Source organism: Spiroplasma endosymbiont of Dioctria linearis (assembly GCF_964030865.1).
Taxonomy (GTDB): Bacteria; Bacillota_I; Bacilli_A; order Mycoplasmatales; family Mycoplasmataceae; genus Spiroplasma_A.
Map to the genome: position 1 here is coordinate 1,095,759 of NZ_OZ034984.1, position 57,671 is coordinate 1,153,429.

52 protein-coding genes and 2 pseudogenes (2 of these 54 cut by a window edge) are annotated in these 57,671 nt (G+C 27.5%); 52 read left to right on the forward strand and 2 right to left on the reverse strand.

Going from position 1 to position 57,671, the window contains the following annotated elements; translation table 4 throughout:
* From AAHM84_RS04790 to AAHM84_RS04880, 20 genes and pseudogenes are all read left to right on the forward strand, one after another.
* A protein-coding gene (locus AAHM84_RS04790; RefSeq protein WP_342258770.1) for an HD domain-containing protein crosses the window boundary here: on the forward strand, positions 1-385 show its 3' end. It extends 806 nt beyond the left edge of the window; the window shows 385 of its 1,191 coding nt (coding positions 807-1,191); its start codon lies beyond the left edge, outside the window; it ends in the stop codon at positions 383-385.
* 20 nt (positions 386-405) lie between these two features.
* Positions 406-864 carry a DNA-directed RNA polymerase subunit delta gene (gene rpoE, locus AAHM84_RS04795; RefSeq protein WP_342258771.1) on the forward strand — a complete coding sequence of 153 codons (459 nt, stop codon included), beginning with the start codon at positions 406-408 and terminating at the stop codon, positions 862-864.
* Between the two features lie 58 nt (positions 865-922).
* On the forward strand, positions 923-2,518 hold the full coding sequence (locus tag AAHM84_RS04800; protein WP_342258772.1) for a CTP synthase: 1,596 nt from the start codon (positions 923-925) through the stop codon (positions 2,516-2,518).
* A gap of 45 nt (positions 2,519-2,563) precedes the next feature.
* Positions 2,564-3,010 (forward strand): annotated as a pseudogene (locus AAHM84_RS05470) (hypothetical protein); the annotation flags it as partial.
* A 156-nt stretch (positions 3,011-3,166) separates the two neighbouring features.
* Entirely contained in the window at positions 3,167-4,060 is an 894-nt protein-coding gene (gene fba / locus AAHM84_RS05475; protein ID WP_425289579.1) for a class II fructose-1,6-bisphosphate aldolase, read from the forward strand.
* A gap of 31 nt (positions 4,061-4,091) precedes the next feature.
* The gene (locus tag AAHM84_RS04810; RefSeq protein WP_339030034.1) at positions 4,092-4,265 is read left to right on the forward strand and encodes a helix-turn-helix domain-containing protein; all 174 of its coding nucleotides are present in this window, start codon (positions 4,092-4,094) and stop codon (positions 4,263-4,265) included.
* Between the two features lie 42 nt (positions 4,266-4,307).
* Positions 4,308-5,144 carry an SPE_1075/MLC_0560 family membrane protein gene (locus AAHM84_RS04815; protein WP_342258774.1) on the forward strand — a complete coding sequence of 279 codons (837 nt, stop codon included), beginning with the start codon at positions 4,308-4,310 and terminating at the stop codon, positions 5,142-5,144.
* Positions 5,145-5,347: 203 nt separating this feature from the next.
* A complete protein-coding gene (gene rpmE / locus AAHM84_RS04820; RefSeq protein WP_422397901.1) occupies positions 5,348-5,638 on the forward strand; it encodes a 50S ribosomal protein L31 in 291 nt (96 codons plus the stop codon).
* Positions 5,639-5,728: 90 nt separating this feature from the next.
* Positions 5,729-7,579: a hypothetical protein gene (locus AAHM84_RS04825; RefSeq protein ID WP_342258775.1), complete on the forward strand. Its 1,851-nt coding sequence runs from the start codon at positions 5,729-5,731 to the stop codon at positions 7,577-7,579.
* An 8-nt stretch (positions 7,580-7,587) separates the two neighbouring features.
* Complete coding sequence (locus AAHM84_RS04830; RefSeq protein WP_342258776.1) at positions 7,588-8,532, forward strand: bifunctional oligoribonuclease/PAP phosphatase NrnA; 945 nt, start codon at positions 7,588-7,590, stop codon at positions 8,530-8,532.
* Positions 8,533-8,537: 5 nt separating this feature from the next.
* Complete coding sequence (locus AAHM84_RS04835; RefSeq protein WP_342258777.1) at positions 8,538-9,140, forward strand: thymidine kinase; 603 nt, start codon at positions 8,538-8,540, stop codon at positions 9,138-9,140.
* 9 nt (positions 9,141-9,149) lie between these two features.
* Positions 9,150-10,235 (forward strand): peptide chain release factor 1, encoded by a 1,086-nt coding sequence (gene prfA / locus AAHM84_RS04840; protein ID WP_342258778.1) that lies wholly within the window; start codon positions 9,150-9,152, stop codon positions 10,233-10,235.
* A gap of 2 nt (positions 10,236-10,237) precedes the next feature.
* Positions 10,238-11,077, forward strand: coding sequence for a peptide chain release factor N(5)-glutamine methyltransferase (gene prmC / locus AAHM84_RS04845; protein WP_342258779.1), 840 nt, complete (start codon positions 10,238-10,240; stop codon positions 11,075-11,077).
* Positions 11,067-12,383, forward strand: a complete 1,317-nt coding sequence (locus tag AAHM84_RS04850; protein WP_342258780.1) for a hypothetical protein — start codon at positions 11,067-11,069, stop codon at positions 12,381-12,383. Before prmC ends, AAHM84_RS04850 begins: the two co-directional genes overlap by 11 nt.
* Before the next feature lie 264 nt (positions 12,384-12,647).
* Positions 12,648-14,309 carry a hypothetical protein gene (locus tag AAHM84_RS04855; RefSeq protein WP_342258781.1) on the forward strand — a complete coding sequence of 554 codons (1,662 nt, stop codon included), beginning with the start codon at positions 12,648-12,650 and terminating at the stop codon, positions 14,307-14,309.
* Between the two features lie 12 nt (positions 14,310-14,321).
* Entirely contained in the window at positions 14,322-16,706 is a 2,385-nt protein-coding gene (locus tag AAHM84_RS04860; protein WP_342258782.1) for a hypothetical protein, read from the forward strand.
* A 39-nt stretch (positions 16,707-16,745) separates the two neighbouring features.
* Positions 16,746-17,429 carry a hypothetical protein gene (locus tag AAHM84_RS04865; RefSeq protein WP_342258783.1) on the forward strand — a complete coding sequence of 228 codons (684 nt, stop codon included), beginning with the start codon at positions 16,746-16,748 and terminating at the stop codon, positions 17,427-17,429.
* Between the two features lie 69 nt (positions 17,430-17,498).
* Positions 17,499-18,107: a LemA family protein gene (locus tag AAHM84_RS04870; RefSeq protein ID WP_339030050.1), complete on the forward strand. Its 609-nt coding sequence runs from the start codon at positions 17,499-17,501 to the stop codon at positions 18,105-18,107.
* A 6-nt stretch (positions 18,108-18,113) separates the two neighbouring features.
* The gene (locus AAHM84_RS04875) at positions 18,114-19,139 is read left to right on the forward strand and encodes a hypothetical protein (RefSeq protein ID WP_342258784.1); all 1,026 of its coding nucleotides are present in this window, start codon (positions 18,114-18,116) and stop codon (positions 19,137-19,139) included.
* 130 nt (positions 19,140-19,269) lie between these two features.
* Positions 19,270-19,464 (forward strand): hypothetical protein, encoded by a 195-nt coding sequence (locus tag AAHM84_RS04880; protein WP_339030054.1) that lies wholly within the window; start codon positions 19,270-19,272, stop codon positions 19,462-19,464.
* 31 nt (positions 19,465-19,495) lie between these two features.
* On the opposite strand, the gene AAHM84_RS04885 is transcribed toward AAHM84_RS04880, so the two are convergent.
* Positions 19,496-20,608 (reverse strand): hypothetical protein, encoded by a 1,113-nt coding sequence (locus tag AAHM84_RS04885; protein ID WP_342258785.1) that lies wholly within the window; start codon positions 20,606-20,608, stop codon positions 19,496-19,498.
* Positions 20,609-20,685: 77 nt separating this feature from the next.
* Between AAHM84_RS04885 and AAHM84_RS04890 the strand changes: the two genes are divergently transcribed.
* The 8 genes from AAHM84_RS04890 (at position 20,686) to pepF (ending at position 29,812) form a co-directional block, all read left to right on the forward strand.
* Positions 20,686-21,441 carry a hypothetical protein gene (locus tag AAHM84_RS04890; protein WP_342258786.1) on the forward strand — a complete coding sequence of 252 codons (756 nt, stop codon included), beginning with the start codon at positions 20,686-20,688 and terminating at the stop codon, positions 21,439-21,441.
* Positions 21,442-21,554: 113 nt separating this feature from the next.
* Positions 21,555-21,974 carry a 30S ribosomal protein S12 gene (gene rpsL / locus AAHM84_RS04895; RefSeq protein ID WP_020836733.1) on the forward strand — a complete coding sequence of 140 codons (420 nt, stop codon included), beginning with the start codon at positions 21,555-21,557 and terminating at the stop codon, positions 21,972-21,974.
* A 49-nt stretch (positions 21,975-22,023) separates the two neighbouring features.
* Entirely contained in the window at positions 22,024-22,491 is a 468-nt protein-coding gene (gene rpsG / locus AAHM84_RS04900) for a 30S ribosomal protein S7 (protein ID WP_053946608.1), read from the forward strand.
* Positions 22,492-22,513: 22 nt separating this feature from the next.
* Entirely contained in the window at positions 22,514-24,583 is a 2,070-nt protein-coding gene (gene fusA / locus AAHM84_RS04905) for an elongation factor G (RefSeq protein WP_342258787.1), read from the forward strand.
* 115 nt (positions 24,584-24,698) lie between these two features.
* On the forward strand, positions 24,699-25,886 hold the full coding sequence (gene tuf / locus AAHM84_RS04910) for an elongation factor Tu (protein WP_342258788.1): 1,188 nt from the start codon (positions 24,699-24,701) through the stop codon (positions 25,884-25,886).
* Positions 25,887-25,957: 71 nt separating this feature from the next.
* On the forward strand, positions 25,958-26,545 hold the full coding sequence (locus AAHM84_RS04915) for a GIY-YIG nuclease family protein (protein WP_342258789.1): 588 nt from the start codon (positions 25,958-25,960) through the stop codon (positions 26,543-26,545).
* 46 nt (positions 26,546-26,591) lie between these two features.
* Entirely contained in the window at positions 26,592-27,929 is a 1,338-nt protein-coding gene (locus AAHM84_RS04920; RefSeq protein ID WP_342258790.1) for a M17 family metallopeptidase, read from the forward strand.
* 104 nt (positions 27,930-28,033) lie between these two features.
* The gene (pepF, locus tag AAHM84_RS04925) at positions 28,034-29,812 is read left to right on the forward strand and encodes an oligoendopeptidase F (RefSeq protein WP_342258791.1); all 1,779 of its coding nucleotides are present in this window, start codon (positions 28,034-28,036) and stop codon (positions 29,810-29,812) included.
* Positions 29,813-29,832: 20 nt separating this feature from the next.
* Here the strand turns inward: pepF and AAHM84_RS04930 are convergent, their stop codons facing one another.
* Positions 29,833-30,705: an HAD-IIB family hydrolase gene (locus AAHM84_RS04930; protein ID WP_342258792.1), complete on the reverse strand. Its 873-nt coding sequence runs from the start codon at positions 30,703-30,705 to the stop codon at positions 29,833-29,835.
* Positions 30,706-30,874: 169 nt separating this feature from the next.
* Between AAHM84_RS04930 and AAHM84_RS04935 the strand changes: the two genes are divergently transcribed.
* The 24 genes and pseudogenes from AAHM84_RS04935 to rplN form a co-directional block, all read left to right on the forward strand.
* Positions 30,875-31,870, forward strand: coding sequence for a lipoate--protein ligase (locus tag AAHM84_RS04935; protein ID WP_342258793.1), 996 nt, complete (start codon positions 30,875-30,877; stop codon positions 31,868-31,870).
* Between the two features lie 9 nt (positions 31,871-31,879).
* Positions 31,880-32,992 carry a pyruvate dehydrogenase (acetyl-transferring) E1 component subunit alpha gene (gene pdhA / locus AAHM84_RS04940; RefSeq protein ID WP_342258794.1) on the forward strand — a complete coding sequence of 371 codons (1,113 nt, stop codon included), beginning with the start codon at positions 31,880-31,882 and terminating at the stop codon, positions 32,990-32,992.
* The gene (locus AAHM84_RS04945; protein WP_342258795.1) at positions 32,992-33,981 is read left to right on the forward strand and encodes an alpha-ketoacid dehydrogenase subunit beta; all 990 of its coding nucleotides are present in this window, start codon (positions 32,992-32,994) and stop codon (positions 33,979-33,981) included. The genes pdhA and AAHM84_RS04945 overlap by 1 nt, the downstream gene beginning before the upstream one ends.
* Before the next feature lie 23 nt (positions 33,982-34,004).
* Positions 34,005-35,339: a dihydrolipoamide acetyltransferase family protein gene (locus AAHM84_RS04950; RefSeq protein ID WP_342258796.1), complete on the forward strand. Its 1,335-nt coding sequence runs from the start codon at positions 34,005-34,007 to the stop codon at positions 35,337-35,339.
* A gap of 13 nt (positions 35,340-35,352) precedes the next feature.
* Positions 35,353-37,239, forward strand: a complete 1,887-nt coding sequence (gene lpdA / locus AAHM84_RS04955; protein WP_342258797.1) for a dihydrolipoyl dehydrogenase — start codon at positions 35,353-35,355, stop codon at positions 37,237-37,239.
* Positions 37,240-37,363: 124 nt separating this feature from the next.
* Entirely contained in the window at positions 37,364-38,905 is a 1,542-nt protein-coding gene (gene guaA, locus AAHM84_RS04960; protein WP_342258798.1) for a glutamine-hydrolyzing GMP synthase, read from the forward strand.
* 12 nt (positions 38,906-38,917) lie between these two features.
* On the forward strand, positions 38,918-40,387 hold the full coding sequence (guaB, locus tag AAHM84_RS04965) for an IMP dehydrogenase (RefSeq protein ID WP_342258799.1): 1,470 nt from the start codon (positions 38,918-38,920) through the stop codon (positions 40,385-40,387).
* 60 nt (positions 40,388-40,447) lie between these two features.
* Positions 40,448-40,708 (forward strand): hypothetical protein, encoded by a 261-nt coding sequence (locus AAHM84_RS04970; RefSeq protein ID WP_342258800.1) that lies wholly within the window; start codon positions 40,448-40,450, stop codon positions 40,706-40,708.
* Between the two features lie 53 nt (positions 40,709-40,761).
* A complete protein-coding gene (gene alaS / locus AAHM84_RS04975) occupies positions 40,762-43,437 on the forward strand; it encodes an alanine--tRNA ligase (RefSeq protein WP_342258801.1) in 2,676 nt (891 codons plus the stop codon).
* Positions 43,438-43,534: 97 nt separating this feature from the next.
* Positions 43,535-44,263 (forward strand): hypothetical protein, encoded by a 729-nt coding sequence (locus AAHM84_RS04980; protein WP_342258802.1) that lies wholly within the window; start codon positions 43,535-43,537, stop codon positions 44,261-44,263.
* A gap of 259 nt (positions 44,264-44,522) precedes the next feature.
* The gene (locus AAHM84_RS04985) at positions 44,523-46,805 is read left to right on the forward strand and encodes a lipoprotein (protein WP_342258803.1); all 2,283 of its coding nucleotides are present in this window, start codon (positions 44,523-44,525) and stop codon (positions 46,803-46,805) included.
* 5 nt (positions 46,806-46,810) lie between these two features.
* Positions 46,811-51,082, forward strand: coding sequence for an ABC transporter permease (locus AAHM84_RS04990; protein ID WP_342258804.1), 4,272 nt, complete (start codon positions 46,811-46,813; stop codon positions 51,080-51,082).
* Positions 51,083-51,293: 211 nt separating this feature from the next.
* A complete protein-coding gene (rpsJ, locus tag AAHM84_RS04995) occupies positions 51,294-51,602 on the forward strand; it encodes a 30S ribosomal protein S10 (RefSeq protein ID WP_020834754.1) in 309 nt (102 codons plus the stop codon).
* Between the two features lie 49 nt (positions 51,603-51,651).
* Entirely contained in the window at positions 51,652-52,377 is a 726-nt protein-coding gene (rplC, locus tag AAHM84_RS05000) for a 50S ribosomal protein L3 (RefSeq protein ID WP_342258805.1), read from the forward strand.
* 19 nt (positions 52,378-52,396) lie between these two features.
* Entirely contained in the window at positions 52,397-53,023 is a 627-nt protein-coding gene (gene rplD, locus AAHM84_RS05005; protein WP_342258806.1) for a 50S ribosomal protein L4, read from the forward strand.
* Positions 53,023-53,307, forward strand: a complete 285-nt coding sequence (gene rplW, locus AAHM84_RS05010) for a 50S ribosomal protein L23 (RefSeq protein ID WP_339030104.1) — start codon at positions 53,023-53,025, stop codon at positions 53,305-53,307. Before rplD ends, rplW begins: the two co-directional genes overlap by 1 nt.
* Positions 53,308-53,366: 59 nt before the next feature.
* Positions 53,367-54,209, forward strand: coding sequence for a 50S ribosomal protein L2 (rplB, locus tag AAHM84_RS05015; protein ID WP_342258807.1), 843 nt, complete (start codon positions 53,367-53,369; stop codon positions 54,207-54,209).
* A gap of 12 nt (positions 54,210-54,221) precedes the next feature.
* On the forward strand, positions 54,222-54,491 hold the full coding sequence (gene rpsS / locus AAHM84_RS05020; RefSeq protein ID WP_339030108.1) for a 30S ribosomal protein S19: 270 nt from the start codon (positions 54,222-54,224) through the stop codon (positions 54,489-54,491).
* Between the two features lie 26 nt (positions 54,492-54,517).
* Entirely contained in the window at positions 54,518-54,853 is a 336-nt protein-coding gene (gene rplV, locus AAHM84_RS05025; protein ID WP_339030110.1) for a 50S ribosomal protein L22, read from the forward strand.
* 16 nt (positions 54,854-54,869) lie between these two features.
* The gene (gene rpsC / locus AAHM84_RS05030; RefSeq protein WP_342258808.1) at positions 54,870-55,577 is read left to right on the forward strand and encodes a 30S ribosomal protein S3; all 708 of its coding nucleotides are present in this window, start codon (positions 54,870-54,872) and stop codon (positions 55,575-55,577) included.
* Between the two features lie 2 nt (positions 55,578-55,579).
* The gene (gene rplP, locus AAHM84_RS05035) at positions 55,580-55,993 is read left to right on the forward strand and encodes a 50S ribosomal protein L16 (RefSeq protein WP_053946583.1); all 414 of its coding nucleotides are present in this window, start codon (positions 55,580-55,582) and stop codon (positions 55,991-55,993) included.
* A 20-nt stretch (positions 55,994-56,013) separates the two neighbouring features.
* Positions 56,014-56,412: pseudogene (gene rpmC / locus AAHM84_RS05480) on the forward strand (50S ribosomal protein L29); the annotation flags it as partial.
* Between the two features lie 842 nt (positions 56,413-57,254).
* Positions 57,255-57,512 (forward strand): 30S ribosomal protein S17, encoded by a 258-nt coding sequence (gene rpsQ / locus AAHM84_RS05045; protein ID WP_339030116.1) that lies wholly within the window; start codon positions 57,255-57,257, stop codon positions 57,510-57,512.
* Positions 57,513-57,530: 18 nt separating this feature from the next.
* On the forward strand, positions 57,531-57,671 hold the start of the coding sequence (gene rplN, locus AAHM84_RS05050; protein ID WP_053946581.1) for a 50S ribosomal protein L14. The gene runs 228 nt beyond the window's last position; 141 of the gene's 369 nt are visible here — the first part of the coding sequence; it begins with the start codon at positions 57,531-57,533; the stop codon falls past the right edge of the window.

The window sequence follows — 57,671 nt, forward strand, 5'->3', positions numbered from 1 at the left end:
GCCATTAGAAAAGTATACTAATTTAGATGATTATACAATGTTTGAAATATTTAAAGTATTAAGAGATGAAGATGATATTATCTTAAAGGATTTATCAAATAGATTAATAAATCGAAAATTATTAAAAGTATCTTCAGATCTTTCTTCAGAGACAATTGAAAAAATGAAAACTGAATTTCAAGGTAATAGTAAATATTACTTTGATATTGCTACAATAAGAGATATCTCGATTTATAAACGCAGTTCTGAAAAAAAAGATGAAAATATATACATATTAAATAATGATAAATTAACTAATATAAAAGACTTATCAGAAATAATAAATGTTGATTGAAATAATAAAATAAAAAAAATATATATTTTTCCAATGTATAATGTAGAATAGAAATTATGGGGGAAAATCTTATGAGTAAACTATCACCAATTAATTTGGCCTATGATTACCTAAGTCAATGTAAAGATGACGCTTCATTTGAAGATATTTGAAATACAATTTCAAAAGAAATACATGGAGATAATGATAGCAAAAATGAAATTATAGCTGAACTATACAGTGATTTGGTTCTTGACAATAGATTTGCATTGACTTCAGATGGTAAATGAGGTTTAAGAGAATATCTAAAATTTGATGATGTTAAAAAACAATATGAATATGTTGATAAATTTGAAACAACAGAAGAGTTTGAAGATTTTGATACTGATTCAATTCTTGGTATTGATACTTTTGATGATGATACTGGAGAAAATGTTGGTAAAATTAAAAAATTATTAAATCATAAAGGAAATGATGATTCTATAGATATAAGTTTAGATGAAGATCTCGACGATGATTTCGACGATGATGATGATGACGATGATTATTAGTAGAATTTAATCACAAGTAGTTTAACTAACTACTTTTTATTTTTGGGGGAATTAGATTATGGTAAAACACATATTTATTACTGGTGGAGTTGTTTCTGGTTTGGGAAAAGGAATTACTGGAAGCTCATTGGGAGTACTTTTAAAAAATAGTGGATTAAAAATATTTATGCAAAAATTTGATCCATATTTAAATATAGATCCAGGAACTATTAATCCAATTGAACATGGGGAAGTTTATGTTACAGATGATGGGGGAGAAACTGATCTAGATTTAGGTCATTATGAGAGATTTATTGATGTAAACCTTTCTAAAATATCTTCAACTTCAGCTGGAAAAATATATTATGAGGCATTAGAAAAAGAAAGAAATGGTAAATATGAAGGTAAAACTGTTCAAGTTATTCCGCATATTACTAACGAAATTAAACAAAGAATTTATGCTGCAGAGGTTGAAAGCAAAGCGGATGTAGTTATTACTGAAATTGGTGGTACAGTAGGAGATATTGAATCTCAACCATTTTTAGAAGCTTTAAGACAAATTAGAATGGAAAAAGGTAAGGAAAATGTAATGTTTATTCATGTGGCATTATTACCTTATTTAAAAGTATCTGGAGAATTTAAAACAAAACCAATTCAACACTCAGTTAAGGAATTACTAAATTTAGGAATTCAACCTGATGTAATTGTTGCAAGAAGTGAATTAGAATTTGATAAAAAACTTAAAGATAAAATCTCTTTATTATGTAGTATTCCAGTAGAGAATGTTATCGCTTGTCCAGATAGTGATTCAATTTATAAAGTGCCTTTAGTTGTTGAAGAAGGTAATCTACATAAAATTACAGCAAAACAGTTAGGTTTAAAATTAAAGCCAACTAATTTAAAAGATTGAAAAAAATTTGTTAATAATATTGAAAAATCAAAAGAAGTTTTAACAATTCATATAGTTGGGAAATATGTTGAATTAAGTGATGCATATTTATCAGTTATGGAATCTTTAAAATTTTCTGGTTATGAGATTAGTAAAAAAATTAAATTCAATTGAGTAAATGCCAGAACATTAAAACAAGAAAATATATCAATGGAATTAAAAGATGCAAAAGGTATTTTAGTACCAGGCGGTTTTGGTGAAGATGGTGTTGAAGGAAAAATTTTGGCGGCCAAATTTGCAAGGGAGAATAACATTCCTTATTTAGGTATTTGCCTTGGTATGCAAGTAGCTTGTATTGAATTTGCAAGAAACGTTTTAAACTTAAAGGACGCTAATACAACAGAATTAAAACCAAATACAAAATATCCAATAATAGATATTTTAGAAGGCAAAAATAGAGAAAATATTGGTGGAACTTTAAGATTAGGAAGATATGTAACTTCTCTAAAAGAAAATACGTTAGCGTATGAACTTTATAAATCAAATGAAGTTATTGAAAGACATAGACATAGATATGAATTTAATAACACTTTTAGAAGTGACTTTGAAAAAAATGGAATGGTTTTTTCAGGTTTGTATTTAGAAAAAGATTTAGTAGAAATAATAGAATATCCTAAAAATGATTTCTTTATTGCAGCTCAATATCATCCTGAATTTACTTCAAGACCAAATAAACCAAATCCCTTATTTATGGGATTTGTAAATGCAGTGAACAAAAAGTATTAGTATATTTTTTGTTTTTTTTATCTAAAATTAATTTAAGGTGAGATTATGAAAAGGATTAATTCAAAGCAAATAGCAATTTGTGGTTTATTAACATCTGTTATGTTTATTATTGGATTAGTAACTAATCTAATTTCAGTTGGAACTGGTAAAAGTATTTTTCAAGTATCAGATTTTTTGTATATTGCTCTTTTGGACTTTCTTAATCCATTTATATCAATTTTATCTGCAATACTGGCAGGAGTTTTAACTGATTTATTTACAGGTGGGATTATTTATATACCTATAACAATTATTGTAAAATTTTTAATTGGAATAAGTTTTATAGTTTTAAAAAATTTTATTTCATCTTATTTGAATATTTTTATTAGTTATTTATGAGTTTTTATATATGTCTTATACGCATATTTTTTATTTGATTCTTCCTTAGCTATTGTTGAATTATTAACAGATACAATACAATATTTTACTAATACATTACTTGCCCTAATTTTATATTTATATTTTAAAAAAATTGGAATAGAGCAAAAAATTATTAAGTCTACTAGTTCAAAAGTGAAAGCTCCCACTCTAATATACTTAAAAAAATCTCGTCTATCAAAAATAAGGAGTATAATCATAAGGTATAATAAAACTTTAGGAGGAAAAAATATGTCAAGAATTTATCATTCAAAATTAGTTAATTCTACAAAAATGATTAAAGATGCACATGCAAATAAATATGCAATTGGGCATTTTAACATCAATAATTTAGAGTGAACTAAAGCTATTTTAGAAGCTGCTCAAGAATCTAAAACACCAGTAATTATTGCTACATCAGAGGGAGCGATGAAATATATGGGTGGACCAAATGTTGTAGTAGGAATGGTTAATGGATTATTAGATTCATTAAATATTACTGTTCCTGTTGCTTTACATTTAGATCATGGTCAATCAATTGAAACTGCTAAAAAATGTATAGAAGCTGGATATTCATCAGTAATGTTTGATGGTTCTCATTTACCATATGAAGAAAATATTTCAAAAGTTAGGGAATTAATGAATTTTGCAAATAAACATGAAATTTCAGTTGAAGCAGAAATTGGTTCAATTGGTGGAGAAGAAGATGGTGTAGTTGGTGAGGGTGAATTAGGAGATCCTAAACAAGCTGCTGAAATGTCTACTACAGGGATTTCTATGCTAGCAGCAGGTATTGGAAATATTCATGGAAAATATCCAGAATGATGAAAATCACTATCATTTGATACATTACAAGAATTACAGTTAGCATGTAACTTACCTATGGTATTGCATGGAGGTTCAGGAATTCCTCAAGACCAAGTAGAAAAAGCAATTAAATTAGGAATTTCAAAAATTAATGTTAATACAGAATTGCAATTAGCTTTCAGAGATGCAACAAGAGAATATATTGAAGCTAAAAAGGATTTAGATGATGAAGCTAAGGGATTTGATCCACGTAAATTATTAGCTCCAGGATTTAAAGCAATAAAACAAACATTCTTAGATTTAACAAAAGTGTTTGGTTGTCAAGGAAAAGCTAAATAATATTAATAATGAAATAATGGAGGATTACATTATGCATTTAACAGTTGAAGAGAAAATTAAGATTATTAGAGATTTTAAAAATAGTGGTGTTACAGCTACTCAGTTTGCGCCAACAAGAAATGTTAGTGTAGTTTCTTTAAGAAATTGAGTTAAAAGATATGAACAAGGTGGAGAAGAAGCTTTAAAAACAAAATATGAAAAGTAGGTTTTTTTAGCCTATTTTTTTATTAAAGAGGAAATTTAAAATATGAAAAATTTATTTAATGAAAGTATGAAGAGTTTTTCAAAAAATTGAAAAGTAATTATGGTTAAATTTATATTACTTATATTAGGTATCCTATTAACTGCATTTGGATTGGCTTTATATCAGCAACCATCTGTTGGAGGAAGTCAAATTGACTGACTTATTTATAATGTACTTTCCATCTCAATACCTTTTGTAAAAGAGGGAAAAGTTGGACAAGGAGTTTATGATAATTACGCTATAAGTTTAACAACTCTTTATATTGTTTTAATATTGTTTGCCATTTGTTTTTCAATTAAACCAACTATTGATGAATATAAAAAAACAAAAAGTAAAAGTGCTTGATTTAAATTCTCATGATTTATTTTGGCAGATATAATTATAACTTTTATAGTACCCCAAATTGTAGGTTTATTTATAACTCCTTTAAGTCAAATGGGTATTAGAGAGTTAATACCAGGAGCTAGAAATTTAATTTTTATAGCAGGTTTTTTATTTTTTGTATTAGGTATAGCCTTTTGAGTCAAATCAGGCTGATTATTAGGACCATTTAATAATATCTGTAAGCAATTTTTAAGATTAACAAAAATAAATTATTCTAAGGGCAGATTAATAATAGATATTGCAATATTGTTAATATCCTTTGCCTTTTTTCCATTTGTTAAAGGAGAAGGAGCAAGTAAAACTGATTTTTTATTAACAAACTTTGGATTAGGAACAATATGCTTTACTTTTTTAGTGGGACCTTTAGTCAATCAAATTTTAATTATTTTAGATAAGGTCTTTGATTATAAAAAAATGAATAATAAGGAAGATATTGTAGTAAATAAAGAATTATAAGAGTCTTAAAAAGGAAGTTGTAGACTCTTTAGCATAAAGGAAATAAATTAAGCTGTTGCTTTTTATATACAGTTTTATTAGAAGTACTTTTATTAAAAATTTGATTATTTATATAAGAAATACTTAAAAAAGAAAAGTTTTATTAAAAATATGGTATTATTTAACTTGTATTAGAAAGACTTTAAATAAAGGACGGTGAAAACATGCCAAAAGCAAACATACATCCACAATATTTTGAAGCTAAAATTGTTTGTACAACTTGTAGCAATGAATTCATGTCAGGATCAACAAAAGGAGAAGAAGTAAGAATAGATACTTGTTCAAATTGTCATCCTTTTTACACTGGAAAACAAAACTTTGCAAACGCAGAGGGACGTGTTGAAAAATTCAAAGAAAAATTTGTTAAAAAAGATGCTAAATTAGCTGAAGCAGAAAAAGCTTCAGCAGCTCAAAAAGCAGAAAATGAAAAAAAAGCAAAAGAAGCTAAAAAATAATTTAATACAAAAAACTAGACTATCAATTAGTCTAGTTTTATTATTTTTATTGAAAATGTTATACAATTATAAAGTTATGGGGGTCTTTATATGAGTTTTACAATTTCAAATGTTAAATTTTTTAACAGAAAATTATTGCCTAAAACAATTAATTTTAAATGTGAAGATTCTCAAATTGTAGCAGTAATTTCTCAAGATAGATATTTAAGAAAAAATTTTAGAAATGTATTGCAAGGTAAGCACCTTGTTAGGTCCGGAATTTTTAAAATTAATCAGTATGATATGGTTAATAAACAATGAACTAAAAAGAAAGTTTCAATTATAGGAGTTAATAAGTTATTAAAAAAATGACCTGAAAAGTTTTGACTATATACATCTTTATTATTAAATAAAAATTTTCTTAGTAAGGCTAAAATAAATTACATTGATAAAAAGTATTCATATTTATCTTTTTCTACATCAAAAAATAATAAAACAGATTTAGAAATGAGAGATAAGGTTGAAAATATGATATCTAAATTTATTAATAATTCATTAGATATTGAAGAACAATGATTGTCTGAATTTTTGGAACAAATTATTGATTTTAATAATAAAAATTTAGAAAAAAGTTTTGGAAACCTAGAGGATCATATAAAAATTATTGTTAAGGATTATTATTATTTAATTGAGAAAAATCAAAATCTTGAGTTAATGCAAACTTTTTTGCAAACTTTATGAGATAAGGTTTACTCTTTTATGGAATTATCTTCATTATGTACTTGTGAATATAATACAAAAAAGGCAAAAGATAGACAAAAAAGAAAATTAGCAAAAGAGCTTAACTTCAATCAAACAAATTTTGTTACAAGAAAGCAATTAAAAATTATTGATTTAAAAGTAAATGATATTAAAAGAAAATTGTCAAAAACTAATTTTATTATCAAAAACTTAAAAAAACAAATCACTTTTGAATTGGATAAATCTGAGACACAAACTAAAAAAATTAAAAACCTAGAAGAACTATTTTCTTGAAGAAGGGCATCTGAAGACCAGAGATTTGAATTTAAAATTAAGCAAGAAAAAATGTTTTTTGAGGGTCTATCAGATGAGGCTAATACTTTAAGAGGTAAAATAGTTGAAGTAATGCATAGGTATCATAAAAAAATATTAAATGATGAATGTGAAAAAGGAAATATTGAAGAGTTTAGAGAAAAAAAACAGATGTTGAAAAGTGAGATAATAACTATATATAAACAGTCACTTTTATTTATTGATGAAACTGCAAAAGAACTTGGATTTGAATTTAATATTCTTTCGTTAAAATTCAATAGAATGGAAGAAATATGATTTCAACTTTTAACTGCTATTTATTTAAAGCAATATAATATTATTTTTTATAATGTCTTTTCAAAAATAAATCAGCTGGAGAGAGAAGAATTATTAAAAGTAATAAATAATTTATTAACTATTAATCCCAAATTCTCAATAGTTTTTATTGAAAAGAGTATTTATGAAATACCGCAATTAAATAAGAATATTTATTTAATTAATGAAAATGAAATAGCTGAAACAAGTTTTGAAAAAGTTTTGCAAAAAAACTGAACTACTTATGGAGGAGAATTCTTTGCAAAAAATAATAGATTCAATTATAAGTATGATGGTAAAAAATTAGAAACTATGAATGAGTCTTTAAAAATTCAAAGTTCTAAATTTAAAGAAGCAGGTCAAATAATAATTAATCCAATGAAAGTATCAACCAATAAAAAAGAGAATGGAAATATTATTTTAGAGATAACTGGAATAATTAACTATAACAAAGAATTTTTAGATACAAATATGTATGAAGTTATAACTAAAGAAAATGATTTAAAATTATATTTTTACTCAATAAAAAAATATAATAATAATGAAAAAGTTAAATTATATTTAACAGAAGAGTCAATATTAAAAGTGCTATAAGGAGAAAAATGAAAGATACTCTAATTAAAAAAATAAAGGATTATAAAAATATAATAATTGCTAAGCATGTATCTCCGGACTGAGACACCCAGGGTAGTGCGTATGGGCTTAAAGAAATTATTTTAGATAATTTTAAAAATAAAAATGTTTATGTTGTAGGAGAAAAACTTAATTTGGGTTTAAGAGAAGAATCTGAAGATATTTTAACTCAGGAAGTAATAACTGATTCTATTTTAATAACAGTGGATGTTGCAAATTTTGAAAGAGTGGATTTTTTATTTAAAAATATTGTCAAGGAAGTTTTTAAAATAGATCATCACTTAGAAGATGATAAATTTGGACAAAATAAAATTGTTGATTCAAGTGCAATTGCTTGTACTCAAGTTATAACTCTTTGGGCTTATAAAAATAAATTAAATATTTCAAAAAAGGCAGCTAGTTTTTTATACTATGGTTTAGTAACTGACTCTGGAAGATTTCTTTTTGACAAAACAAATGGAGAAACTTTTCAAGCTGCAATGATACTTTCTCAAACTGGAATAAAAATTACTGATATTTATTCTGACTTATTTTTAAAAAAATTTGAGTTAGCAAAGTGACATAATCAAGCTTTTGGAATGGCCAAATTTTTAGAAAACAACTCTATTGGAATTATTAAAGTTGAGGAAAAAGTTTTTAAAAAAATAAATCTTGGAGATGAGGAAATAAAAAGTGCTTTAAGCGTTTTAGGAGGTATTGAGGAAGTCAAAATTTGACTTATGGCTTATCAAACTCCTGGAAGCGATAAAATAAAAATCTCTATTAGAAGTAGAGATTTTGATATAAACTCAGTGGCAAAAAAATATAATGGTGGTGGGCATAAGCTAGCATCAGGAGCTAATATTAGCAGTTGGAAGGAATTAGATAAATTAATTGATGATTTATCTAGTTTAATTAAATTAAAGGGGAAATAAAGATTATGAATTACAGAATGAACTTGAATAGTAAAAGAGGTTGAATTGAGCTAATAACTGGTTGTATGTTTGCTGGTAAAACTGAAGAATTTATTAAAAGGTTAAATAGATACAAACATGCTCAACAAAATGTTTTAGTCTTTAAACCTTTAATAGATACAAGATACTCAAAAGAAGATGTATTTTCACACTCTGGAATGAGAATTGAATCAGTTACTGTTAAAGATAGTGAAGAAATTTATAAAATTTTTAAAGAGCAAAATGCAAAGCAAAAAATTGATATAATAGGTATTGATGAAGTTCAATTTTTAGATGATAATGTTGTTGATGTCATATCTAAAATTGCTGATGAGGGTGTCATTGCAATTGTTAATGGTTTAGACAAAGATTTTAAAAATAATCCATTTAAAAATGTGGACAGATTACTTGTTGAAGCTGAATATGTTGATAAGTTAAGTGCCATATGTCATTCATGTGGTGGTAATGCTAGTAGAACTCAAAGAATAATTGATGGTAAACCAGCAAAGGCAAATGAACCAATAATTGTAATTTCGGCAAATGAAAAATATGAGGCTAGATGTAGACATTGTTACATTAAGCCAGAATAGGAGAATATGATGAATAAGAAAACCTTAGAAGCTTTAGACGTAATGGAAAATAGAGTTAACTCAATTGATGAAATAATTCAAAAGGAAGAAACTTTAAAAGATATTAAACTCTTAACAGAGTTAAATAAAGAGAGATCAAATTTAGAAGAAATTGTTCAAAAGTATCAAGAGTATAAAAAAGTTAATAAGGATATTGAGGAAGCAAAACTAATTTTAGAAACTGAAAAAGAAGAAGAAATGAGAGGTCTTGCTAAACTTCAATTAGAAGAAGAACAAATAGCTATTGAAGTTATTGAAAAAGATTTAGAACTTCTATTACTGCCCAAAGATCCTAATGATGATAAAAATGTTATTTTTGAAATTAGAGGTGCTGCAGGTGGAGATGAAGCAAATATTTTTGCAGGAGATTTATTTAGACTATATACAAAATATGCTGAAAAAAATAACTGAAAAATTGATGTAATTGATGCTAATGAATCAACAGCGGGTGGATTTAGTCAAATCTCTTTTATGTTAAAGGGAGATAAGGTTTATTCAAAAATGAAATTTGAGTCTGGAAGTCACAGAGTTCAAAGAGTTCCTAAAACTGAATCAAAAGGTAGAATTCAAACTTCAACTGCAACTGTTGCAGTTCTTCCAGAGGTTAGTGATGTTGAAGTTGATATTAAAACAGCGGATTTAAGAATCGATACTTATAGAGCATCTGGTGCAGGTGGACAACATATTAATACAACTGACTCAGCTGTAAGAATTACACATATTCCAACGGGGATAGTTGCAGCATCACAAGATGGAAGAAGTCAACATGATAATAAAGATAAAGCAATGACTTTATTAAGAGCAAGAATTTATGAAGCAGAGCTTGAAAAACAACAAAGTGAAGCTGCAAGTATGAGAAAAAATGCTGTTGGTACAGGAGCAAGAAGTGAAAAAATTAGAACTTACAATTATGCTCAAAATAGAGTTACAGACCATAGAGTAAACTTAACTTTAAATAAGTTGGACCAGGTAATGGAAGGTAATTTGGATGAAATTATTGTTGAATTAATTAATGATGAACAAAAAAATATGATTACTCAACATATACAAGGTTAAATATGAATATTTATAAACTAAAGCAAAAATATGTGCCATTAGTATTTACATCAAATGACTTTAAAGAAATAATAATTCATGTAACAAATAAATCTGATTTTAACTTTTTAACTGATATGTCTTTATCAAAAAGTGAATTAGATTTATTTTTAAAAATAGCTGAAATATTTTTAGAAACTAAAAAACCTCTTTCTTATATCTTAAACAATAAATATTTTTATAAATATGATTTTTTTGTAAATGAATATGTTTTGATACCAAGACAAGAAACAGAGTGTATAGTTGAAGAAGTTATAAAATATGATCTTAAAAATAAGAATTTATTTGATATATGTTGTGGAAGTGGTTGCATAGGTATAACTTTGAAAAACTTACAGCCTGAAGTTAATTTATATTTAACTGACATTTCACCACAAGCTATTAAAGTTGCAAAATTAAATTTAAAGAAGCATAATAAAAGGGCTAAAACTTTCATATCTGATTTTCTAAACATTTTTGAACAGACTAAGATAATTCCTGACTTTATTACAATTAATCCTCCATATATTAAATTATCAGATTTACATATTGAAAATAGTGTTAAAAACTTTGAACCTCATTTAGCTCTTTTTGCAAAACAAGAAGGTCTAGAATTTTATAAAATATTAGTAAATAAATTAGATTTCCTATTTCAATTAAATAGTAAATTAGTTATTTTTTGTGAGTTCGGATTTGAGCAAAAGGAGGAAATAGAAAATATTTTTTCTGGAAAGATAGTAAAATATAATATAGATTTCAAAAAAGATTATTCAAATAATTGAAGAATGTTTATAATTACTTCTAAGGAGATTTATGGAAAATAATAGGGATAAATTTAAAATAGATAAATTTAAAGTTAACAATAATTTAGTATTTAAATTTTTATTGCTTTTTTTAATTTTATCTATTCAATCAATAACTTTTCTTATTATTATAAATATTAATGAATCTCTTAATTATTATTTAAATCACTTAGATGTTGTTAAAAATAACTTTGGTAAAAACCTAGTAGTTAGTCAATTTGAAATTGAAATTTTGATGTGAGTATCAATATCTTTTTTAATTATTGGTTTTATATTAATTGGATTTTTAAAGTTGTTTTTAAAACAACAATTTTCAAATTATTATAAGGCTTTGTATATTATGATAATAGCAATGTTTGCAGTTCTCTCAATTGTTCTAGAAGCAATTTCTGAGTATTCTTATTCAAAATTTTATAATCTTTTTGATTTTTTATCTCAGAAGGATAACTCAATTTTTGAATCAGAAGCAATAAAAGAAATGCAAGATGTTTTTTATAATATGTCCATAAAGAGTACTGGTAATAAGTATAAGTGAGCATCTGATAGTACTACATGATGGTTAGCTGTTATTAAAATCATAGCAGTGATACTTTTTTTAACTATTTGATTTAAAAATCAACAATATAATAAAGTGGCAATAAAACGTAGTAATTTTAAAGAAAATAGTGGTTCCAAATTTAAAGAGTTAGTAAAGAAATTTTCCTTAAATAATAGTAAAAATATTTCATTTTGATTAATTATAGCAACAGCTTTAGTTTTTCTTCCTCCACTAGCATATATAATTAATATGACTATTTTTGGAACAAAAATGAATTCAATGCTTAATTGAACCTTTATTGTCAAAGATTTATATAAGTCAGTTACATATAATGGTATTTCTATAGAAGAAGTAAATATCACTAATTCCTATTTTGCAATTAAATTTCTACCTATTATAATTTCTGGCTTTTTAATGGCAAGCATTTTTATTTTTATTACTGCTTATGTTAAAGATTGAAATACTTCAAAATCAACGTTTACTTTTCAGTTTATTATTTTATTAATTGAAATATTATCTGTTTTAGTTGCAATTACATATTCAAGTCATGAATCACAAAGAATAACTAACTTATGAAATAATGGGACTTTTAAAGTTAATCCAAACGCACTATCTTTTAATTATTTAAAAAATACATATGGATTTCCATTTGATAGTGATAATTTAATTTCAGAACCTTGAATGAGTGGTTTAAAGTATATTTCACAAACAATAATAAGCCTTAGTTTTTTATCAACTATTTATACAATTCTATTCATAAAATATAAGAAAATTCAAAATAATATTTAGCCTTTATCTTTACTGTATCAATGCGCTCTAGAGGTAAAAGTGCAGTATTTTTATGTTATAATAACTTTATAAAATAAATAAACAAAAAAGATGGGGTTTTTAAATTATATTTAGCAGCTTTTATTAACCTCTTCTTTTTAATTTTGCAAAATTACTAATAAAAAAAGTAATATATCATATCAAACTATCTATTACATTGCAATAAAAGAAGTAAAAAACTTTAAAAAATATGGTATAATAATTTTGGCATTAGGAGGTTATAATATGTATTTAAATCCATTTGAAAGGATGAAAAAGCAACGTGAGGAAGCTGAAAAAAGAGCATTGGAAGAAAGAAAAGAACAGGAACGATTAACAAGATTGGGAGCTCAAATGGGTTTTATAGATTATAGTGATTATCCTGAAATATCTTATAAAAATAATATAAATCCTTCAAAAAATAAGTATAGTAATAAATATACAAATATAGAATCTCAAGAAAATAATTATTTATATAATAAAGCCGAATCTGATAAGTACTTTGAAGATTTTGAGGAAAACCATTTTACAAATTCGATATCTCCTGAAATGGGTTTAAAAAGAGAAAATCCCTATTTAGAGACTCAAGTGTATAATCAGTCAAAACAAAATTATTTTAATGAAAATTTTGCAAAAGTTAATGATCAAAGCAGTCAAAAGGTTTTAAAGCTAAATGAGATTTTTGAAAATGAAAATAGTGGATTAATAAAATCAAACACAAAAAGTAAAAATCTAATTATAGAGTCAAAAAATTTAAATAATAAAATAATATCAAAAGATAAATATATTTTTTTGAAAAATAAAAAAGAATTATTTTCAAAAAATACATTAATGGTAAATCATCCTGAATTATTAAACGATATGAATAATGAGAATTTGATTTATATAGATTTACAAAAAATTGTTATATATTCTTCACCTTGTTTATTCTTTTTAAAAAAATTTATAAATAATTTACCTGAAAAGATTAGTTTAGAAGATAAGAAGATTTTATGAGAAAGAACTTCTGTATTATTAGCAGCAACAGATTGAGGTAAGACTACATCTGAAATTGATGATATTTTAGACGATTTAAATATTACAAACGATCCAGAAAAAATGTTTATTAATGAGTTTATTAATTTATTGGATTCATATAACTTTAATGAAAAAATGAATATAGTAATAACTAATACAGAGGGAATTGATCTGAATAAGATTTTATTAATTAATGAGTTTATAGCAAAATCTTTAATTAAAATACCTGGCTTATCTTGTAGAATGAATCTTGATTCAAAAGTTATTGATATTAATAGAATTGATGAAATAGCTGAAAACTTTGATTATGTTATATTAGATGGGATAAATTCTAATGAGGAATTTAATCTAATTGAAAATAATTTAGAAGAGGATTTTAAATTAAACCAATATCAGAATGAATATTCTGATTTCGAAAAAATTAATATCCAAGATCAGGATTATAACAAATCAAATTTTTTAAGGGAGAATGAAACTTTTCAACAACAAGATGAAGAATATGATCCGGGAATAGATTCAATTTTAAGAATTAATATTGATGAGTTTATTGAAAAACAAAGAAATGAAATGTTAGATCAAAAAAAATTGGAAGAACATGAAATTCTAAAAAGAAAAGTTAATACTGAATTTAATCCATCAATTCTTTCAAACAAGGAAGTTGTAATTGATAGCTCAATTACTCCTTCTGAAGGAAGAAGAAGATTTCAGTCTCCTTCTTACAGAAAAGAGGGTGTTGAGATACAAGAGTCCTATAAAGAAATAGATAAAAATTTAAATTTATTAAGAAGAGCTCCAATTAGTATTGACAACACATTTAACAATAAAGTAAATCAAGATAAAAATACAAAACAAATTTCAGTTCCTGGTAGCTGGAATCAATTAAAAAAATAGGAGGAAAACAATATGTTCGCTATATTTATTATATTTGCATGGTCATTAACCTTAGTAGCGTCTGTATCATTAATAGTATTTGCTACTTCTGCAATTATGTTATTATTGACATCAGCAAATCCACCAGCAATTATTACAAAAATTTTAAATATTTTCACAGAGCCATTATTTGGTTCAATATTTGGCTCAAATGGGAAGGCCGATATTTCAAATATTGGCAAACCTGAATTTAATGAAAAACCAATCTTAATTTGAATTGTAGTTTCAATAGCAATAGCAATAGTATTAATTGTTTTATCAATTATAGAACTTGTTAGATTAAGAAAACATCAAAAACTTTCAAAACCATTTGTTAAGATAACTTTATTAGCTAGTGCAGTTGTTATTTTATTAACAGGTCAGTTGGTATTCTTTATTGCTTCAATGTTAATTTTTGCAGCAGTTGTATTATTAGAAGTAGTACTATTTGACTCAGTTGCTTTAAATAATTATGCTGAAGAAAGAAATTTAATTTCAATTTATAGAGAAGAGAGAAAATTTGAAAAAGAGGTAACAAAAGAGGGAAAGTTAATTGGCAACGTAGAATTGAGAAACCAAAAAAAGGTTTCCCAAAAAGAAAACGAACAAAACAAAAGAAATGATAACTCTGCGTTGCCTATTTTAAATGAAACTCAATTAGATAACTTCTTTAAAGAAACAAAAAATAAAAAATACTATTTAAAATGAAAAGAGTACAAAACAAAATTAGAAATTAAAAGAATGGAAATTGAAGAAAACTTTTATTCATTTGAAGAAGATAAAAAATCTGAAATTGTTGGAAAATTTAATTTTAATGTAATCAGACTGAATAAACTGGGTAAAAAAATAAAAATACCTGACGAGTATCAAGTAATGCACTTGGATCTAAATAAGCTAGTAGATGATAATTATCCACAAACTTCAGTTATTTTTAAAGATAATATTAATGAAAAAATAGAAGCTAGTTTGAATGAAATTGAATTTGATGAAGATTTCATAGAAGGACAAAAATCTAATGCCATTAATATGTCTGTTGAACAACTTGAAGAAATAGATTTACCATCTAATGTAACAAGTGATTTAATATATCAAGATTTCAATTTACAGCAACCAAAAAGTAATGAAGGAATTATTGTTGAAGATATTGAATCTTCAAATAATAATCAAATAATTATTTCTGATATTAAAGAATTTTCTGATACTACAAAAGATTCTTCAAGTAGTTCTGAAATTATTAGTGATAAAATTGAAACTAAAAAAGAAGAAGATTTAGATATGATAGATCTTCCTAAACTAGAGTTTAGTGAATTTAACCAAAATTTTGATGGTCCTTCAGCAAAAGCAATTAATATGTCTATGGATGAGATTATAGAAACTAATTTACCAGTAAAATCAAAAGAAGATAACGATTCTCCTAATTTTGAATTTAATGATTTAGAATTAAATAAACATGAGAATTTAGAAGGAAATGTTTTGAAATCTGATATTTTGGAACAATCATCAATTAGTGAGAAATTAGCTAGAGCTGTTAACATGGATATAAATCAATTATTTGAATCTTCAAATACTAATATAGATTCAATATACTCTGATTTTAATTTTAAACAGTCAGATTTAAGCCAAAAAATAGTAAAAAGTGATTCTAATAATATAGAGACTTCACCTAAGTCTTATATTACTTTACCTCCAAAAATGAGTTTGGAAGTAGATAATCAAGTTGAAGATGCAGAAGAGACATTTATATTTGAAAATATTGAAGAAAAAGAATCTAATAAGTTGGCAGAAAAGAACATATTAAAAACAAATATTAACCAATCAGATTTTGAGGAAAGCGTTTATGCAAATCAAAACACTTTTAATGAAGATTTAATTACAAAAAATGAAGACACTAATGAGTTAACTTCGGATAACTATATACAAGAAAATTTATTTAGTAAAAATCAATTAATAACAGAAGAAGTTAATAAAAGTCATGAATTAAATTCAGATGATGAAACTAATAGATTTAACATCTCTGTGAATCAACAAGATGAAAAACACTTATTTGACAATTATGATAATAAGTATGAAATTAATAAAATTAGAGAACAGTTAGCATTAGAACAACAAAATTTAGGTGCAAGTTATAGTTCAAAAATTTTGGAGTTTGAAAAGAAAAAGATAAGTTCTATTGAAGAAAGAATACTCAAACTTGAAAATTTATTAGAGAGATTAGAAACTAAAATTATTAAAGAAAATATGGTTTCTTATGACTTTAGAAGTGTTTCAAATCAATTGGAATCTATTTCAAAAGTTGTTAGTGAGTTAAGCAATAGCAATCCAAGGAATATTATTAATTCTTTAACAACAAGATATGAATATAATAAAAGTAATGGTTAGCCATTATTTTTTTGTTATTGTATATATAGGAGAAACAAAATGATATATGATTTAACAGATTTAATTTTTAGAGATGATAATTTTAATTATATAATTCAAAATGATATTGAAATACCGTTATACTTACAAAATTTTATAGGAAAAGATAATAAAATTGATTTACCTTTTGTCAGTCTAATATTAGAAAAAAACTTTCCTTACATTCACAATAAATTTATAAAAAAAGATTTAGTTGATAATTCAATTAAGCAGGGAATATGTGTTCACAATATGATTTCACATTCAATTAAAGAAAGGAAGGATTTTAAATTAAATTTGAATATATTAGACTGTAAAAACTCAAATCATATAAATATTGCAAAAAGAATAATAACTGAGCTAAATTCATTTATATATAAATATAATATTGATCAAATTTATTCTGAAAAAACTTATTTATATTTGGGTTATGACTGTAATTATCTTGGAACTATTGATATAATTTTGAAATCCAAAGAAAGTTATTACATAATGGATATAAAAACTAGTAGAACTAATTTTGTTGATAAATATAATGCACAATTATTTCTATATAAAAAAATGTTTGAAAATGCTACAAAAAAAATTGTTGAGAATTGCTTCATACTTAATCCAAGAGAAGATAGAATTTTTATGGAGTATGAGCCAATTTCAAAAACCGAGCAAACTAAAATAATATCTTCAATAAAAAATATAAAATTTTAAATCAGAATACATTAAAGTGCTAAAATTTTAATATACACGTATGTGTAAAAAGAAGGGGAGAATAAAATTATGATAGCACCAAATAAAAAACAAGATTTAAATAGGGATGCAGATACTTCACCAAAAGTTTCAGCTTTTGGGAAGTTTTTTTGATATTTAACATTTATATTAATTATTCCTTTATTTATTCATATTGGAAATGTAAATAAATTAAAGAAAATGGATACAAAAGTACTAGAGTCAGAATCAGGTATAGATGTTCAATTAAAAAGAAGAAGAGATACTTTAATTAAATTAATGGATACTGTTAAAGGTAGTATTGATTTTGAAAAAAGCACTTTAGAGAAAGTTACTAATATGAGAATGGGTGGAGGAGCAAAAGAAATGATGGAAAATAATAGAGTTCTTGATCAAGTTTCAAGAAACATTATGATCCAAGTTGAAAATTATCCAAATCTAAAATCAACAGAATTATTTCAATCTATGTCTAATTCAATAAATGAGATTGAAGAAGATATTGCAGCTTCAAGAAGAATTTACAATGGAAATGTAAGTACTTTTAATCAAGCAATTAAAGTATGACCAACAAATGTAGCAGGATCATCAATAAAAGCTAAAAATAAATATTTCTTTGAGATAACTGAAGAAGATAGAGCTGACGTTAAGATTGGGTTTTAATAAAAAATGCAAGACGATAATTACTTAGTAGAAAATATTACAAGCTTTATTGAGAGTTGTTTAGATAAATCAAAATTAGACTCAGCTATTGGAAAGAGAAAGAAATTTTTAATTATAAGTATTTTATCTTGAATACTTGCAATTATATCTATGTGCTTAACAGTAGTTTTAGCGAGTTTAATGGTATTTATGACTTTATTTTTAATCGCATTAGATATAACTTTTGTCGTTTTGGGAATAGTTTATTTAACTAAATCTAGTTACTCAAGAGTTGAAGCCTTTAATTATGTAAATAAGATAGAATGAAAAGACATTTATAATAAGTCATTTGATTTAGTAGTAGAATCTACTTCAAATTCACTTATTAAAAAAACAAAATTTATAGATTTAGAAAGAAAAATTATTAGGGCTCCAATAAAAGACTATAATGGAAGTCCAAAAAGCTGATTATCAAGATATAGTTTTTTTAAAGGAAATGACAAGAGAAATTGTTTAGTTTTTTCTTTTGATGACAAATTGGTAAATTATCAAGTTAATCAAATTGTTAGGACTGTAGAAAAAATTGTAACACCTACAAAAGATGGTACACAAACTACTTATATTTATCATTATATTGCTACTACAGGTCTTACAGTTCAAAATACAAAATTTGATGAGAGTTACAATGGAATAGTTATATTTACTGGAAAACCAAATAAAGATAGTTATCAGACAGAGTCAATAGAATTTAATAAGAGATTTGGTATAAATGTATCAAATACAGATTTAAGAGGCCCTAAATTGCTTAGACCTAAATATATTGATAGTCTAACTATGAAAGATACAAAAAACCTAAGTGGTATTGCAATATTTAATGACTTTATAATAGGTCATCAATATGTTAATAGTACTAATGTTAGAAACGAAGTAGCTATATTTCATAGAATAAAGAGTTTTTCAAAAGAAAAAATTTTAGAAAGCTTTGCAAATAAAGTGAAACAAGATATTGAGAGCGCAATGTTTGCTTTATCTTTTATAGAGGGTATTTATTAGTATAAGGTATTAAAACTTTTACTTGATGTTTTATTGCTTATTTATATATTATTAAGTAATTTGACAATAAGACTTTTTTAAACTATGATTATATCTATTAGTAGATTATATCTATAAGGAGAAAATAAAAATGACAAAAGAAGCACTAAAAGAAAAATTGGCAGCGTTTAAAGTTCAAAAAGAAAATAAAGAAACTGAAATTGAAAAATGTAAAGAAACTATGAAACAAGCAAATTTAGCTATAAAAATCAAAAAAAGAGAATTAAAAAACATTAAAAGTGAAGCAAAAATATTAAAAAGTAGTTATAAAAAACAAGAAATGTAAAAAGAGTCCTTATTTAAATAAGGACTCTTTTTTAAAACTCAATAATTTTTGGATGTTGTAATTTTAATTCATTTTTTAAATTTTCATAGCCTCTACTTTTTAAATTTTCCTTATATATTTTTCCTGCTTTTTTTCTAATTTTATTAGAGTTCGCAGCTGTCACAAATGGTATACCAACTATTGTTAAACACCCAATAAAACCAAAAATATTCTTTAAAACAGAAGAATTTTTTTCTTCAGCATATTTAATATCTCCTCTAACTTTTAAAATATCTTTTGTTATTTTAATCTGGCTCTTTTTGCCATTTTCCTTTATTGCAGCATCACCTAAAAATGCCTCCAAGTAATATAAATCAAAAGTTGATAAACCATGAAAAACTGTATCTTCAATAATCACTTCTTTTTTATTTGGCATTGGTCTATATTCAAGATTTACTTTTACTGCTGGAATAACATCCTCTTTTATTATTTTTGGCTCTGGCTTAGGTATTTGGATATATGTTATATTTGAATTTTTTGGCTCTGGTATTTCTTTTTTGGGAACTGCTCTCACTATTTCTTTTGGCATTTCTTTTTCTTTTATTAAATCCCTAACATCAATATTTGGTTTTTCAGCAGGCTTACTAATTGGAGTTGATGTTGTTCTTTTTAAGTTTATATTTAATTTACTTTTATCTTCACGTTGAATTTTCTCAAAGTCCAATTTTCTTCCTGATGCTTGTCAAGTATTATCAATTAGTTCTTCAATATTTGATTGTTGTTTTTCTGTTTTAACCACAGTCTTTGGAAGGGGTTTTTTAACAAAAACTAAAATAAAATTTGACTCTCTATCATCATTATTTTTTTGTTGTCCTTGTATTTTTAAGTTATCTTCAAAATATAATTGTAAGAGAACATTTTTAATTGTTGGATTTGCTAAAAGATCATTAGGTAAAATATTATATAGTTCTTGTACACTAATACTTTTATTACTTTGAATAAGATTAATTAGTGTATTTTTAACAGAGTTATAACTTGCAGAACTTTTATCACTTGCAAAATTTGGTCCGCTTGTTGAATTTATTCCTTTTTGTTTAATAACATTATTTCTACAAAAATCAGCTCAATCTAAAAAGTCTCTCGAATTTGATTCTCCTCATACCATTATTGTATTTCTCCTTATTATTAATAATATCAAATGTAGTATGATTATCTTATATATAAATATAGAAAAGGATTTTTATGAAAACAATTAAACCTATTAATTATGAAAGAATTATTATAAAAAGAGTTAATACTGTATACGAAAATTTAAAGCAAAATATCTTTAATGAGTTTAAGATTCCTAAAAATATTGAAGAATTTTTAAAGAGGAATAGTCAGCTTCATACAAGAGAAGAAGCGGAGTTGTTTGGTCAAGAATTTGATAAAACTTTTGGAGAGTGAAAACCTCTAGATAATAATTCAGATAAATTAATTATTTTAAATCACTTAATGTCTATCTTTCAAAATGCTATTATTGTTTTAATCTCTGTCGATGTTAATTTAGAAAAAGAAAAGTTAGAAAAAGAGATTGTAAAAGACTCTAAAGGAATTGATATAATAGTTGCAACTGCAGTTCAAACCTTTGGAGTTAAAACAAATGAACTACTTGAAAAATATAAAGAACTAAATTTAAAGGAAGATACTAATAATACTTTTAAACCCATGGATGATTTTTTAAAAAAAGTTTCTGAATTAGATGCCCAGTCAGCTTTTTCAAAACTAATGGAGAACATTTTAGAATTTAATCAAAATTATACAAATACATACAAAAGATTATCTACGATTGAAGAAGATCAATTATCAACAAAAAGAATTGAGATATTTATGGAGTATATGAATTTCTATTATTTGATGGTTTACTTATTAGAACTTGTTTTAATTTATCCTTTACAAGAAGGAATGATGAATCAAACAGTATTTGATAATATAATGCCAAATATATGCTTATTTTAAGTATTAAAAAATTAAAAAAAGAACTAAAAATATTAATATTAGTTCTTTTTTAATATATAATATATTTTGTGTGATTACAATACACTCGGTATTGTGGAAAGGAGGAACCTTAAATGGCAACAATCAATCAATTAGTTAGAAAACCAAGAAAAGCAAAAACATGAAAAACTAAAGCTCCTGCTTTAAACAGAGGAGTTAATACTTTATTAAAAAAAGTTACTAGAGTTTCAGCACCACAAAAAAGAGGTGTTTGTACAAGGGTTGCAACTATGACTCCTAAAAAACCTAACTCGGCTTTACGTAAGTATGCAAGGGTTAGATTAACTAACGGTATGGAGGTAACAGCTTATATTCCAGGAGAAGGACACAACTTACAAGAACATAGTGTTGTGCTTATTCGTGGGGGAAGGGTAAAAGACTTACCTGGGGTTCGTTATCATATTATTCGTGGTACTTTAGATACAACTGGAGTTAACGGAAGAATGCAATCTCGTTCTTTATATGGAACAAAAAGACCTAAAGAGAAAAAATAAAAGAGTGTAATTCACATTTTATAAATAAAAAAAGAAAGGAGAATATAATATGCGTAAACATCAAGCAGAAAAGAGAGACGTATTACCAGATCCAATTTATAACTCAAAACTAGTAAGTAGAGCAGTTAATAAAATTATGTTAGATGGTAAAAGAGGAACAGCTCAACACATCTTATACAAGGCTTTTGAAAAAATAAAAGAAAAGACTGGAACTACTCCAATCGAAGTTTTTGATAAAGCTATTGAAAATATTAAACCTCATTTAGAATTAAAAGTTCGTCGTATTGGGGGAGCAAACTATCAAGTTCCTGTTGAAGTATCAACAGAAAGAAAAGTTACTTTAGCTTTAAGATGATTAATTAATTATTCAAGACTAAGAAATGAAAAAGAAATGATTGATAGATTAGCAAACGAAATTATTGATGCATCAAATGGTGTTGGTGGATCAGTTAAAAAACGTGAAGATACTCACAAAATGGCTGAAGCTAATAAAGCATTTGCACATTATCGTTGATAATAGAAAATAAGGAGAAAAGAATATGCCAAGAGAATATAGTTTAAATATGACTCGTAACTTTGGTATTATGGCTCACATTGATGCTGGTAAGACTACAACTACAGAACGTATTTTATTCCATACAGGTAGAATTCATAAAATTGGTGAAACTCACGAAGGTGAATCACAAATGGACTGAATGGCTCAAGAGCAAGAACGTGGTATTACAATAACATCTGCAGCTACAACAGCATTTTGAGCAGATCATAGATTTAATATCATTGACACTCCTGGTCACGTTGACTTCACAGTTGAAGTTGAAAGATCATTAAGAGTTCTTGATGGAGCCGTAGCTGTTTTAGACGGTCAAAGTGGTGTAGAACCACAAACAGAGACTGTTTGAAGACAAGCTACAACATATAGAGTACCAAGAGTCGTTTTTGTTAATAAAATGGATAAAACTGGAGCTGATTTTTTATACTCAGTAAAAACAATTGGAGATAGATTGGGAGCAAAAGCTGCTCCAATTCAATTACCAATTGGAGCAGAAGATCAATTTAACGGAATTATTGATTTAGTTGAAATGAAAGCATGAGGCTTTGATGGAGCTGCTGAAGAAGTTGCTAAGGAAATTGAAATTCCTGCAGATTTAAAAGATAGTGCAGTTCAATTAAGAACACAACTTGTTGAAATGGCTGTTGAATATGATGAAGATTTAATGGTTAAATTTTTGGATGGAGAAGAAATTACAATTCCTGAATTAAAATCAGCAATTCGTAAAGGTGTAATATCAGCTGAATTTTTTCCAGTACTAGCTGGGTCAGCATTTAAAAACAAGGGTGTTAAATTATTATTAGACGCTGTTGTTGATTATTTGCCATCACCATTAGATGTTCCTTCAATTAAAGGAATCTTACCAAATGGAACAGAAGCTGAAAGAAAAGCTGCAGATGATCAACCATTTGCTGCATTAGCTTTTAAAATTATGACTGATCCATTTGTTGGAAAACTAACATTCTTTAGAGTTTACTCAGGAGTTTTGGCAAAAGGTAGTTATGTATTAAATGCAACCAAAGATAAAAAAGAGCGTGTAGGACGTTTATTAAAAATGCATGCAAATAACCGTGAAGAAATCGATGAAGTTTATGCTGGAGATATTGCTGCAGCTGTTGGATTGAAAGATACAACAACTGGAGATACATTAACAGATGAAAAAAATGAAATTATTTTAGAATCAATGGTATTCCCAGAACCAGTTATTCATTTAGCATTAGAACCAAAAACTAAAGCAGACCAAGAAAAACTAGGATTATCATTAAACAAATTATCAGAAGAAGATCCAACTTTTAGAACTTTTACTGATGAAGAAACTGGACAAACAATTATTGCTGGAATGGGTGAACTACACCTTGATATTATTGTTGACCGTTTAAAAAGAGAATTTAAAGTAGAAACAAATGTTGGAGCACCTCAAGTTTCATATCGTGAAACAATTAAGGGCTCAGCAAAAGTTGAAGGAAAATATGTTAAACAATCAGGAGGACGTGGACAATATGGACACGTTGTGATTGAGTTTGAACCAAATCATGATAAAGGATTTGAATGAATTGATAAAATTGTTGGGGGTAAAATCTCAAAAGAATATATCAATGCTGCAAGAGTAGGACTAGAAAATGCTTTACAAAATGGAATAATTGCTGGATTCCCAATGATAGACGTAAAAGCAACAATAGTTGATGGATCATATCATGATGTCGATTCAAATGAGATGGCATATAAAATTGCTGCATCATTAGCACTAAAAGAAGCTGCTAAAAAAGTTAATCCAGTTCTTTTAGAACCAATTATGTCAGTTGAAGTTACTGTACCAGATGAATACTATGGAGATGTAATGGGTAACATTTCATCAAAACGTGGTTTAATTGAAGGTTCAGAACAAAGAGGAAATGCACAAACAATTAAATCAAAAGTTCCTCTTTCAGAAATGTTTGGTTATGCAACTGAACTTCGTTCATTTACACAAGGTCGTGGAAATTATACAATGATTTTTAGTCACTATAATGAAGCACCAAAAAACATTGCTGAAGAGATTATTAAAAAACAAGGTAAATAGTACCTTATTATCAAATAAAAAAAGTATTGTACTTTAAACAAAATGTATTTATAATTATTAGGACACTTGGTCAAAATAATTATAAATTAGAACCAAATGGAAGGAATGAAAAAACATGGCAAAAGAAGCATTTGACCGTAGTTTACCTCACGTTAACATTGGAACAATCGGACACGTTGACCACGGTAAAACTACTTTAACAGCTGCAATTACAAAAGTATTAGCAGCAAAAGGTGGAGCAGAATTCAAAGATTATGCAAATATTGATAATGCACCCGAAGAAAGAGAAAGAGGTATTACAATTAATACTTCTCACGTTGAATATAAAACAGAAAAAAGACACTACGCTCACGTAGACTGTCCTGGCCACGCCGATTATGTTAAAAACATGATTACAGGAGCTGCACAAATGGATGGTGGAATCCTTGTTGTTGCTGCAACTGATGGACCAATGCCTCAAACAAGAGAGCATATCTTATTGTCAAGACAAGTTGGAGTACCAGCTATCGCAGTATTTTTAAATAAATGTGATATGGTAGATGACGAAGAATTAATAGATTTAGTTGAAATGGAAGTTAGAGATTTATTATCTGCATATGACTTTGATGGAGATGGAGCACCTGTTATTCGTGGATCAGCTTTAGGAGCATTAAATGGTGATGCTAAATGAGTTACTAAAGTTGAAGAATTAATGGATGCTGTTGATGCATATATCCCAACACCAACTCGTGATAAAGAAAAAACTTTCTTAATGCCTGTAGAAGATGTATTTACAATTACAGGTCGTGGAACAGTTGCAACTGGAAGAGTTGAAAGAGGAGTTGTTAAAGTAAACGACGAAATCGAAATTGTTGGATTAGTTGAAGATAGTAAAAAAGTTGTTGTTACAGGATTAGAAATGTTTAGAAAATTACTAGACTTTGCTGAAGCTGGAGATAATGTTGGAGCACTATTAAGAGGTGTTGATAGAGATAATATTGAACGTGGACAAGTTCTTGCAAAACCAGGAACAATTAAACCACATACAAAACTGAACGCATCAGTTTATGCTTTAACACAAGAAGAGGGTGGAAGACACAAACCATTCTTCAACAAATACCGTCCTCAATTCTACTTTAGAACTACAGACGTTACTGGAGAAGTTCACTTACCAAGTGGAACAGACATGGTTATGCCTGGAGATAATGTTGAATTAGTTATTGAATTAATTAAACCAATTGCTGTTGAACAAGGTACAAAATTCTCAATCCGTGAAGGTGGAAGAACTATTGGTGCTGGAACAGTTGTTTCAATCGTTAAATAATTTAATAAATAATAAAAAATTCCATAAGGGAATTTTTTTTAATTTATAATAGTAAGTAAGGGTGATTTTTTATGGACTTAAAAGAACAATTTAAAGCAATAACTAATATTAAAAATTCTAGTGATTTAAAATATAAATCTTTATCAGAAAATTATTTATTACATTTTATTAATAATTTATTGATAACTAGAGCAGGTTTTAATAGTTTGGAGTTAGGTCAAATTAATTATAAGGTTTCGGGAACATATCTTGTGTATTCAATAGTTAATAATAAATTAAATTTTTGTTACATTGGAGAATCTAGAAATTTAATTAGTAGATTTAAACAACATGTTAATGGTTTTAAAACTAGCAAGGAAAGATTTTATTCTAAAATGAGATCAAAAGTAGATAATATAGCAGACATTAACTTCTTAATTTTGGATGAAATAGATAATCAAAATGATAGATTAATGAAAGAAACATATTATATTTACTCAACAAAATCAAAATTCTATTCTTTAAATACTAAATTGGTTAATAGAAAATTAAAATGTCCAAATGGTCATGGTATGGTTAAAAGTTTTTTAAATTATGAAAAAGACACTGAGAAATTAAAATTAATAATTTATGGTAAATGTACAAATCAAAAATGCAAGAAAACCTTTGTAATAAAGTAGTGCTAAAAATGATATTATAATCTTGTAAATCAAAAGGAGAAATAAAATGATAACAAACAATAAAAAAGAATTTACATTAACTTTAAAAGCAGTTGGCTCAAAGGATAAATTAAATGAGTTAGTTGTTAAAGAAAATGGAGTTACTTCATTAATTAGTGAAGATAAAACTTTATATTATTTTTTAAATGATAAACCTTGTCTTAGAGAACTAGGTGATTCTCTAGAAGCAATAATTAAATCAAATAAATATGATTTAAATGTTAACGTAGAGTCATTTGCGTCAAAGTTTAAAAATGAGGAAGAAGCTTTTCAAAAAGTTGTAGAAACAATTATGTTTGCTGCACATAAAGAGTTTGAAATGAAGGAAAAACAAGCACAACCAAAATCAATTAATTTTTTATTTGATAAAAAATTTAATGCAATTTATGAAGAATCAGCAATTAAAATGGAATACTTAAATTTTGCAAGAGACTTACAAGACTTACCACCAAACATTGGTACATCTGTTGAAATTGCAAATAGAATTGTTGCAAAAGCTAAAGAAATAAAAGATTTAAAAGTAACAGTTTATGATAAAAAACAAATTGAATCAATGGGTATGGGATTATTACTTTCAGTTAATGCGGGAAGTAATATTGATCCAAGAGTTGTTGTAATGGAATATAAATCAGATCCTTCTCAAAAAAGAACAGCTTTAGTTGGTAAAGGAATTACTTTTGATACAGGAGGATATAACTTAAAACCTTCAAATTTTCTAGATAATATGAAATTTGATATGTCAGGTGCAGCTATAGTTTCTTCAACAATTATGGCTCTTGCAAAAGCAAAAGCAAAATGTAATGTTGTATCTATTGCAATGTTAACTGATAATAGAATTGGTGGAAAAGCAACTTTAACAGAATCTGTAATTAAATCTATGAATGGAAAAACTGTTGAAATAACTAATACAGATGCAGAAGGCAGATTAGTATTAGCTGATGGAATTACTTATGCAGTAAGAGAAGCAAAAGCTGATAGAGCAATTACTGTAGCAACTTTAACAGGAGCAATTGCAATAGCACTTGGAAGATGATTTACTGGAACATTTTCAAAATATGATGAATTCCATAAAGAATTTGAAAATGCTTCAAAAAAAGGTCAAGAACCAATTTGAAGACAACCAATAATTGGAGATCATTTAAAAGCAATGCAATGTTCAAAAATAGCAGATCTAGCAAACTCTGAACCTGGTAGAGAAGCTGGTTCATCAACAGCTGCAGCCTTTTTAGATTCTTTTGCTGAAGGAAAAGAATATATTCATTTGGATATAGCTGCAACAGCAGATGCAAATAAACGTGGTAGAGCACCAATGTTAAAAACTATGTTTGAATTATTAAAAAAATAAAATAAATAAAAGGAGGATTTTAATTTAATTAGAATCCTTTTTTATTTAAAAATATTATTGCTAATATGAAATATAAATTTTCTTTTATTCTATATAATAAAAATATGAAAAGAAATGAAATAAATAGGAAATATAAATGAGACTTTTCTCATTTATACAAAGACTTTAAAAGTTGAAAAATAGATCTAAATGAAGCTAAAATATTTGTTGAAGAGATCTCAAAGTTAAAGGGTAAATTAGATAATAAAGAAAATTTTTTACATTATTTAGATCTTGAAAAAAATATTGATTTTATTTTATCTAGACTAAATCAATATGCACATTTAATTGATATTGATCAAACAAATAATGAGAATCAAGAGCTGAACTCGCTACTAGATAATTTTTATCAAGATTTTAATATTAAAAAGGCTTTTGTATTAAATGAATTAATGGAAATAGGAGATAAAAAAATTTTTCAATGATTAAAAGAAAATAATATTCATGAATATGAATATTATTTTAAAACTTTTTTTAAATCTTCTAAATTTATTCTTTCAAAAACAGATGAAGAACTAATGAGTAAAGTCTCAAGAAGTAGAAATGCAGTTGGAAATTTATATGACTCATTATCTTATGCAGATAAACAAAACTCTATAATTGAATGAAATAATCAGGAGGTAGAATTAAATTTATCTTTATATAGAGAAATTATGGAGAATTCTGATCCAATAAAAGATCAGGAAAAGCGAAGAGAAGCAAACGAATTATATTTTAAAAATTATAGTTCAAGAAAACATAGCTATGCAAAAATATATGAATCTATTATACAAGTTCAAAATGAAGATAAAAATGTTAGAAATTATAAATCAATTCTGGAAATGAATTTATTCGATGACCAAGTAAGTGAGGAGATTTATTTAAATCTAATTAAATTTGGAAAAGATACAATAATAAATTTTAAAAAGTATAATAGATTGATAAAAAGTATATATAACTTTAAGAAATTTTATTCAACTGATAGATTTTTAAAAATCTCTAAGAATTATAAAAAAAATTTTAGTGTAGAAGAAGGTAAAGATATTGTTAAGAACTGTCTAAGCATTTTAGGAAATGAATACCAAGTAAAATTAAAAACTGCTTTAAAAGATTCATTAATTGATTATTATGAAGATGAAAATAAATCTGATGGAGCATACTCATCTGGTGAAAATGGCGTTGAACCAATAATTTTAATGAATTGAGATGAGCAATTAGGGTCAGTGACTACTTTAGCTCATGAGGTTGGTCATTCTGTTCATACTTTATTTGCAGATGAATCTCAAAAATACCCTTTAAATAATTATCCAATTATACTAGCTGAAGTGGCATCAACATTTAATGAGCATTTATTATTTGATTATTTATATTTATCTACAGAAGATGTTGAAGAAAAAAAATATTTACTACAACAAAGAGTATTTGATTTAATCTCAACATTTTATAGACAAATTCAATTTGCAGATTTTGAATATAGTGCCCATAAATTAATTGAAGATGGAGAGGCAATTACTACTGATAGTTTAAATGATCTATTTATAGAGAAACAAAAAGAATTTGGATATGATGAGTTTGATGATAAAGATGAACCAAATTACTCATGACCTTATATCTCTCATTTTTTTCAATCTCCATTTTATGTTTATAAGTATGCAGTTGATTTAGTAGCTAGTTTTAAATTATATAAGGATTTTAAAAAAGGTAATAAGAATACAATAATTAATTTCTTAAAGTTAGGAGGTTCAAAACCACCATTAGAAATCTTAAAAGAGGTTGGCGTAGACTTTTTAAGTGCAGATACATATAAACCTTTAGTAGATGAGATTAATGATCTTATAAATCAATTAGAGAAAATTACAAAATAAAAAACTGGATAACCAGTTTTTTAAACTTCCATTCCTCTTAAAAGTTTTTCAAGATATTCGCCAAGGCCACCCTCATCATTACTAAGGTTTGTTATTCCTGCTGCAATATTTTTTAGAGCTGTACTTCCATTTTTCATAGCTACTCCATAACCTACTTTTTGAACCATTTCATAATCATTCATTTGGTCCCCAAAAGCAATAACATCTCTAATATCTTTATTATAGTATTGTGCTAATATGTCTGCCACAAAACCTTTATTTACAATTTTATTAGTTAAAGTAACCATTAACTTTGAAGATTCACTTAAATTTCCATAGACATTTCCAGATTGTATTTTAATTGTATTTTTAAATTTTTCTAATACTCTTAAAACATTATCCTTATTATCTTCAGTATCTATAAATAAAACCACGTTAGTTGCAGAACCTTCTCAATGCTTATATGGGTCAATAATTTTATATTCATCATCGGCTACATCATCAAGATGAAAAAAATTTTCTATGAACTCATTTTTTTCCTTAACCATTGCTTTATTATATGATTCAATAAGTATATTTGAAATACTTGATTTAATAACGGGATGTAACATTATTTCCTTAACTACTTCTTCACTTATAGGAAAAACTATTCTTTTAAATTTCATTGATACAGGATCATGTATATGTGCTCCATCAAAATTTGTTAAAAGTGTAGTTAATCCAAGTTCATTAAAAAATCTAATACTTGCTCTATGAGGTCTTCCTGTTATTATACAAACTTCATGACCATTTTTAGTAGCATTAATTAAAGCTTGCTTTGTAGTTTCATGAATTTCTTCTCCATTAGACATTAAAGTTGTACCGTCTAAATCTATTAAAATTAATCTCTTTTTTGATAAATGTTGTAATTGCATAATTACCTCCTTTACTAATAATTATATCTTTTTTTAGTTCATTTCTTTTGATAAAAAAAGAGAATAGAGGTTGGAAAAATTTAGAAAATAATTTTCTTTATTTAAAGAATTTCCTCAAATTTGACATAAATACCTTAGAATATAGTTGTATAGAAGGAGAAGTATCTAAATGTTTATATATAAAACTTCTTGTGTTGACCCATCTTTTAATTTAGCAACAGAAGAATATTTTGTAAAGAATAAAAAATATGCAGAACCAATTCTTTTTTTATGACAAAATGATAACACAATTGTGGTTGGAAGAAATCAAAATGCGGCTTGAGAAATAAACCTTCAAAATGCTCAAAAAGATTCTGTTAACATTGTCAGAAGAAATAGTGGTGGTGGAACAGTATTTCATGATTTAGGAAATATGAATTTCAGCATTATTTATACAGATTTAGAAAATAAAGGAGTCTCTTTATTTTCAACAATGTTGGACCCTGTTATTAAAACTCTTAATGAGTTAAACGTTCCTGCAAAATTTTCTGGAAGAAATGACATTGAATTAAATGGAAAAAAGATTTCCGGAAATGCTATGTGAAAATATGAAGACAGATTTTTGCAACATGGAACAATATTATTCAATGCCAATTTGGATAGATTAACTAATTATTTAACTGTTGACAGAGCAAAAATTCTTTCAAAAAATATTAAATCTATTGCGGCTAGGGTTACAAATATAAATTCGGAAGTAAAAAATAAAATTGATATTGAAGCTTTTATGAATAAATTAATTGAAACATATAAAAAATCAGATGAAATAAAAACAATTAATTTAAGCGAAGATGAAATAAAAGAAATAAAAGATCTTAGCGAAAAGAAATTTAGGAACTCAGATTGGAATTATGCAAAAAATGCAGATTTTGATTATAGAAATAAACAAAGGTTGGAAGGTAAAGGAACTATTGAAGCTCTTTTAAAAATTGAAAAAGGAGTTATCAAGGAGGCTAAATTCTATGGAGACTTTTTAGGTTTCCAAGGAACAGAAGACCTTGAAAAAAAATTAGTAAATTTAAAATATGAGACGTTTGTCTTAGAAGATGTTTTAAATAAGTCAGATATTAAAAACATATTTGGTGAAAACTTCACAAGTAAGGATATACTAGACTTATTGATACAATAGGAGGTAAAAATGAAATTTATAGGAAAATTTGATCCATTAAAGGACGAAATAGTTCGTGTTATGGATAAAGATGGTAAAATTGTTGATGAAAAATTAATGCCTGAAATGACAGATAAAGAATTAATTGATGCATATTGATTAATGAATCTTTCAAGAAGACAAGATGATTTTCAAAATAAAGCACAAAGACAAGGGAGATTATTATCATTTCTTTCTTCAACAGGACAAGAAGCATCTGAAATCGGATATACAATGCCTTTAATAAAAGGAAAAGATTGATTCTCATCTGGTTATAGAAATAATGCTGCTTGATTAAGCGTGGGTATGCCAATGAGAAATATAATGCTTTATTGAATGGGAAATGAGTATGGTGGTCAATCACCAGAGGGTGTTAACTCTTTACCACCAAATATTATTATTGGTTCTCAATATTCACATGCAACAGGAATAGCTTTTGCAGAAAAATATAGAGGAACAGGTGGAGTTGCAGTAACTACAACAGGTGATGGTGGAATGAGTGAAGGTGAAACTTATGAAGCAATGAACTTTGCAAAAATTCATGAACTACCAGTTGTTTTCATTTGTGAAAATAATAAATGAGCTATTTCAACACCTTATAAAAAGTCTACAAAATCAATAAATATAGCTGTAAAAGGTATTGCATCAGGAATGCCTTCAATTAAAGTTGATGGAAATGACTTGCTTGCAGTTTATGCAGTTGCAAAAGAAGCAATTGAACATGCAAGAAGTGGTAAAGGTCCAGTTTTCATTGAATGTGATACATATAGATTAGGAGCCCATTCATCATCAGATAACCCAGATATTTATAGACCAAAATCTGAATTTGAAGAGGCACTTAAATCAGATCCATTAATAAGAATGAAAAAATATTTAGTTAGCAAAAAAATATGAAATGATAAAAAGCAAGAGGAATTAGATAAAAAGCAAGATGAACTTATTAGAACTGAATTTGACTGAGCTGAAGCAAATAAATCATATGAATTAGAAGATATTTTTAACTTCCAATTTGCTGAAAAAACTCCAGATTTAGAAAAACAATATAAGGAAGCAAAAGAGTTTTTCACTAAATATCCAGAAGTAGCTAAAGGAGGACACCATTAATGAAAGTTTTAAATAATGTTAAAGCAGTTTCAGAAGCATTAGAAGTTGCAATGGAAAAATGAGATGACGTTGTTGTTTATGGAGAAGATGCTGGTTATGAAGGTGGAGTGTTTAGAGCAACAGAAGGATTACAAGCCAAGTTTGGTGAAAAAAGATGTTTTGATGCTCCAATCTCAGAAGCTGTATTTGCTGGTGTAGCTATTGGTATGGCAGTAAATAAAATGAAACCAGTTGTAGAATTACAATTTGAAGGTTTAGGATGACCATCATTACAAAATATTTTAGGACATATGGGTAGAATGAGAAACAGAACAAGAGGCAAGTACCCAACACCAGTTGTGATAAGAATGCCAATGGGTGGTGGAATTAGAGCTCTTGAATTACACTCTGAAGCTATGGAAGCAATGTATGCTCATACTCCAGGTATTAAGGTAGTTTGTCCTTCAACACCTTATGATACAAAAGGTTTAATTTTAGCAGCAATTGAATCACCAGATCCAGTTATTGTTTTTGAACCAACAAAATTGTATAGAGCATTTAAACAAGAAGTTCCTGAAGGATTTTACACTGTTGAAATAGGAAAAGCTTTTAAAATCCAAGAGGGAAATGACTTAACAGTTGTTACTTATGGAGCGCAAACAGTGGATTGTCAAAAAGCAATTGATGAGTTAGAAGAAAAAAATCCAGATGTTACAATTGAATTAATTGATTTACGTTCAATTCAACCATGAGATAAAGATATGATTTTTGAATCTGTTAAAAAAACAGGAAGATTATTAGTTGTTCATGAAGCAATTAGATCATTTTCAGTATCATCTGAAATTATTGCTTCAGTAAATGAAGAATGTTTTGAATATTTAAAGGCTCCATCAATGAGATGTACAGGATATGACATTGTTATACCTTTTGACTCAGGTGAAGCTTACCATCAACCTCATCCAAAAAAAATACTAGTTAAAATGGAAGAAATCTTAAATTATAAATTTTAGATACTAAGAGGAGAATTAGAAATATGTTTAAAGTAAAATTCGCAGATATTGGAGAAGGTTTAACAGAAGGTACAGTTACTGAAGTTCTTGTAAAAGTTGGAGATCAAGTTAAAATGGGAGATGCTCTTTTTAATGTTGAAACTGATAAAGTTACTTCAGATATCTATGCACCAGTTGATGGTAAAGTAGCAACAATTTTAATTTCAGCAAATCAAGAAATTAAAGTTGGTCAAGTTGTTGTTGAAATTGATGATGGTAAAGGAGATGTTCCAAAAGAAGAAGCAACATCTAAATCAGAACCAGTGGAGGAAAATGCATCAGTTGTTGGTGCAACGCCCGTTTCAAATGAAGTTATTTCAAGAAAAGCGAGAGAAGTTGCACCTAAAGCAAATATCGCTTCTCAAATAAGTATTATTGATAATAGCAATGTTGATGTTAAAGCATCTCCATTAGCAAGAAAAGTTGCAGCAGTTATGGGAGTAGATCTTTCAAAAGTAAGTCCTACTGGTCCAAATAATAGAATATTAGTTTCTGATGTTGAAGGGTATGCAGCAAATCCACAAAGCGTTGCACCATCAATAAAAGCAGCAGCACCTGGACCAAAAGGGGTAGCAATTGATTACTCAAACCCATTAATCTCAGTTCCTGAAATTAATGAACCTCTAACATTTGAATCAAAACCTTGAAATCCAATTAGAAAAGCAACTGTTAAAGCAATGACAACAGCTCATGAAAAAGTTGCTGGATTTACAGGATTAAGAAATTTAGATGTTACTGAGTTAGTAAATATTAGAAAACAGCTTAAAGGGCATGCAGATTCACTGAGAGTTAAATTAACTTATTTAGCATTTATTATTAAAGCAAGTGCTAATGCATTAAAAGATATGCCAAATTTAAATGTAAGAATTGATGAAGAAAATAAAGCAACAAAATTTGCTCAACAAATCAATATTGGTATGGCTTGTGATACACCTGATGGTTTAATGGTTCCAGTTATTAGAGGAGCTGATAAATTAAGTGTTTTGCAAATTGCTGTAAAAATAAATGATTTGGCAACTAAGGCAAGAAATAAAAAACTTTCAGCCACAGAAATGAGTGGAGCAACATTTACAGTAACTAACTTTGGAGCTGTAGGATTAGATTATGCAACACCAATTGTTAACTTTCCAGAAGCAGCTATTTTAGGTGTTGGAACAATTACAAGAGCGCCTGGGGTAATTAAAGAAGAAATCGAAATTAGAGACTATATGCCATTTTCAATAACTGCAGATCATAAAGTAATTGATGGAGCAGATGCAGGAAGATTTTTAACAAGAGTAGCATACTACTTACAAAATCCTGCAACTCTGTTAGTTTAGGAGAATTAGAAATATGTTTAAAGTAAAATTCGCAGATATTGGAGAAGGTTTAACAGAAGGTACAGTTACTGAAGTTCTTGTAAAAGTTGGAGATCAAGTTAAAATGGGAGATGCTCTTTTTAATGTTGAAACTGATAAAGTTACTTCAGATATTTATGCACCAGTTGATGGTAAAGTAGCAACAATTTTAATTTCAGCAAATCAAGAAATTAAAGTTGGTCAAGTTGTTGTTGAAATTGATGATGGTAAAGGTGATGCTCCAAAAGAAGAAGCAACATCTAAATCAGAACCAGTGGAGGAAAATGCATCAGTTGTTGGTGCAACACCTGTTTCAAATGATCTTCTTTCAAGAGGAAGAACCAGAGCTGTTCCTCCAAAAAGATCCGCAGTAGAAACTATTGTAAATGCAGTAAATAATGTTAATATGTCAGGTCTTACAAAAGGTAAAGGTGGACAAGTAAAACCAGCACCTAAATTTAATTCAACAAATCCAGAGAATCACTATGAAGTAATAGTTATTGGTGCTGGAGTTGGAGGTTATGTTTCAGCTATTAAATGTGCTCAACTTGGATTGAAAACATTAATTATTGAAAAAGGTAATTATGGTGGAGTTTGTTTAAATATTGGTTGTATACCAACTAAGACATTATTAAAGTCAGCATATTTATATGAACAAATTACAAAACGTGCAGACAAGTATGGAATCAAAGTTGATGTAACAGGAGTAAAAGCTGATTGAAAAGCAATTCAAGCAAGAAAAGATGATGTTGTAAATAAACTAACAACTGGTGTAAAAGGTCTTTTGAAAAAAAACAAGGTTACAGCAATTGAAGGTCATGCAAAAGCAATTGATAAAAATACTGTAAGTGTAAATGGTAAAAAATATACTTGTGATAATTTGATTGTGGCTACTGGAAGTGTGCCAAATCATTTCAATTTACCGGGAGCAAAAGAAGCTATTGAATCAGGTTGATTAATCGATTCAACAGGAGCATTGGCACTTCCTAAAATTCCAAAAGAATTAGTTATTATTGGTGGAGGAGTTATAGGAATTGAATTTGCTTGTGTTTATAAGAGATTAGGAACAAAAGTTACAGTTTTACAATTCTTACCAACAATTTTAGAAATGTTAGATAGTGATGTTTCAAAAGAAATGACAAAAGAGTTATTGTCTAGAGGAAATTTAGAAATCATTTATGGAGTTAATACAAAATCTTTTGGTAAAAAAGAAGTAGTTTATGAAAAAGATGGTAAAGAATATAAAATTAAAGCGGATTATTGTTTACAATCAGTTGGACGTAAAGTTATAACTGAGGGATTTGATAAAATTGGTTTAGAAATGAATGAACGAGGTCACATCAATGTAAATGAATATTGTGAAACAAATATTGATGGAGTTTATTCAATTGGTGATGTTACAGGAAAAATGATGTTAGCCCATGTTGCTTCTCACCAAGGTATTATTGCAGCAAATAGAATCGCAAAGAGATTAGGTAGTGAACATGCTGAAGATTTAACTATGAACTTTGATAGAGTTCCAAGTTGTATTTATACTTATCCAGAAGTTGCTTGTGTTGGTAAAACAGAAGATGAATTAAAAAAATCTGGAACAGATTACAAAGTATACAAGTTTCCATTTGCAGCAATTGGTAAGGCACTTGCAGACGGAAATACAGGTGGATTTGTTAAATTAATTTGTGAACCAAAATATAAACAAGTATTAGGGTGTCATATTATTTCAAATACAGCAACAGATATGATTTCAGAAATTACAACTGTTATGGAATCTGAAGCTACAATTAGTGAGATTGCAAGAGCTATTCATCCTCACCCTTCATTGAGTGAAGCTATTGGTGAAGCAGCTGAAGCATTAGAATCAGGAAAACCAATTAACTTTTAAAAATTAATAATTAATATAAACACCTTATAAACTAGAACTACTAGAAAATATAATGGTGTTTTTTTGATGTATAATAAAGAGAAAACTTGATGTGTTCTATTTAAAATAGTTAGAGGTTAGAAAAATGTTAAATACGCAAATACTTATTTTTGATTTTGGAAGTCAATATACTCAATTGTTAGCAAGAAGAGTAAGAAATTTAAATGTCTATGCTGAGGTTATACCCTTTGATAAAACAAAAGAGGATTTAAAAAAATATAAAGATCTAAAAGCAATAATTTTATCTGGCGGACCAAATAGTGTCTATTTGAATGAGGCTTATAAAATCGATAAGGAAATATTTAATCTTGGAGTTCCAATATTAGGTGTTTGCTATGGTATGCAGTTAATTACTGAAATGTTTGGTGGTAAAGTTGAATTAGCTGATTCTCAAGAATTTGGTAAAGCTAAATTATATATTGATGATGAGAAAAGTCTATTATTTAAAAAAGTTAGTCAAAATTCACAAGTATGAATGAGTCATGCAGATCACTTAACAAAAATGCCTGATGGTTTTAAACAAATTGCTCATTCTGATTCATCAGTTGCAGGTATTGAAAGTGAAAAAAGGAATATCTATGGAATTCAATTTCATGCAGAAGTTACTCACTCTGAAAAAGGAATTCAAATTTTAAAAAACTTTATTTTTGACATTTCAAAATGTAAGAAAGATTGAGAAATGAAACAATTTATTGAAAACAAAATAAAAGAAATAAAAGAAATTGTTGGAGATGAGCAAGTTATTTTAGGTCTTTCTGGAGGAGTAGATTCATCAGTAGCTGCGGCTTTAATATCAAAAGCTATTGGTAGACAACTGAAATGTATTTTAGTAGATACTGGTTTATTAAGAAAAGATGAAGCTAAAAAAGTAATGGATTTATATAACAAAGAATTTGATATGGATATTAAATTGGTTGATGCAAGTCAAGAATTTTATAAAGTATTAAAAGGCCAAATTGATCCAGAAGATAAAAGAAAAACTATTGGTAAAAAATTTATTGAAGTTTTTAGTGAAGAGGCAAGAAAAATGCAAGGGGCAAAATTTTTGGCTCAGGGTACAATTTATCCAGATGTAATTGAATCATCAAGTAATGGTCATGTTTCAAAAACAATTAAATCACATCATAATGTTGGTGGCTTACCTAAAGATTTAAAATTTGATTTATTAGAACCGTTAAGAGAGTTATTTAAAGATGAAGTAAGAGCTGTGGGAAGAGAACTAGGAATTCCTGCTTTAATGATTGATCGTCATCCTTTTCCAGGACCTGGTCTTGGAGTAAGAGTTATTGGTGAAGTTACAAAGGAAAAATGCGAAATTTTAAAAGAAGCTGATGACATTTTTATTAGTAATTTAATTGAAGCTAATTTATATAATGAAGTATCTCAAGCATTTGTTACACTATTGCCTGTAAAAACAGTTGGTGTTATGGGAGATAATAGAACTTATGATTATGTGGTTGCATTGCGAAGTGTAAATACAATTGATTTTATGACAGCTTCAAGTACACACTTACCTTGAGATTTTTTAGATAAAGTTGTTAATGAAATTATTAATAAGGTGGATGGAGTTAATAGAGTAGTTTATGATATAACTTCAAAACCACCAGGAACAATAGAATGAGAATAAAGGAGAACTTGTATGAATAAAAATGATTTAAATGGAAAAATAATTAGTGAAGGTATTACTTTTGATGATGTTTTATTAGTACCAAGATATTCTGAAATATTGCCCAATGATGTTTCATTAAAAACAAAATTGACAAAAAATATAGAACTTAATATTCCAATAATAAGTTCCGCTATGGATACTGTAACTGAATCTAAGCTTGCTATTGAAATAGCAAGATGTGGTGGCATTGGAATTATTCATAAAAACTTATCAATTGAAGAACAATCTTTAGAAGTTCAAAAAGTTAAAAGAAATGAATCAGGGTTTATAACGGACCCTATTACAATTAAAAAAGAAACAATTGTTGAACAAGCAAATGAAATTATGGCGACCTATAAAATATCAGGGTTACCTGTTGTTGATGATAGTGGCAAATTAATTGGAATTCTTACAAATAGAGATTTAAAATACTTTGAAGATTTTCAAGCAAAAGTAGAAGTGATTATGACTAAAGAAAATTTAATTACAGGTAATCCATCAACTACATTAGAACAAGCAAAGGCCATTTTATTAAAAAATAGAATTGAAAAATTACCAATTGTTGATGTTAATAATACTTTAGTTGGTTTAATCACAACAAAAGATATTGATAAAGCAATTGATCATCCAAATGCTTGTAAAGATGAAAAAGGAAGATTAAGAGTTGGTGCTGCTGTTGGAGTGGGTGAAGACTTTATGCAAAGAGTTGATGAACTTGTAAAAGCCCAAGCAGATGTTATTGTTATTGATTCAGCTCATGGTCACAGTAAAGGTATTATTGATGTAATTAAAAAAATTAGAAGTAAATATAAGAACTTAGAAATAATTGCAGGAAATATTTGTACTGTGCAAGGAGCAGAGGCTTTATACAAAGCTGGTGCTAACGGAGTAAAAGTTGGAGTTGGTCCTGGAAGTATTTGTACAACAAGAGTTGTTGCTGGAGTTGGAGTTCCTCAAATAACTGCAATTAATGATGTATTTAACTGAGCCAAAGATAAAGAAATAACTATTATTGCTGATGGGGGAATTAAATATTCAGGTGATATTGTTAAAGCTCTTGCAGCAGGTGCTCATAGTGTTATGATGGGAAGTATTTTTGCAGGAACTGAAGAATCACCTGGAGAAGAAATAATTGCCAATGGTAAAAAATATAAAACTTATGTTGGAATGGGTTCACTTGTTGCTATGAAAAGAGGAAGTAGTGATCGTTATTTCCAAAAAGGTGCTAAAAAATTAGTACCTGAAGGTATTGAAGCAAGAGTTCCTTTTAAAGGAAAAATGAGAGAAGTAGTTTTCCAATTAATGGGTGGCCTAAAAAGTGGAATGGGTTATACTGGAAGTAAAACTATTGAACAACTACGCTTAGAAACTCAATTTGTAAAAATTACAAATGCTAGCTTAAAAGAAAGTCATCCTCATGATGTGGAACTTACAAAAGAAGCTCCAAACTATAATAAATAAATTTTGGTTCATTGTATGAACCTTTTGTTTTGCAAATAAAATAGAAATGAGAGGATAGTTATGAAAAAAATTAATTTAGATGATATTGCAAAAAATGCTTGAAGTAATGCTTTACTTTGTCAATGTGGAGATGAGAAGGATAATTTGGATATTCACAGAATTTGTTTAGTTTGTTTAAAAATTATGGACTACAATGAGCATTATTCACAAATAAATGTAAAAAAGCCATGAGACATTAAATTTTACAATAATGATAATTATAACTTAGTTGAATTTAGTGGTATCACAATGGCAGTTCATAAGGAGTGCTTTATAAAATAAATATAAGTACTTATATGCTAAAATTATTTTGTTATCTTTAAGGAGAGAAAAAAATGAAGAAACTTTCTGCAAATGAAATTAGAAAAATGTGACTAGATTTTTTTAAATCAAAAGATCACTATTTTTTAGAACCTGTTAGTTTAGTACCTGTAGAAGATCCAAGTTTATTATGAATAAACTCTGGAGTTGCTACTTTAAAACCATATTTCGATGGAAGAATGAACCCTCCATCACCTAGATTAACAAATTCACAAAAATCTATTAGAACAAATGATATTGAGAACGTAGGAGTTACAGCACGACATCAAACAATGTTTGAGATGTTAGGTAATTTCTCAATTGGGGATTACTTTAAGAAAGAAGCAATAGAATTTGCATGAGAACTTTTAACTTCTCCAAAGTGATTTGATATTAATCCAGATCTTTTATACATAACTGTCTTTAATGAAGATCAAGAAGCCTATGATGTTTGAACTAAAGTTATTAAAATTAAAGAAGATCATATTTTTAAAGGAACAAGAGATACTAACTTTTGAGATGTAGGACAAGGACCATGTGGACCCAATACAGAGATATTTTTTGATCGTGGTGAAAAATGAGATCCTAAAAAAATTGGATCAAAACTTTTAAAAGATGATATTGAAAATGATCGATACATTGAAATTTGAAATATTGTTTTCTCACAATTTAATAATGATGGTAATAATAATTACACAGAGTTACCAAGAAAAAATATTGATACGGGTGCTGGTTTTGAGAGATTAGTTTCAATTTTTCAAGAAGCTCCAACTAACTTTGAAACTGATATATTTTTTCCAACAATACAAGAAGTTGAAAAAATGTGTAATAAAGAGTTTAGATACTCAATTGAAAATTATTATAATGAAAATAAGGAACAAACTAAAATTAATACAGCTTTTAAAGTAATTGCTGATCATGTTAGAGCAGCTGTTTTTGCTATAAGTGATGGAGTGTTTCCTGGAAATAAAGATAGAGGATATATTATTAGGAGACTTATTAGAAGAAGTTCTGTCTATGGAAGAAAACTAGGAATTAAAGAGTCATTTTTATATAAACTAGTAGATAAAGTAATAGGGGTAATGAAAGACTTTTATCCTTATTTAATTGAAAAAAAAGATATGGTTAAAGAAGTTATTAAACAAGAGGAATTAAGATTTTTAAAAACACTTTCAAAAGGTTATGAACATTTAGAAACTATTATTAATGCAGAAAAAAAAGTAACTGGTAAAAATGCATTATTGCTTTTTGAATCTTTTGGATTTCCAATTGAATTAACTACGGAAATAGCAAATGAAGCTAATGTAAAAATTGACTTAAAAAGTTATGAAAAACTTTTGGAAGAGGCAAAACAATTAGCAAGAAACTCAAGAAAAGATGACAAGGCTTGAAATAAACAATCAGCGATTTTAACAGGTTTAAATGTTGAAAGCGAATTTGTTGGCTATGATTTAGACGAATGTGATTCAAAAGTTAACTTCATTTTTGAAGATGAAAAAAGATTAGAGTCTGTAACAAATAAAGTAGTATTTATAACTTTAACAAAAACTCCTTTTTATGCTGAAAAAGGTGGGCAAGCTGCTGATAATGGTTACTTAATTGATTCACAAGATAATCGCCACTTAGTAATGGATGTTAAAACGGGTCCAAATGGCCAACATATTCATAAGGTTCAAGTTAATGGAACTTTAAAAAATGGTGATATTGTTAAAGCAATAATTGATAGTGAAAAGCGATTCTATACTATGAAAAATCACTCAGGTACACATATTTTACAAGCAGCTCTTCAAGAGGTTCTTGGAAAAGAAACTTTACAAAATGGTAGTTATAATGATGAGAATGGTTTAAGAATTGATATTTCATATAATAGATTACCAACTCCAGAAGAAGTAGTAAAAATTCACTCAGTTATAGCAAGAGAAATTAAAAAAGAAATTCCTAGAGAAATTATTCACTGTTCATTAAAAGAAGCTATTGAAAAACATAATGCCCTAGCATTATTTACAGAAAAGTATGGTAAGAATGTTAGAGTAATTAAATTTGGATCATTTTCTTGTGAACTTTGTGGGGGAACCCATGTTGCTAATACAAAAGATATTGAAGACTTACTAATTACCAATGTTGAGTCAAAGGGAAGCGGAGTATTTAGATATCATGCAGTAACTAGTCATAAGGAAGTGAGTAGTTATTTAGAGCAGTTGTTTATTAAACAAAAATTAGAAATTCAAATTATAATAGATAAATTTAATAAATTTAAATTAAAAGTTAAAAATGATTTAATTGAAAAAGAAATTAATAAAATAATGTCTCTAAGGGCAACTAAGGAAAATTTAGTAATTATAAAACAAAAAGTAAATGATTTAAAAAACTCATTTAAGATATATCAAAAAGAAATTGAAGAAATTTTAATTGAAGAGAAATTACTAAAATATTCTGATATTATTCCTGTTAAAAAAGAGAATATAAATTTAATTGAATTAGAAACTAATAATCTAGAAATGAAAGAAATGAAATCTCTTTCAGACAAATTACAAAATAAGTTCGAAAATTTAATTATTATGCTTTGGAATACAAATGAAAAAATTTTTATTGTATCGGTGAATGATAAAATTGCAAAAGATAATAGAGCAATTGATCTATTTAATAACAATAAGAAATTTAAAGTTAAAGGTGGAGGAAATAATACATTTGCTCAAGGTAAGATAATTTAATTATTTTATATATAAACATTAATTTTAAAAATATTTTTTAAAATTAATGTTTTTTTTTTTTTTTTATCAACTATAATTAAAATAGGTGAGAAATATAATGAAGAAAGTTAGAAGTAATATAAACTTAATAATTATTTTTATTCTTCTTTTTTTAACATTTCCTATTCAAAATATCTTAAATCAAAAAACTAATATACTTATATTGTCAATATTAGTTAATGTGACTTTAATCATAATTTCTTTGTATTTCATCTCTAAATTTATTGTAAATTTACTAAAATTTATCGAAAAATATAATGATGAAATATCAAGAAAAAATTTAATAAGTTTAAGCTTATTAAATAATAATTTTAAATTTTATATAACAATGTTGGTTACCTTTTTATTTTTCATTTTTTCAATAACTCAAACCTGTATTTCAATTGAAAGAACAACAGTAATTTCAATGGAAATATATTGATGAACAAATTATAAATTTGATAGAGTAATTAACTTAGATTATATAAATATATTATTTTTTGCTCAGTTTATTTTAATAAGCTCACTTTTACTATACTCATTCTTTTATTTTATATTTTTCTTCTTTATATATTCTGTAATAAAGACTGTTTCAAAATCTAATGAAAACTTAAATCACCTTATTTATAAAAAATCTACTAAATTAAATTTATTTTTGAAAATGCTTATTAAGTATTTAAATAATATTAAACTACAAGACAAAAAAGTTGAAAATAGTTGAAAAGAAATAATAATTTTAATTAGCAATATTAAATCAAAGGAATTGAAAAGCTTTAAAAAGGCAACGACTCCTCCATTATTTTTCTAATTAAAAACTTTTTAGCGTTGTTTTTAAGTTAATCACTTAGATTTATCAAAATGGACAAAAATTTAAGTGTAAAAAATACAGAGTATAAAGAGAAACAAAATTATTTAAATAATCTCTAATGACACAATAATTTAAAAATTAAAAGGGTAAATAATAAGGAAGATAAACTATAAGATTTTAAAAAAATGAGTATAAAAAGAAAAAATACTTAATAAAATTAAGTACTTATTGAATGAAAGAAAAAAGGAGAATTTTAATTATGAAAAAATTACTAAATATATTAACATCTGTAACCTTAATTGGTTCAGCTGCAACATCAGTAGCGGCTTGTGGCGGCGGGGAAAAAAAAGACCCAGACCTTTCTACTATGCAGCAAGAAATGCTAAATGGAGCAGAGTTTATTTCAAGACTTATTGTTGCTGGAAGACATGAAAATTTAAATTACAATGTTAATGAAATATTATCAATTTTCTTAACACCAACACCAACAGCTATGAACATGCCAATTTCTTATAATTATGAAGGAAAAAGTATAAATATGGCAGCAAATATAAATAAATTTAAAAACTACTTAGCGCCTTCTTTAAATTACTATAACGGTGATAATTATGCGGGAATGTTTGCTAGTTATCTTATGGGGATGTATGAAGATGACTTTTATAATGAGATAATAAATGGTAAAAATGGAGAGTATTATTTTAGAGATACTTTTTCAAAAGCAGGTGACCAAGGCTACAATAAAAAAAATAGCAATGCTATGGGTTATGGAGCTGGATTAGGTAAGGATATTAATTTATCAAAAAATCAAGATAGAAGAAATCTAGCATGAGGAATACAAGATACAGGAGCATTATCAAATTATTTATTGAATTTGGGTTTTGATGGTGCAAATCCAACTGATACAAATGGGACATCATCACCGAAAACTAGTGCAGGTCCCAATAAAGGGGGAACAAATGGTTCTGGTTATGCATGATATAACTCTATTTTAATGAATAATGGAGCTACAAAGAGTGCAGATTATAGCCAAGGTTGAAATGCAATAGGAATTCCACTTACAAAAGGAAAATTAAAGGGAACAGACTTTAAAGCAGCAGATGATGAACTTAAATCAAGTATTAATGGAATTAGGTTTAACTCAACAGGAGCTTTAATTACAAAAGTAGCAGGAGAACAAAATATAAATGGATTTATTAGTATGTTTGGCTCAATGTTAGAAAATTTATCAGATACAAAAAATGGAGCTTTATTAACTGGAGAATTTATAAATATTTTATTTCCAATGATAAGAGGTGAAGGTGTTACTAATGCTGCAACTATAATGCAAGCTGTAGGATTATCTTTAATTTATAATGTTTGAAGTGGAATTAAAGAGATAAACTCAGAGTTAGTTTCAAACCCTGAATTATCAGAAATAATTGAAAGACTGGATGAACCAAAGAAACTATTTACATCAGTACCAATTGTAGGAGACTTACCAGTTACAGAAAATATTAAAGTTGAAGCATTATATAAAATGTCAGATAGAGACAAATCAGTAGAAAATCATGGTACAAATGCAAAGGATATTGTTTCAGTAATTGAAACTTTAACAGAAATTTATAACTCTTATTCAAATAAGCAGGATTTTAATGATAAATTTTTTATAAACAATGATGCTCCATTTTATAAATCTTATTCATTAATTAGAAAATATATAGGAGAAGAAAATTGAAAAGATGCAATGAATGGAAAAAATAATGATGGAGGTATAAACCTTTTAAATTTTGCAAAACAAGCATTTGAGATGTTAACAGAAAAAGAAGTAATTGATAAATTTGATTCTATAGTTAATGCATTTGATAATAAAAAAAGCTTTAGGGAGTTATCAAGTGTTGAAAAAAATAATTATTTAAAGTTATTAGGATGAAATGAAGAAGAAGGATATATAGAGGGATCTCTTTCAGGACGTATTTATAATGCTATGACAAACCCTGAAGTTCACGGACAAAGAGATTTTAAAAAATTCTTTGATAGTTTTAAATATTCTGTAGAAAATGCTATGGGAGAGCTTCATAAACCAGTTCTTCAATATTTAACTGATGATAAATATTGAAAGGTTAATAATTTCACAATTAATACAACAAGTAATACACAAAGAGCAGGTAAAATGGAGTTTGATTTAAATTATACTGGTAATGGAGATGTTACCTCTAATGCAAGTAAGCAAACTAAAAAGGTTGAGGTTAATGAAAAATTTAATCCATATCAAACTATTGCTGAGAATCAGAAAAAAAATTGAAAACCTGAAATTGAAAGTAAATTAGATAAAGAAAAAATTGAAAATTCAGGACAAATTTTAGGATTAAAGCAACAAGTTGTTAAAGAAGATGAACTATTGAAATACGATGGTTTAGGAAATCATTCTGATTATAAGCCAGTAAATAACTCATATAAGATAGTGTGAGAAAATATTTCTAAAAATCCTGATTCACCATATTGAGTTATTACATCCTTAAAATCATTTAATGCAAGCGGTCAAGAATTCTATAATATTTATTAATAACAATGCTTTTATTTAAAAATGGTTTAAGAAAATTATTAAAAGACTATGTCCAATTTGGAATATATTTAGTACTTATTACAATTGCTGTTATATTTACTTCAACTTTTGGTATTGTTTCTTCAAATTTAATTAGTACAAATAATGAAATAAATAGAAATTTTGAAAAGTTTGATTATTCATTTAGATATACTTCAAGTGCTTATAAATCTAATGATACTCAAACTTTTACTCCGTGATTTGCATTCAATACAGATTTAGTAAAAGATGATAAGGATAATTATTTCCCAACATTAAGTTTTGGAGATTTAGAAGAAGGTAAAATACTTAAAAGTTATGAATTTAAAGACAATTGTGAAAATAATAAGAGCCAGTGCTATGAATCTACTTTAATTTTTGAAAATAGTAGTGCTAAATATGTAAATTTTCACTTTGGAGATGTGGAGTCAAATTATGAGTATAATAATTCTGATATAGACTATCTACCAAATAAAGATCAAGCAATTACAAACTACTCAGTAGAGCAAAAAATTGAAACGGTAAAAAGCGGAGAATTTGGAGATTTTTATAGATTCAATTTGGAAGCAAAAGGTTTTAAGAAATCTTTAATAGGAAATTTATATGAAAAAAACAATAATTTTAAAGATGAATATTTAACTGAGGAATCTAAAAAAATAGCTCTACATATTTTTGATTACATGTTTTACTTAAATAATTCTGCTTTAACAAATGTAATTAAAAAAGATATTATTGATATTTATAATCAAAATAAAACTAATGCTAAGGAGCAGATTGAAGAATATATTAATAATGGATTTGGAGTAATTGATAATGAGGGTAAATATATATTCTCAAAAAATCAAAATATTATAGATGCTGAAACTGAAGAAAGAAAACTATTTTCAGAGCACGCCAGTTTTTATATTAAAAAATTTGATTCTTTCCTAACTTTTAAAACAGATATTAATGAGAATGGATATGAAATTTTAACAAATAAAGTAACTCAAAGAGATTGATTCTCAAATTATTTTGATTTATTGGGAGATTTAACAAACTTCAAAATAAGATTAACAAATGAGGCTGTTAAATGGGATTCTAGTGGAAAAAAATTTAGATATATTTCTTCATTCTATAATAATCAACAACCAAATAGTGATATTTTAGATGTTCATTTCTATAATTCGGATATATTTAAGTTATATAAAAGAACATATAATATTAATAGCTTTACAGAATATTCATTTATATCTTCTAGTGGATATGCTAAATATAATAATTTAGAATTAGGGAAAGGTTATGATATTTTTAACCATAATAATTCTAATGGTCCTTATATTATGGATGGGATTGGTGTTGACTCACTCAATGTTTATCCAACAATATATGAAGAAGATTTACTAACTAATCAGGAAAATGAAGCTATTTTTTATATAAGTAACTCTTTATTCAATAATCAATTTAATAAGGAGACAAATGAAAAAAGTTATCAGGATGTAAGTAGATCCTATTTGACTTATCAAAAATCTGATAAAAAAAATATTGAAAAGGATATAAATTTATTTAAAACTTATTTTGCAGACAATATTTTATATTTAGGACAAGTTGTTAAAAATATTGAAAATGAAAATTATTCAGAGAATTTATCGAGAGCAAATATAGAAGCTTATAAAGATACAACATTACTAAATATGAGAAGTAATTTATTTCCAGGTGTTGTAAAAGGCTTTTATGCAATAGCAATAATATTTTGTTTAATCTTTGCTAGTGCTTTAGCATTTGTTGTATACCACATTTTTAAAAAAGTTTTAGTATCTCAAAGAAGTCAAATTGGAAATTTAAAATCTCTTGGAGTCTCAAATTTTAAAATAATTTCTAATTATATGCTATATATGGCCTTTCCTATATTAATACTTGTACCAATTGGTTGGTTTATCAGTTTATTTTTACAAGTTTCCTTAATGGGAATCTTTGAAAGATATTTTAACATTCCATCAATTTTCTCAATTAATTGAAAACTTTTATTAGTTGAATTATTTGCATTTTTGGGAATTGTAAGTTTAATGGTTTTTTTAACTAGTTATTTCACTGTAAAACAATCACCTCTTATTTTATTATCACCAAGCAAAAGTAATAAGCCAAATACTTTTCTTTCAAAAAGCTTTTCAAAAATAAAAGGAATAAGTTTTACATCTAAATTAAGACTTATAATATTATCTACTGCAATAAAGGATTTAACAATATTTTTCTTAATATTATTATTTTCAAGCTCAGTTATAACTCTAGCTTCTGTAGCACCAAATACTATGAAAAATATGTCCAATGAGTATTATAAAAATATTAAATATAATAATGATTTTAGTTACAATAATATAGTTATAAATAATCCTTTGACTAGATATTCATTTTATCAAATGGATGAAGAGAATAAAGCTAAAAGTAATATAGAAGCATCTTTATTTAACACGTTAATAAAAACAAAAGAAAATGATTATAGAACTTTATTTGAAGCTGATTATTGAAAAAATGATAAAGGCATATCTTTTAGAAAAAATTTTGATAATATTCTGTTTAATAATTTGCTTACTTTTAAAGGTGGAGTTTTATCAACAGGAATAATGGATGAATTAGTTAATACAGAATCAAAAATTAGCAAAGAAAAACTAATAGCACAAAGATTTAATAATGTTTCTTGCCAAGTTATTCCTCAATTATTTGGACAACCTTCTATAACTGAGGATAAGGATTATAATGAATGTATAAAAAGTATTTCTAATAATATCTTACCTTCTACAATAAAGGAACTTTGGGATAAGGATAAGAATGAATTTAAAAATTTCTCATTCAATTTTTCAAATATTTCAGTGGATAACAAGATAGATCAAATGTATACTAAAGTTGAATCAATTATTGATGATAATAAGCAAGCAAGATATACTATTTATGGTTTGGACTTATTTGAAGAAAAATCAAAAAACTTATTATTAAAAAATGAGAGCAAAATTAAGTATAATGATTCTTTAGACTATATTCCAGTATTAATTAATAAAAAGGGAGAATTGGAGGGGTTAAAAGTTGGTAATGAATTTAATTTAAAAACTCCTCAAAACTTATTAGCTATTTTAGGTGGAGATAACTCAAAAAATGAATTAGACTCTAGTTTATGAAAATTCAAAGATAAAAACCTCTTTGAAATGGATTTAGATAAGTTCACTTATGCTATTAACCATGACTTTTATTTTAAAAATGGTAGTATTTATGAGCCTTATTACAATATGGCAGATATTCAATTGTCACTTCCAAAAAAAATGCTTAATCAAGAATTATTTAATGAAGTTAATATAGAGTATCAGCAATATTCGAATAAGGATTTAAACTCAATTTATAGAGAAGAGTCAGATAATTATATTATCAATCCTTTTGATATATATAAATATGAAAAGGGTGTTCCAACTGAAATAGGAATAGAAACCCTGTTAGGAGGAACGAACAGCTGATTAAATATTGCATTAAAAAAAGGTTTATTAGTAAATAAAATTGTAGACTCTGCGCCAAGAAAAGCAAAAGTTGTAGGAGTAGAGGAATTGTATGATGGAAATAAATTATATATGGATCAATTATATGCAAATGAACTAATGGGTGTAAAAGAAGATTTTGATACTAGAAGAGAGTTTGAGAATGGTTCTTCAGTAAATATTTGAAGTAATGCTAAAATGAGTTCAAATATACAAAATGCTGATCAAATGCAAAGAATTTTATTATCATCATTTAATGCAAATAATGCAACTGATGGATTTGCAAAATACATGGACCAATCAATTGGTTATACAGACTATATTCAAATGAAAAAAATGGCTATGAGTAATCTTATTACTTCAGTAATATCTATCTCTGTTATATTTGTTTCATTATCATTAATAACAGCTATTATTATAATTTATCTGATTACTGAAATGTTTATAGGAAGATATAAGCGATTTATGAGCTATATGCGAATTCAAGGATATTCAATGAGAGAAATTAACTCTATTATTATGTGAATATTCTTACCTATAGCTGCAATTGGTGTGGCATTGGGAATAACAATTATTTGACTTTTAATAAGTTATTTAGTCCCTCAAATACTGCTTTCACTTGATATAGCAGTGCCAATGATAATGGGTTGGACAATTATGCCTATTGTCTTTATTGTAGGATTAGCAATATTCCTATTAGGTTATACAGTAATTATGTTATCTATTAGAAGAGTTAAATTAGCTTCTTTAATAGGAAATGAGTAGAGATTAAAAATCGACTTTGGTCGATTTTTCTCATTTTAAAAGTTAATAAAATGAAAAATTAATCTAAATTGCTATTATTTAATTAATTTAATCTTTTTTAATTTTCTTATTGCTTTTCCATTAATGTTGTGTGATAATTGGAAAGCATGTATATTTTATGTTCATTTAGACAACACACTGGAAAGGGTTGTCAATGTTGAAGGAGGACCTAATGGCTCAACAAAAAATAAAAATAAAATTAAAAGGTTACGACCACGCTATTGTTGATCAATCAATTGCAAAAATTATTGAAGCAGCTGAATCAACTGGAGCTAAAGTTCGTGGACCAATTCCATTACCAACAGAAAAGCAAATTATAACAATATTAAGAGCTACTCATAAATATAAAGATAGTAGAGAGCAGTTCGAAATGAGAACACATAAAAGAATACTTGAGATAGTTGAACCAACACCAAAAACAATGGACTCATTAACAAGAGTTCAATTACCAACTGGTGTTAACATCGAAATTAAATTATAGTAGACGATCAAGATATACATGAACATCATAAAAAACAGGAGGAAATATCATGAAAGGAATCTTAGGACGTAAGTTAGAGATGACTCAAATCTTTAGTGAGAATGGTAAATTAATTCCGGTCACTGTTATTGCAGTAGAACAAAACACAGTTTTACAAGTAAAATCAGTAGAAAAAGACGGATACCAAGCATTAAAATTGGGAACAATCGATAAAAGAGCTAACTTATTTAATAAACCAGATATGGGTCAATTTAAAAAAGTTAACTCAGAACCTAAGCGCTTCGTAAAAGAAATCAGAGATATGGAAGGATACGAAACTGGTGCAGTAATTAATGCAGCCGACGTATTCAACGCTGGTGAATTTGTGGACGTTACAGGTATATCAAAAGGTAAAGGATTTGCAGGAGCAATTAAAAGACATAATTATTCAAGAGGACCAATGGGTCACGGGTCAGGATATCACAGAGGTATCGGGTCAATGGGAGCAATTATTAACAGAATCTTCAAATCTAAAAAAATGGCTGGTCACATGGGACATGAACAAGTGACAATCCAAAACTTAGAAGTAGTAAAAATTGATGCTGAAAAAAATTTAGTTTTAGTTAAAGGATCTGTTCCGGGTCCAAGAAAAGGCTTTGTTGTAATTAAACAAAACGTTAAAGGTAGAAAAGCGCAAGAGGCTGTTTCATTGTTATCAAGAAACACTGCTACTAAAGCTGTAGTTGAACCAACTCCAGCTGCTGTAGTTGAAGAAACAGCTCCTGCAGCTGAATAATTAGGGGGAAAGAATTAACATGAAAGCAAAAGTTTTAGATGTTAAGGGAACATCTCTTAAAGAAATTACATTAAACGATAAAGTTTGAGGTGTAGAGCCTCATCAACAAGCTATTTTTGATACAGTTGTTTCACAACAAGCTGCATTAAGACAAGGAACAAGAAAAACAAAAACTAGAGCAGAAGTGCGTGGTGGAGGTAGAAAACCTTGAAGACAAAAAGGTACAGGACGTGCCCGTCAAGGATCAATTAGATCTCCACAATGAAGAGGTGGGGGAATTGTATTTGGTCCTACACCAAACATCAACTACAAAAAAGCTGTAAATAAAAAAGTTAGACAATTAGCAATTAGAAGTGCTTTAAGTATTAAAGCAAAGGAATTAAATTTAGTAATTTTAGATAAATTTGCATTCTCAAAACCTTCAACAAAAGAAATGCTAAGTGTTATGAAAAATATTAAAATTGAAGATCAAAAGACATTAATAGTAACTAAAGAACACGAAGAAATAGTTGTTAAATCAGCAGGTAACATTCCAGGAGTTAAGACATTAGACTTCCAAAAAATGAATATATTTGATTTATTAAATGCAACTAAATTGGTTGTTACTGAAGAAACTGTTAATAAAATCGAGGAGGTGTATGCATAATGCATTTAACACAAGTTATTAAAAAACCTTTGTTAACTGAAAAGACTTATTTAGGTCAACAAAATGGTGCGTACACATTCATTGTTGATAAAAAAGCTAACAAAACTCTAATTAAAAAAACATTCGAAGAAATATTTAAAGTCAAAGTTAAAGATGTAAGAACTATGAATTATGACGGAAAAGAAAAAAGAATGGGTAAATATGTTGGAACAAAAGCATCTTTTAAAAAAGCTGTAATAGTATTAAAAGATGGAGAAACATTAGATATCTTATCAGACTTATAAAATTAAGAAATTAATTATTAAGAGATGGAAAAGATTAGGCGAAAACAGGAGGATATATTATGCCAATCAAAAAATATAAGCCTACGACCAATGGTCGTAGAAACATGACTAGCTTAGATTATAGTATCCTTACAACTTCAAAGCCGGAAGGTTCATTAGTCTCAAAACTAAATGAAAAGGCTGGAAGAAATAATCACGGTCAAATAACTACTCGCCATAAAGGTGGAGGACATAAAAGAAAATATCGTATCATCGATTTCAAACGTAATAAATTAGATATTGCTGGAAAAATCGCAACTATTGAATATGATCCAAACAGAAATTCATTTATTTGTTTAGTAAATTATATTGATGGGGAAAAAAGGTACATCTTATTTGCAAAAGGAATGCAAGTAGGACAAGAAGTAATTTCTAGTGAAAATGCAGATATCAAAACTGGTAATGCAGCACCACTAAAAAATATTCCTGAAGGAACATTAATTCATAATGTTGAATTAAGACCAGGAAAAGGTGGACAAATAGCACGTAGTGCAGGAAGTTCAGTACAGATTTTAGGTAAAGATGAAGAAGGTAAATACATCACTTTACGTTTAGGTTCAGGAGAAGTTAGAAAAGTACTTGCTGAATGTTATGCAACAATTGGTGAAGTAGGAAATGAAGAATATAATTTAGTAAACTGAGGAAAAGCTGGAAGAAATCGTTGAAGAGGAATTAGACCAACTGTTCGTGGTTCTGTTATGAACCCAATCGATCACCCTCACGGAGGGGGAGAAGGTCGTGCTCCAATCGGACGTAAAGCTCCATTAACACCATGAGGTAAAAAAGCTCTTGGTGTAAAAACACGTGATAAAAAGAAAGCTTCTACTAAATTAATAGTAAGAAGAAGAAATGATAACAAATAGGAGGATTATGAAATGTCAAGATCATTAAAAAAAGGTCCCTTTGCAGATGACTATTTAATTAAAAAAGTTGAAGCAATAGGTGAAAAAAAAGAAATTATTAAAACTTGATCACGTCGTTCAACAATCTTTCCAAGCTTTGTTGGTCACACATTTGGAGTTTACAACGGGAAAGAATTTATCACAGTTTATGTTACAGAAGATATGGTAGGTCACAAATTAGGAGAATTTTCACCAACACGTAAGTTTGGTGGTCATGGTGATGATAAGAAAAAGAAAAAGTAATCATTAGGAAATAGGAGTTTCAAAATATGGAAGCAAAAGCAAAATTAACAATGATTAGAATCTCACCAAGAAAAGTTAGACTAGTAGCTGACACTATCAGAAGTAAAAAAATATCAGAAGCTGTAGCAATTCTTCAAAACCAAGACAAAAGATCTTCAGAACCAGTATTAAAATTATTAAACTCAGCTGTAGCAAATGCTGTTAACAATAACGGTATGGAAGCTGATCAATTATTTGTTAAAACAATCTTCGTAAATGAAGGACCAACATTAAAACGTTTTAGACCAAGAGCTCACGGAAGAGCTTATGAAATTTTGAAAAGAACTAGCCATATTACAATAGTGGTTAGCGACGAAAGATAGAAGGGAATTATAGAGTATGGGACAAAAAGTATCTCCAAATGTTTTACGAATAGGTATTATTAGAGGTTGAGATAACCGCTGATATGCTGAAAAAGGTGAATATGTTAAGTGATTGCATCAAGATATCAAAATTAGAAAAGCTGTTGAAAAACAATTAAAAAACGCTGCTGTTTCAAAAGTTGAAATCGAAAGAACTAAAAAAGAAATCACTCTAGTAATTCGTTCTGCACGTCCAGCTATTGTTCTTGGACAAGAAGGTAAAAATGTTGAAAATATCGTTTTAACAGTTAGAAAAACAATAAAAGATAGAAAAGCTGATGTAAAAGTTAAAGTAATTGAAATAAAAAATCCAGATGTTGATGCAAAATTGGTTGCACAATTTATTGGAGAACAAATTACAAATCGTGCATCATTTAGAACTGTACAAAAATTAGCTATTAGAAAAGCTTTAAAAGCTGGAGCTAAAGGAATTAAAACTGCAGTTTCTGGAAGACTTGGAGGAGTTGAAATGGCTCGTACTGAAGGTTACCTTGAAGGTTCAGTACCATTATCAACTTTAAGAAGTGATATTGATTATGCTCTATATGAAGCAAGAACTACATATGGACAAATCGGGGTTAAGGTTTGAATTAACCACGGGGAAATTATAGGAAAACAAAACCAAAACAATTCGAAAGCGATTGAGGACAAAAAACCTCAAAGAACACCAAGGGAGGTTAAATAGTTATGTTAATGCCCAAAAGAGTTAAATTCCGTCGTCCTCACAGAGTGAGTTACGAAGGAAAAGCAAAAGGTGGAAAATTTATCGCATTTGGTGAGTACGGATTGATGTCATTAGATGGTAATTGAATTACTTCAAGACAGATAGAAGCAGCTCGTATTGCTATGACACGTTATATGAAACGTTTTGGTAAAGTTTGAATTAGAATATTCCCTCATATGGCAATAACTAAAAAGCCATTAGAAGTACGTATGGGTTCAGGGAAAGGATCTCCTGAAGAATGAGTAGCAGTTGTTAAAACTGGCCAATTCATGTTTGAAGTTGGTGGAGTTTCAGAAGAAGTTGCTCGTGAAGCCTTACGTTTAGCAATGCATAAATTACCAGTGCGTTGCAAAATCGTTAAGAGAGGTGATGAATAATGTCTAAAGCAGTAGACTTCATGATAGAATTAAGAACAAAATCAGTGGAAGATTTAATCAAACTTGGTGAAGATCGCCGTGCTGAATTATTCGCTCTTAAATTTCAAGCTGCTGTAGGTAGTTTAGAACAAACTCACAGAATTCCTTCACTTAGAAAAGACATTGCAAGAATTGAAATGTTATTAGGTGAAAGAAGATTAGCTGGAGAAGATGTAAATAAAACTATTAAAGCAGATTATTCAAAAGCAGTTGTTGAAGCTGAAAAAGCTGGTAAACAAGTACGTAAAAAACATAAGGACATGATTGAAAAACTTCAACAAGAGCAATTTGGAACTGGAGAACAAGTTTCAGAGGATGCAATTATGGCAGCAATGCAAAATGCAACTGAGGAACCAATTGAAATAGAAGTTAAAGAAGAAAAACCAGCTCCTGCTCCTAAAAAGGAAGTAGTTGTTGAACCTAAACCAGCTCCTGCTCCTAAAAAGGAAGTGGTTGCTGAACCTAAACCAGCTCCTGCTCCTAAAAAGGAAGTAGTTGTTGAACCTAAACCAGCTCCTGCTCCTAAAAAGGAAGTGGTTGCTAAACCTAAACCAGCTCCTGCTCCTAAAAAGGAAGTAGTTGCTAAACCTAAACCAGCTCCTGCTCCTAAAAAGGAAGTGGTTGCTAAACCTAAACCAGCTCCTGCTCCTAAAAAGGAAGTAGTTGCTAAACCTAAACCAGCTCCTGCTCCTAAAAAGGAAGTAGTTGCTAAACCTAAACCAGCTCCTGCTCCTAAAAAGGAAGTAGTTGCTAAACCTAAACCAGCTCCTGCTCCTAAAAAGGAAGTAGTTGCTAAACCTAAACCAGCTCCTGCTCCTAAAAAGGAAGTAGTTGCTAAACCTAAACCAGCTCCTGCTCCTAAAAAGGAAGTAGTTGCTAAACCTAAACCAGCTCCTGCTCCTAAAAAGGAAGTAGTTGCTAAACCTAAACCAGCTAGTACAAAAGTTGTTCCAGCTGGAGAAGCAAAAGCAACTGGAAAAGGAAAACAAGCATTAAAAGATGTAAATATTAAATCTGCTAAGGTTGGGGTAATTAAAGGTGAACGTATTGAAGGTATTGACTTAAAACTTTCAAAAAAACCAGCTAATGCTAAAACATATACATTTGGATCAAATGTAGTAGAAGCAAGAAAACAAATTGAAGAAGCTAATAAAAAGTTAGCTGAAAGAAAAGCAGCAAAGCAACAAGCAGCAAAATCATTAATTAAAGGAGCTAAATAACCATGGAAAGAAATTTAAGAAAAACTTATACTGGTAGAGTAGTTTCAGACAAAATGGATAAAACTATTACCGTATTAGTTGAAACATATAAAAACCACCCAATTTACAAGAAACGTGTTAAGTATTCAAAGAAATACAAAGCGCACGATGAAAATTCGAGTGCTCAAATGGGAGACAGAGTTGAAATTATGGAAACTCGCCCAATGAGTAAAACTAAAAACTTTAGACTTGTTAGAGTTGTTGAAAAAGCAATTATCTAATTTCAGAGGTACGACAGAATGATACAAAATGAATCAAGATTAAAAGTCGCTGATAACTCAGGTGCTAAAGAAATATTAGTTATTCGTAATTTAGGTGGAAGTGTTAGAAAGTTCACAAATATTGGTGATATTGTTGTTGCAACTGTTAAATCAGCAGCT